Below are 55,212 nucleotides of genomic sequence, written 5' to 3' on the forward strand. Positions count from 1 at the left end.
GCAGGACTGGATCACCGCAGTCGGGGCGAAGACCGCCTACATCGCTCCCGGCAGTCCATGGGAGAACGGCTACATCGAGAGCTTCAACGCGCGCCTGCGCGACGAACTCCTCGACGGCGAGATCTTCTACACGCTCAAAGAGGCCAGGATCATCGTGGAAAGCTGGCGTCGGCATTACAACACCGTGCGTCCGCATGGATCGCTCGGCTACAAGCCGCCGGCGCCGGAGGTCTTCATCCCGGCATTCGCGCGGGCGGCCCTGCAACCCCAACCAGCAATGCCGCCCGCGCTGGCGCCACGACCATCATTGCACTAACAATCAAATTGGACCCGTCCGTGGGGGCCGATCACACCAAAGCCCGCTGGTGCTGGAAAGGAATTACTTTATGTTTGATTCAAGAGAGAAAATTGCTTTGTTTATTGATGGGGCGAACTTGTATTCGACGGCAAAGGCGATTGGTTTTGATATCGATTACAAGATGCTGTTGAAGGAGTTTCAGAGCAAAGGCTATTTGCTGCGCGCCTATTACTACACTGCGATCATTGAGGATCAGGAATATTCCTCAATTCGTCCGCTGATTGATTGGCTCGATTACAACGGTTACAAGGTTGTGACGAAGCCGGTGAAGGAATTTGTCGATTCCAGTGGCCGCCGCAAGGTCAAGGGCAATATGGATATCGAACTTGCTGTCGATGCCATGCAGCTGGTCGATAGCGTTGATCACATCGTCCTGTTCTCGGGGGATGGTGATTTCCGCTCGCTGGTCGAAGCTTTGCAGCGCAAGGGCCGTAAGGTAAGCGTTGTCTCCACACTTCAGACCCAGCCGCCGATGATTGCCGATGATCTGCGCCGCCAGGCCGACCACTTCATTGAACTGGCGAGTCTTGCGAACCGCGTTGGCCGTGATCCCGCCGAGCGGCCCTCGCGTGCATCGGACCGTGACCGCGACATCGACGAAGACGACGACTACTGAGGCCTGAACCGCATATGGCTGGTGTTGCTCTGGACCCGGCACGCGATTGTCCGCTGTGCCCGCGTCTCGTTGCATTCCGCGAAGAGCACCGGCGTCTGTCGCCGGACTGGTTCAACGCACCCGTGCCGTCCTTTGGTGATAAGGCACCGTCCCTGCTGATCGTTGGTCTTGCGCCGGGCTTGCGTGGTGCCAACAGGACAGGGCGGCCGTTTACCGGGGATTATGCCGGCGATCTTCTCTACGAGACGATGATCGACTTCGGCTTTGCCAGGGGCGTCTATGAGGCGCGTCCAGATGACAGCCTTGAGCTGGTGGATGCCCTGATCACCAATGCGGTGCGCTGCGTCCCGCCGGAAAACAAGCCGACGGGGCCGGAGATCAAGACCTGCCGGCCGTTCCTGATTGCAACGCTTGACGCCATGCCCTCGGTCCGCGCGGTGCTGGCACTGGGGCGCATTGCCCATGACACGTTCCTGACCGCGCTATCGCTGCCGCGTGCAAAATCACCCTTCGTGCATGGGGCAGGGCATGACATTCAGCTGTCAGGACGGCCGGTGAAGCTTTTCGACAGCTATCACTGCTCCCGGTACAACACCAACACCGGACGGCTGACGCGGGAGATGTTCCGCAGCGTCTTTAATTCGATCCGCGCTCACGTGGATGAGACCAGCTCCCTGCGGGCCTGATCAGCGATTAGACAGGCTTGCGGACGGGCCGGGCTGCAACCAGCCCTCCGGCCCCAGATGCTCCTGCGGCTGGAAGCGCTCCTTGTAGGCCATCTTCTGCGACCCTTCGACCCAGTAACCGAGATAGACATAGGGAAGGCCCAGCCTGCGGGCGCGCTCGATATGCTCGAGGATCATGAACGTGCCGATGCTGAGGCTGTCAACGGCGGGATCGTAAAAGGAATAGACCATCGACAAGCCGTCGGCCATGCGGTCGGTCAGGGCAACGCCGATCAGCGGCCCGGTGCCGCGCCGGGTGAGGAACGTGTCCGGCCCGCGGCGGCGGTATTCGATGACCATGGTGTCCACATGGGTGTCCTCCACCATCATTGCATAGTCCAGCACGCTCATTTCAGACATGCCGCCATTTTCATGGCGGGCCAGAAGATAGGTGCGGAAGAGATCATATTGTTCGCTGGAGGGGGAGGGCGGCAGCTCGGCGCCAACCAGCCAGCTGCCCTTCTTCCAGATGCGCTTGAAGGAATTGGTCCACCGGAAGTCCGCCACCCGCACCCGCACGGATACGCAGGCCCGGCAAGCTTCGCAGGCCGGACGGTAGGCGATGTTCTGACTGCGGCGGAAGCCGCCCTGCGTCAGCACGTCATTGAGGGCAGGGGCCTGATGACCGACCAGATGGGTGAACACCTTCCGCTCCTGCCGGCCCGGCAGATACGGGCACGGCGCAGGGGCCGTCAGGTAGAACTGGGGATGGTCGATCGGGTGCCGGGTCACGTCTTGAAGTCAGCCTCGTGTTCCACATCATGATATCTGCTCAGGATGGCGCGGCAAGCGTGAACGTCAACCATTGAATCATCGGATAAACGGCAAGGTATTGAACTTTTCTGGCCCTCAAGGCCCTGCCGCGAGGGTAGGGATCTGGCAGTTTTACCAAGACTTGCTTGAACTCAGTAATCGCGCTGCGTATTGACCACCACCGTGCCAAGGATGATGTCGTGCAGCAGGCGCTTGCGGTCCGACACGAGGCTGACCAGCAGCACCAGCGGCGTCAGCAGGGTGACGGAGAACCAGAACAGCAGCGCATGCATCGCTGCAAGCAGGGCATAGGGCTTGCCGCCGTGCCACAGGCGCATTTCGAGGCCCATGGCGCGCATGCCCAGCGTTGAAGCGCGCTCGCCGCCCAGCGTGATGGCGGTGTAGGTCAGCGCCACGCCCTGCCACAGGAAGGCATAGGCGAACCAGGCAAGGCCCAGCGTGAAAATGCCGAGGAAGAAGATGAGTATTCCCGCCATCACGGTGAAGAAGGCGATGATGGCCGTGTCGATCAGGAAGGCCATGATGCGCTTGCTGCGCAGCCCGCTGAAAAGTGCAGGATTATCGGTGGCGCCAAAGCCGCCGCGCCTGGGTTCCAGAATTTCAGCCTGATAGGACATTGCCGCCTCCGTTTCTGCCATTCATGTGGGAAGAACGGGACGAACAGTCAATTGTTCCGTTCCAGTTTGCGGGCGGGGTTTTTCGCAAGCCCGCCCGCTTCACCGCGCAGCGTGCCGCCTCAGGCCATCACCTCGGCCACATTCATCTGCCGCACCGCGTAGCCGCGTTCGCGCAGGGCTTCGATGATGGCCTGGCCGTGGGCGGCGTCGAAGGTCTCGAAGGTCACATCCAGCGTTGCGCCCTTGGCCGGCACGTTGAGGAACAGGCGGTGGTGCGACACGTCCACCACATTGCCGCCGCGCCCGCCGATGAGAGAGGTGATTTCGCCCAGTACACCCGGCCGGTCCGGCGTGTCGATGCGCACTGATACGAGGCGGCCATCGCGGGAGAGTTCGCGGATCACGATGGAGGAGACAAGGCGCGGGTCGATGTTGCCGCCGCACAGCACCAGCCCCACCTTCTTGCCCCGGAACAGCTCCGGCGCCGTCAGCAGCGCGGCAAGGCCGGCAGCCCCTGCGCCTTCCGCCAATGTCTTCTGCTGGGTCAGGAACAGGTTGATGGCCCGCTCGATGGCGCTTTCCTCGGCCAGAATGATGTCATCGGCCAGTTCGCGCACGATCTTGCGCGTAAGGGCGCCCACGTCCTTCACCGCAATGCCCTCTGCGATCGTCGGCCCGCCGCAGGGCAGGTCTTCGTCATGCACGGCGCTCCACATGCCCGGATAAAGCCGCGATTCGACGCCGACGATGGAGATTCCGGGCTTCAGGCCCTTGGCGGCCACGGCCATGCCGGAGATCATGCCGCCGCCGCCAACCGGAACGACGAGACACTCAAGGTCCGGCACGTCTTCCAGCATCTCCAGAGCGATGGTGCCCTGGCCGCGGATCACATGCGGATCATCGAAGGGATGCACCCAGACGAAGCCCTTTTCTTCTGACAGGCGCTGCGCTTCAGCCGTTGCCCCCACCAGCGTGTCACCGGCCAGAACCACTTCGGCGCCATAGCCGCGCGTGGCGGTGATCTTCACGAAAGGCGTCGTCTCCGGCATGACGATGGTGGAGGGAATGCCGAGCCGGCCGGCGTGATAGGCGACAGCCTGTGCATGGTTGCCTGCCGACATGGCGATGACGCCGCGCTGGCGTTCTTCCTCCGTCAGCGACAGCAGCTTCACCAGCGCCCCGCGCTCCTTGAAGGCGTTGGTGACCTGCATGTTCTCGTATTTGACAAAGACCTCGGCACCGGTCAGCGCCGACAGCTTGGGCGCGGGCAGGAACGGCGTGCGCAGCACGGCTCCCCGGATCAGACGCGCCGCCTCTTCCACATCGGCAAGGGAAAGCGGCAGGGGGCCAGAATCCTGTCTTTCAGAGGTCTGGCGGTCAGAGGGGCTATGCATGGATCCGTCCGGAAAATGGGCGGCCTCTCAGAGGCCGCTTTTGAGAAGCTCTGCCACGCGGGGCGCGAAATAGGTGAGAATCCCGTCCGCTCCGGCGCGCTTGAACGCCAGAAGGCTTTCCAGCATGGCGCGTTCGCCGTCAAGCCAGCCATTGGCGGCAGCGGCCTGGATCATCGCGTATTCTCCCGAAACCTGATAAGCATAGGTCGGCATGCGGAAGGTGTCCTTCACCCGCCAGACAACATCCAGATAGGGCATGCCGGGCTTGACCATCACCATGTCGGCGCCTTCGGCAATATCCAGTTCCACCTCGCGCAGGGCCTCGTCCGTGTTGGCCGGGTCCATCTGATAGGTGCGTTTGTCGCCGATCAGCGTCTTGGACGTGCCCACCGCATCGCGGAAGGGGCCGTAGAAGGCGGAGGCATATTTGGCGGCATAGGCCATGATCTGGGTTTCCCGGTGGCCATTGGCATCCAGCGCCCGGCGGATGGCGCCGATGCGCCCGTCCATCATGTCGGAAGGGGCAATCACATCCGCACCCGCTTCCACCTGCGTCAGGGCCTGGCGGCAGAGCTGGTCGACGGTTTCGTCATTCAGGATGCGCTCGCCATGCATAAGGCCATCGTGGCCGTGGCTGGTGTAGGGGTCCAGCGCCACATCGGTGATGAGGCCGATGTTGAGGCCCGCCTGCTTGATGGCGCGGCAGGCGCGGCAGATCAGGTTCTCCGGATTGAGTGCCTCGTTCCCGTTTTCATCGCGCAGGGCGGGATCAGTGTAGGGAAACAGCGCCAGCGCGGGGATGGACAGGCTCGCCGCATATTCGGCTTCGCGCACGGCTTCATCCACCGACATGCGCTCAACGCCCGGCATGGACGCTACCGGCTGGCGGATGTTGCTGCCATCGACGAGGAAGATCGGCCAGATCAGGTCATTCACGGTCAGGGCGTTTTCCTGCACCAGCCGGCGTGCCCAGTCGGTGCGGCGGTTGCGGCGCAGGCGGCGGCCGCCGAGAATGTCGTCAATGTGCTCGGGGGAAACGCTGTGGAACGGGCTGGACATGGAGCGGGTCCTGGAATTCGGGAGTTTCGATCATGCGTGATGGGCGCGGACTGTAACAACAGCGCCTCCGTGATGCCATAGGGAGGACTGCGGCATCATTGTCTTTGCCTCATGATCGAAGGCCGTCTGCGCCAAGCCATAGGCCAAAGAGACGATCTGCCACCAAATTGACGTTAAGGTCAAAACGGGCTACCCCGGAAGGACAAGGGTTGCAGAGCGGCAAGGGGCAGGCAGGGGGAGAACCGCCGCCCCGGACCGCCATCTGCGGCCATCCGTGCAGGCGGGAGGAGCCCCATGGACTTTGCCTTGAACGAGGAGCAGCGCGCCTTTCAGGAGGTGGCCGCCAGCTTTGCCCGCGACGAGATGGAGCCCCATGCGCGTGAGTGGGACGAGAAGTCCATCTTCCCGGTGGAGGCCCTGTGCAAGGCGGCAGAGCTTGGCTTTGCCGGTATTTATGTGCGCGAGGATCTGGGCGGTTCCGGCCTGACGCGGCTGGATGCAGCGCTGATCTTCGAGGAACTCGCCAAGGGCTGCACCTCGACGGCGGCTTATATCTCCATTCACAACATGACCGGCTGGATGATCGACCGGTTCGGCTCGCAGGAGCTGCGCGAGCGCTACCTGCCGGATCTGTGCAGCATGCGCCGTTTCGGCAGCTACTGCCTGACGGAGCCGGGCGCTGGCTCGGACGCGGCAAGCCTTAGAACACGGGCGGTGCGGGACGGGAACAGCTACGTCCTCAACGGTACCAAGGCCTTCATCTCCGGCGGCGGGGCGTCGGACGTTTATATTGTCATGGCCCGCACGGGTGGAGAGGGGCCGGGCGGCATCTCCTGCTTCGTCGTGGACAAGGGCACGCCGGGGCTGAGCTTCGGGGCGCAGGAAGTGAAGCTCGGCTGGAAGAGCCAGCCGACGGCGCAGGTCATTTTCGAGGACTGCCGCGTTCCGGCGGCGAACCGCATCGGCGAAGAAGGCGAGGGCTTCAAGCTCGCCATGGCCGGGCTTGATGGCGGGCGGCTGAACATTGGTGCCTGCTCGCTGGGGGCGGCGCAGACCTGCCTTGAGCGCAGCATCGCCTATATGAAGGACCGCCAGCAATTCGGCCGTTCCCTATCCACTTTTCAGGCGCTGCAGTTCCGGCTGGCCGATATGGCGACGGAGCTGGAGGCGGCCCGTCTGCTGCTGCACAAGGCGGCCATGGCCGTCGAGGAAAAGGCGGAAGGGGCCACGCGCCTTGCCGCCATGGCCAAGCGCCTTGCAACGGACACGGGCTTTCAGGTGGTCAACGAGGCGCTGCAGCTGCACGGCGGCTACGGCTACTTGCGCGACTATCCCATCGAGCGTTTTCTGCGCGATGTGCGGGTGCACCAGATTCTGGAAGGCACCAACGAAATCATGCGCGTCATCATTTCGCGTGATCTGATTGGCCGGTGAGAAAAGCAGGCGCGGCAGCCGGGGAGGCAGAAGAGCATGAGCGAGAGCGCGGACGAGGTTCTGTTCGAGGTGGCGGGGCAGGCGGGGCTGATCACCCTCAACCGCCCCAAGGCGCTCAATGCGCTCAGCCATGGCATGGTCAAAGCCATCGCCGCCCGGCTGGACGACTGGGAAACGAACCCGGCCATCACCCGCATCGTGCTGCGCGGCAACGGTGAAAAGGCCTTCTGCGCGGGCGGCGATATCCGTCAGGTCTATGACATGGGTGTGAGGCTGGGGCTGAAGGGCGCGCCAGAGCAGACAAGCTTCTTCGCGGACGAATATATCCTCAACAGCCGCATCAAGCATTTCCCCAAGCCCTGGGTGTCGCTGATCGACGGCATCGTTATGGGTGGCGGTGTCGGCCTGTCGGTGCATGGCTCGCACCGGGTGGGCACGGAAAAGACGCTTTTTGCCATGCCGGAAACCGGCATCGGCTTTTTCCCGGATGTGGGGGGCAGCTACTTTCTGCCGCGCATGCCGCGCCGCACCGGCTATTACTGTGCTCTGACCTCTGCCCGGCTGAAGCAGGCCGATGCGCTGCTGACCGGCGTGCTCACCCACGCGCTGGCGTCCGCCTCAATTCCGGCGCTGACGGACGCGCTCTGCGCCGGTGAGCCGGTGGAGGCAGCGCTTGCCCGCCACACGGTGGAGGCAGGTCCCGCGCCGCTGCTTGAAGTGATGGATGAGCTAGAGCGCGTTTTCGGTCTCTCCAGCGTTGACCAGATCTGGCAGGCGCTGGCCTCAAGTGATTCAGACTTCGCACGAAATTGCCTGGGGATGCTGGCCTCCAAGTCGCCCACCAGCCTGGCGCTGACCTTCGAGCAGCTGAACCGGGGCGCGGAGCTGGATTTCAACGGTTGCATGCAGATGGAATTCCGCATTGTCAGCGAGATCCTGAAGCACACGGACTTTTATGAGGGCGTGCGCTCCGTGCTGGTGGACCGGGACAATGCACCGCGCTGGCAGGCCGCAAGCCTTGCGGAAGTGGACAGGACGGGGCTGGCGGCTTATTTCGGAAGGCCAGAGGGCGGCGATCTGCCGCTGCCCTGAGTGAAGCGCGGGCACTGGCTGACAACGCCTGATGCCCCTTCCCGCAAGGACGGCCATGATCACAAGCTTTCAGGATCTCCTCAAGAACCGCCCGCCCTGGAGCACCGTGCTGCTGTGGTATCTGCGCTGCATGGCGCTGCTGCTGATCGCGGGCGGGGTGATCCACTGGGCCCGCATCGTCGGCTTTGCGCCCTGGCGCGGCGCATGGTTCTGGGAGATGCCGATCGAATGGCAGACGGCCACCGTCTTTTTCGCCGTGCTGGATCTGGTGGCGGCGATCGGCCTCTGGCTGGCGGTTTCCTGGGGCACGGTCATGTGGCTGTTCCGGGCCTTCAGCCAGATCGTCATGCACACGGCCTTTTCCGACATGTTCGGACGGCGGCCTTACGAGATCACGTTCTATCTGGCGACCATCGGCATCTATCTGCTGCTGGTCTACCTGGTGGAGCAGGAAGACAGGAAGAAATAGCCGGACCGCAGATGGCCCAAGCCTGACACGGTTCCGGAAGAGACTTTGCGAACCGGGAGGAGTTGCGTCATGGCATCAGTGGGTTTCATCGGTCTTGGCAACATGGGCGGCCCGATGGCGGCCAATCTGGTCAGGGCAGGGCATGCGGTAAAGGGGTTTGACCTGTCGCCGGAGGCCAGGGCCCAGCTGGAGGCCGCAGGCGGCAAGGCGGCCGCATCCGTCGCCGAAGCGGTGCGCGATGCCGATGCCGTCGTTTCCATGCTGCCCGCAGGCAAGCATGTGCGCGCCGTCTACACCGGGGAAGAGGGCGTTATCGCCAGCGCCCGGCCCGGCACGCTCCTCATTGACAGTTCCACCATCGACGTGGACAGCGCCCGTGCCGTGGCACAGGCGGCGGCCTCCGCCGGCATGGTCATGGTGGATGCCCCGGTTTCCGGCGGTGTTGGCGGTGCGGCCGCAGGGACGCTGACCTTCATGGTCGGCGGCGAGGATGCCGCCTTTGAGCGCGCCAAGCCCTTCCTTGAGGCGATGGGCAAGACCATCGTCCATGCCGGTGGCTCGGGCACCGGTCAGGCCGCCAAGATTTGTAATAACATGATACTCGGCATTTCCATGATCGCGGTTAGCGAAGCGTTTATCCTTGCCGAGCGGCTTGGCCTCGACGCCCAGAAGCTTTTCGACATTTCATCCACAGCCTCCGGCCAGTGCTGGTCGCTGACAAGCTACTGCCCGGTGCCCGGTCCCGTGCCGTCCTCTCCCGCCAACCGGGATTACCAGCCGGGCTTCGCGGCGCAGATGATGCTCAAGGATCTCAAGCTTTCCCAAGAGGCGGCGCAGTCCTCCGGTGCGGCCACGCCGCTGGGTGCGCAGGCTGCAGCCCTCTATGCCCTCTTCTGCAATTCGGGCCATGCGGGCACGGACTTCTCGGGGATCGTCCGGTTCCTTCGTGGTGAATGAATTCTTTCGATGGATCGAAACAGACGAAAAGTCTCCGGTAAATTTTAAGAGATGATTCAGCGTATCTCTTAAGCGGATTTTAGAAGCGCCTCTGTATGGTCAGTCTCAAGGTGGAAAAAATAACCACCCAATGACAGGTAGAAATATAGAGGCGCAAACAAATGATCTCAGCCAACAGAGCTATGGATGCCGTTGCTCAGGCAGAAGAGGACACGGAACTCAAGCCGCTGTACCTGGAAGCACTAACGCTCGTCGAAAGACTTCACCGCCGTCTTCTTGACGTCATCAAGGACGAGTTCGACCGCATGGGCCGTTCCGACGTGAACAGCGTGCAGGCCCTGCTGCTGTTCAACATCGGCGACAGCGAGCTGACGGCCGGCGAGCTGCGCAGCCGCGGTTACTATCTCGGGTCCAACGTCTCCTATAACCTCAAGAAGCTGGTGGAGACCGGTTACATTCATCATCAGCGTTCGCGCATGGACCGCCGTTCGGTCCGTGTCAGCCTGACGCCGAAGGGCCAGGAAGTCGCCAAGATCGTGAATGACCTCTATGAGCGTCACATTCTCTCGGTCGAGCAGGTTGGCGAGATCCACGCCGGTGACTTCGCCATGCTCAACAAGTCGCTGCGCCGCCTGGAGCGTTTCTGGACCGACCAGATCCTCTACCGTCTCTGATCCGCAGGGACTGCAGGCCGCACGAAATGAAAAGGCCCGTGCCGGACACCCGGCACGGGCCTTTCTGTTATGCGGGAGCCAGACCTTCGCCGCATCATTGCCACTCATGCAGAAAACGCAGTGTAGCTTTGCAGCATCAGTTTTCGCGTTTCTGGCGAAGATGTGTTTACTGGACATGTTTCGGCCATAAACCCCTGACTAATGAAACTCATGACTGCTGTGCCATGAGCGCAGGCAGGGGCTGACGATTGCGCAAGGGCTTCCACCGTTTGGGCATGCGGCGGCCGACCGGACCCAGGCTGCAATTTGTTAAGCCGCCGTGTGGTTAACTGGAATTCACCGGCTGGCAGACCTTGCAGTATCTGCTGATCATAACTGGCCATGTGAACCTCCACGCGATGCGAAAGGGAGCGACTGGTGTTGTTGCGCAACGGGAATCAGATCACGAAAGTTTCCGCCACTCTGGCCCGCGCGGCTGCTCTGGCAGGGGCACTGACAGGCGTTCTCGCCGGAACGGCGCTGGCGCAGTCGCCGCTGGAGGCACTGCAGCAGTATAACAAGCGCGCAGAATGGGAAGACCGTTTTGATGCCACGCTGCAGGACCTGCAGTCGATCAAGACCGCGACGCCGACCCTTGCTCCCCAGACGGCCGAATATGTGGCTTCGGCCATCGACCAGTATGCCATGATCGTGCAGCGCGGCGGCTGGGAACACGTCGCCACGCCGGGCAAGACGCTGCGCATCGGTGCTGAGGACAATATCGTTGCCTCGCTCCGCCGCCGCCTGATCGCATCCGGCGATCTGGAGCAACAGGCCGGTGTCTCCACCACCTTCGATTCCTACGTCGATTCCGCTCTGCGCCGGTTCCAGGTGCGCCACGGCCTCATCCCGGATGGCACGCTGGGGCAGACCACGCTGGCGGCGCTGAACATTCCGGCCGATGTGCGTCTGCGCCAGCTGGAAACCAACCTTGTACGCCTGCGGTCCATGTCTGGCGACCTCGGTGCGCGTTATGTGATGGTGAACATTCCGGCGGCCGAGATCGAGGCCGTTCAGAACGGCCGCGTCCGCTCGCGCCACACCGCAGTCGTCGGCAAGATCGACCGTCAGACACCGATCCTGAATTCCAAGATCTATGAGGTCAATTTCAACCCCTACTGGACCGTGCCGGTTTCGATCATCCGCAAGGACCTGATCCCGAAAATGAAGCAGGATCCGGAATATCTGGCCAAGAACAAGATCCGTATCTTCGACTGGAAGAACAACGAACTGGCCTGGCAGCAGATCGACTGGAACTCCGACGAGGCAACGAAGTACCAGTTCCGGCAGGATCCGGGCGAGATCAACTCGCTGGGCGCCATCCGCATCAACTTCCACAACACCCATCAGGTGTATCTGCACGACACGCCGTCGAAGACCCTGTTCGGCACCGACAACCGGTTCCACTCTTCGGGCTGTGTGCGTGTGCAGAACGTGCGTGACCTTGTGTCCTGGATGCTGGAATCAACCACGCCGGACTGGAACCGCGCCCGCGTTGATCAGACCATCCGCGATGGCCTGCGGGAAGACGTGAAGCTGAAGACGCAGGTGCCGTTGTACCTGACCTACATCACGGCCTGGGCCAACGAAGACGGCACGGTGCATTTCCGTGAAGACATCTACAACCGCGATGGCCTTTATGGCGACGTGGCAGAGCTGCAGCTGCCTGGGCAGTGAGCCAGATCATCAGATGAGACTGGAAAAGGGGGCTCGGGCTCCCTTTTTTCTTGCGCAATCAACCATCATGCCCATCTGATCCTCCAAGGCGTGTCTTTCATGTACCGCCTTTTCTTCTGTCTCTGGAGAAACCTGCATGTCCGGCCATGCCAAGGGTGAAGTCTATCTGGAATTCGTGCCCATCGGCCGTCAGGTGAAGGTGGTGGCGATTGATGCGGCGACTGGCGTTGAAGTGTCGGTGATCGGCCCGGTCAATGCGGCGCAGTCGGACCTCCAGGCGCTGGCGCTTCGCAAGCTGGCAAAGCGCTTGTCGGAAGACAGTGGCACGCCGGAGGTGCCGCGCGGGGGCTGGACAGCATGAAACTCCGCACCAGTTCCACTCTGGACCAGATCCATGCCGGATTTGCGGCTCGCTGTGTCGGTCTGCCACTTGGTTCACCGGAATGCCTATGCTAAGTGCAGGGCTCCCGAAGGGGCCAATGCCGGAGCAATGTCATTTGCCCGCGCTTGGGCGGATAAAAAGGGCGAAGGGGCCCTTTGTGAATCGCTGAAAAGGACCTAGCCATGTCGATGTCGGATACCTTGGCCGGCGAGCCGATCTACACCGGTTTCTTCACTCAATCTCTGGCTGATGCCGATCCGGATATCTTCGGCGCCATCCAGAAGGAAGCCGGCCGTCAGCAGCACGAGATCGAGCTTATCGCCTCCGAAAACATTGTCTCCAGGGCCGTTCTCGAGGCTCAGGGCTCGGTCCTGACCAACAAATATGCCGAGGGTTATCCGGGCAAGCGCTATTACGGCGGCTGTCAGTATGTCGACATTGTCGAGACGCTGGCGATCGAACGCGCCAAGGAGCTGTTCGGTGCCAAGTTCGCCAACGTGCAGCCGAACTCCGGCAGCCAGATGAACCAGGCCGTCTTCCTGGCACTGCTGCAGCCGGGCGATACGTTCATGGGCCTTGACCTGAATTCCGGCGGCCACCTGACCCACGGCTCCCCGGTCAACATGTCCGGCAAGTGGTTCAACGTCGTGTCCTACGGCGTGCGCAAGGACGACCATCTGCTCGACATGGAAGAGATCGAGCGTCTGGCCCATGAGCACAAGCCGAAGCTGATCGTTGCCGGCGGCACGGCCTATTCGCGCGTCTGGGACTGGAAGAAGTTCCGTGAGATCGCCGATGCGGTCGGCGCCTATCTGATGGTCGACATGGCTCACATCGCCGGTCTTGTGGCTGGCGGCGCGCATCCTTCGCCGGTGCCCCATGCCCATGTCTGCACCTCGACCACGCACAAGTCCCTGCGCGGCCCGCGCGGCGGCCTGATCCTGACCAACGACGAAGAGATCGCCAAGAAGATCAACTCGGCCGTGTTCCCCGGTCTTCAGGGCGGCCCGCTGATGCACGTGATTGCCGCCAAGGCTGTTGCCTTCGGTGAAGCGCTGCGTCCGGAGTTCAAGGCCTATGCTGCAGCGGTTGCGGCCAATGCCAAGATGCTGGCCCAGACCCTGCAGGAGCAGGGGCTGGACATTGTTTCCGGCGGCACCGACAATCATCTGATGCTGGTGGACCTGCGCCCGAAGAATGCAACCGGCAAGAAGGCGGAGGCCGCCCTTGGCCGCGCCAACATCACCTGCAACAAGAACGGCATTCCGTTTGACCCGGAAAAGCCATTCGTCACCTCCGGCGTGCGCCTTGGCACTCCGGCCGGCACGACGCGCGGTTTTGGGCTTGCCGAGTTCCGCGAGATCGGCATGCTGATCACCGAGGTTCTCGACGGTCTGAAGGCGGCGAACAGTGAGGAAGGCAACGCGGCTGTGGAGGCTGCGGTGAAGGCCAAGGTGATCGAACTCACCAGCCGCTTCCCGATCTATCCGGCCTGATTGCCTGATTGACGCATACAAGAACCGGTCCGCGCCCTCCGGCGCGGATCGTTTGCATTCTGAGCTAAATTCGAAGAGCTTACGGCCACCAGATTCTTCGCGCCCATGCGGTGCTTGAGGCTTGGCAGGGCCCTGTCTCTCAGGGCCTTGGTATAAGGAACGGATGACATGCGGTGCCCCTTTTGCGGCGGTGAAGAGACCCAGGTTAAGGATTCGCGCCCGACGGAAGACAACACGGCCATCCGCCGCCGCCGTGTCTGCTCCACCTGCGGGGGGCGGTTCACCACCTTTGAGCGGGTGCAGCTGCGCGAGCTGATGGTGGTCAAGCGCTCCGGCCGCCGCGTGCCGTTTGACCGCGAAAAGCTGATGCGTTCCGTCGAGATCGCTGTGCGCAAGCGCCCGGTTGACCCGGAGCGGATCGAGCGTATGGTGAGCGGCATTGTGCGCCAGCTGGAAAGCACCAGCGAAGGCGAGATCACCAGCGAGATGATTGGCACCCACGTGATGGAAGGCCTTAAGAACATCGATGATGTGGCCTATGTGCGCTTTGCATCCGTCTACCGGAACTTCCGCGAGGCGCGCGACTTCCGCGACCTTCTCGGTGAACTGGGCGGCTTGCCCGGCAATGACGAACCCAAGGAGGATGCGTGAGCGAAGCTGAGGCTGAAGCTGTTGCGCCCGCCGCCGGCAGTAAGGCTGCCGTGACCGGGATTGACCGCCGCCTGATGCGCGCCGCTGCTGCCCTTGCGGCGAGGGGGCAGGGGCAGGTCTGGCCCAATCCTTCGGTGGGCGCGCTCATCGTTCAGTTTGAGGACGGCGGACCGGTCATCGTTGGCCGGGGTGTCACCTCCCGCCCCGGCGGGCCTCACGCAGAAGTGAGCGCGCTACGGCAGGCGGGGGAGCTGGCCCGCGGCGCCACCTGCTACGTCACGCTGGAGCCCTGTTCCCACTACGGCCGCACACCGCCTTGTGCCCTTGCGCTGCGCGAGGCAGGTGTTGCCCGTGTGGTGATCGGCTGTCTCGACCCCAGCCCGCGCGTGGCCGGGCGCGGGGTTGCCATGCTTGAGGAAGCGGGCATTTCCGTCTCCACCGGCGTTGAGGACGACCTCTGCCGCCTGCTTCATGCCGGGCACCGGCTGCGCGTTACCAGTCAGCGGCCGGATGTGGTGCTGAAGCTGGCGCTTTCCGCCGATGGCGGCATTGGCCGGGTTGGCGAGGGGCAGGTGGCGATCACCGGCCCGCTGTCGCGCAATGTGGTGCATGGCCTTCGGGGCAGCTGCGACGCCATTCTCGTCGGCATCGGCACGGCCCTGGCCGATGACCCGGAACTGACCTGCCGCCTGCCGGGCATGAAGGACCGGTCCCCCGTGCGCGTGGTGCTGGACAAGGAAGCAAGGCTGCCACCGAAGAGCCGTCTCGTTCAGTCTGCCGCCGACGTGCCGGTGTGGCTGGTGACGGGCAATCAGGCCGATCCCGAACGGGTGCAGGCGCTGGCCGATGCGGGCGTGCTGGTGATCCGCGTGCCCGCCAATGAAGAGGGCATCGAGCCGAAGATCGCACTGACGGCGCTGGCCAACCGGGGCGTGACGCGCCTGATGGTGGAAGGCGGCGCGCGCGTTGCCCGGTCCTTCCTGCAGGCCGGTGTGGTGGACGAGACATGGATCTTCCAAGGCGTGGCCGAACTCGGGGCAGGGCGCATCCTGCCGTTCGACGGCGGGGCAGGCGGCTTTACCGCCGAATACCCGGATTTCCGTCTGGTTGATACGGCCGTCTATGGGCCGGACAGGCTGCTGCGGTTCCGCCGCAAGGAGAGTTGAGATGTTCACCGGAATTGTCACCGATCTTGGCACCATTCTCTCCGTCACGGATATTCCTGCCGGCAAGCGCACCCGCATTGCCACGGTCTATGACGTGGACACGATCGACATCGGCGCCTCCATTGCCTGCGGCGGCCCGTGCCACACGGTGACGTCCAAGGGGCGCGATGAGACCGGCAACTGGTTCGAGGTGGAGAGCGGTGCGGAAACCCTGCGGCTGACCACTGTTGCGGACTGGAAGGCGGGGCAGAAGCTCAATCTGGAGCGCTCCCTCAGTCTTGGCGCGGAGCTGGGCGGCCATCTGGTGCTCGGCCATGTGGACGGGCTTGCCCGCATCGTCGAGCGGCGCGACCATCCGGATACGGTCTATTTCCGCTTTGACGCGCCGCGTGCCTTTGCCCCCTTCATCGCCCGCAAGGGATCGGTGGCACTGGACGGCACGTCGCTGACGGTAAACGAGGTCGAGGGAACGGAGTTTTCCGTCTTCCTCATTCCGCACACGCTGGCGGTAACCACCTGGGCCGAAAGGCAGGTGGGTGACAACGTAAACCTTGAAGTCGACATGATGGCGCGCTATGCCGCGCGCCTTGCCGAATTCCGCGAGCAGGCCTGAGGGGCTCGCCCCCGCAAAAGGCTGGACAAAATCGGACAGGCATGGTTCCTGACCGCACCTCTCAGACAGAAAGCGACACGACCGATGAGCTCCGCGCCTCACCTCCTGATCATTGAAGCCCGATTCTACGAAGACATCGCCGATGCGCTCTATGAAGGGGCCGCCAAGGCGCTGGACGAGGCGGGCGCGACCCATGACCGGATCGCTGTTCCGGGCGTGCTGGAAATCCCGGCGGCCCTGTCCATGGTGCTGACCTCCATGGAAAACGACGGGACCTTCTATGACGGCTTCGTGGTGCTCGGCTGTGTCATTCGCGGTGAGACGACCCATTATGACATTGTCGCCAATGAGTCGGCCCGCGTGCTGATGGATCTCATCGTCGATGCCGACCTTGCCCTCGGCAACGGCATCCTGACGGTGGAAAATGATGAACAGGCCTGGGTCCGCGCCCGGGTGACCGACAAGGACAAGGGCGGTGCTGCCTCGCGCGCAGCGCTGGACATGATCCGTCTTCGGGAAAGGCTTGGGGTTTGATCTGACATGACCGGCGAAGCCGATCAGAACAAGGGGCCGGAAATCCGTCCGGCCAACAAGCGTGGTGCCGCCCGTCTCGGGGCGGTGCAGGCGCTTTACCAGATGGATGTGGGCGGCTCCTCGGTGACCGATGTGGTCAACGAGTTCACCGCCTTCCGCCTTGGCAAGGAAGTCGACGGCTACCAGTACCGCGATGCGGACGAGCAGTGGTTCAAGGACATTGTGCGCGGCGTTGTGGCCGAGCAGCTGCGCCTTGACCCGTTCATCCACACCGCGCTGGTGGAAGATTGGCCGCTGAAGCGCATCGACAGCCTGCTGCGTGCCATCCTGCGCGCGGGCAGCTATGAGCTGCTGCGCCGCCGCGATGTGCCGCCGAAGGTGATCATCTCCGAATATATCGATGTGGCGAAGGCTTTCTACGCCGAGGATGAGCCGCGTCTCGTCAACGGCGTGCTGGACCGTCTGGCCCATCAGCTGCGCAGCGCCGAGCTGGAGCCGCTGGAGCCTGCGGCTGAGGCGGGAGAAGGTCAGGACGCGCAGGACGGCCAGTAACATGGCCGCTGAGGGGGCATATACGGGGCTGGGCGAGTTCGACCTGATCGAGCGCTTCTTTGCCCCGCTGGCAACCGCCCCCGGCAGCCTTGCGCTCACCGACGACGCCGCCGTGCTGAAGCCCTCCAACGGGCATGAGCTGGTCCTGACCAAGGACATGCTGGCGGCGGATGTCCATTTCTTTGCCAATGATCCGGCCGGTCTGGTGGCGCGCAAGGCCTTGCGCGTCAACCTCTCCGACCTTGCCGCCAAGGGGGCGAGGCCGCTCGGCTATCTGCTGGGGCTCGGCCTTGGCGGGGAGGTGGCCGCTGGCGGGGCCGCGCAGTGGCTCACCGGCTTTGCTGCCGGGCTCGCGGCCGATCAGGCGGAGTTTGCATTCCCGCTGCTGGGCGGCGATACGATCCGCAGCGGCGAGCGCATGGTCCTGTCCATCACCGCGCTTGGCGAAGTGCCGGAGGGCCGCGCCATTCGCCGTAATGGCGCGAAGGCGGGCGATCTCGTCTATGTCTCCGGCACCATTGGCGATTCCGCCCTTGGCCTTGCCTTGCGGCTTGACCCGGAGCTGGCACGCAAGCTCGGGCTGTCTGAAATTCATGCAGAGTTTCTGCTGAACCGCTATCTGCTGCCGCAGCCGCGGGTGGCGCTGGCTTCTGCCGTTCTGTCCCATGCTTCCGCCTGCCTCGATATCTCTGACGGGCTCTGCGCCGATGCGGGCCATGTGGCGCGTCATTCGGGTGTGGATCTGCTCCTCGAAGCGGACGATGTGCCGCTGTCGGATGCGGCCCGTGCTGCACTTGCTGCTGATCTGCAGCTTCTCGCCCGCGTGCTGACCGGCGGGGATGACTATGAGCTGTTTGTCTGCGTGCCGCAGGCGCAAGGGCCGGCCTTTGAGGCTGATGCGGCAGCTTCCGGTGTGCCGGTAACCTGCATTGGCCGGGTGGAAGCGCCTGCTGCTGACAAGCCTGCTGTCTGTCTGACGCACGGCGGTCGTCCTTTCACGCTTGCAGGGCAGGGCGGCTTCCGTCATTTTTGAGGCCGACCCGGCTTCCCGCAGGGAAGCCACATCTGATCCCCGCAGATAGCCCTGCCAGCCAGTTCTGCCCGGACCCTGCCTCAAAGCTTGGCCAAAAGCCTGTCTGGAGCCTGTTCATGTCACCTCAGCCCTCCCTTTCACCTGCGCAGGACGCCGCTGCCGATGGCGACCGCATCGCGCGCCGCAACGCTGCGATTCTTGCCGCAGCACAGGCTCTCGGCGGGGCGACGGCCTCCATCGTCATCGCCACCGGCTCACTGACTGCGGCCTCGCTTCTGCCGGAAGCCCCAGGCCTTGCGACACTGCCCATCTCCTGCATGATCCTTGGAACGGCCATCGGCACCCTGCCGGCCGGAGCGGTGATGAAGCGGGTGGGACGGCGGACCGGTTTTCTGGGCGGCTCGGTTCTGGGCTTTCTCGCTTCGCTGCTGGCGGCCTGGGCGATCCTCAGCGGCAGCTTCTGGCTGTTCACAATGGCCTGCGCTCTGGCGGGTACGGTGACGGCCTTCGTCCAGCAGTTCCGCTTTGCGGCCGCCGACACGGCGAGTGATGCCTTCCGCCCCAAGGCGATCTCCTGGGTGATGGCAGGCGGCGTCTTCTCCGGCATCATCGGGCCGCAGACGGTGATCTTCACCAAGGACCTCTTCGCGCCGGTGCTCTTTGCGGGAACCTATGCCGCCCTTGGCGGCCTGTTCATGCTGATGGGCGTCATCCTCACCTTCCTCAAGGTGCCGCCTGTCCGGGCAAAGACCGTGGCGGATGTGCAGGCGCGGCCGCTGGGCGTCATCCTGCGCCAGCCGTCCTTCATCGCCGCCGCCGTCTGCGGCATCTGCTCCTATGCGCTGATGAGCCTCGTGATGACGGCAACACCGTTGGCCATGATAGGGTGCGGCCTCAGCGAAACCGATGCTGCGCTGGCGATCCAGTGGCATGTGCTGGCCATGTTCAGCCCCAGCTTCTTCACCGGCACGCTGATTGCCCGTTTCGGAGAGCGTACCATCGTTCTCACCGGCCTTGCACTGCTGTGCGGCTGTTCCGTGATTGCGCTCATGGGGCTTGAAGTGGCGCATTTCTGGAGCGCGCTGATCCTCTTGGGCATCGGCTGGAACTTCGGCTTTGTCGGCGCCACCAGCATGCTGACGCGCTGCTACCGCCCCGCCGAGCGGGCGACGGTGCAGTCCTTCAACGATTTCCTCGTTTTCGGCTTCGTTGCGCTAGCGTCCTTCTCTTCCGGCGCGCTGCTGCACAGCTTCGGCTGGGCGACGGTCAATCTGCTGGTCTTCCCGCTTGTCCTCGTCTGCATGATCCTCATGTTCGTGCTGGCAAGAGGCACACGTGAACCGGCCCTGTCTTGATTTGTCCAAAGTAAAAGCAACCCTTTCGCAACCTGTTTTGCATTGCGGTATTTGCTGGGTAAGTACCTGCTGCGTTGCGGTGCATGTTTTCGTGCCTCTTGCGAAAATAAACGAGGTCAAGGACTTGACCGGCCCCATGTTCATTCTGCTAACGTGACGCTGTTGCGCCTTGCTGCGGAATGGGAATGGACTTGCCGGAGCCCTGGCGCGCGTCGCAGCCCGTTGGAAGTCAAGATAAAATGCTGTCATAGAACGATCGGATTGCCGGGCTGCCCATTCATTGGGAGGACTCATGACCGAGCTTGTCGTCGTCATTGCCTGCGGCCTTCTGGGGCTGGCTTACGGGGGCTGGGCGATCCAGTCTGTAATGGCATCCGATGCGGGCAGCGCCCGGATGCAGGAGATCGCGGGGGCGATCCAGGAAGGTGCGCAGGCCTATCTGACGCGCCAGTATACAACCATCGCCATCGCTGGCGCGGTCATCTTCATTCTCGGCGCCTGGCTGCTGGGCTTTGCCGTCGCCATCGGCTTTGCGGCAGGGGCCATTCTCTCCGGTCTTGCCGGTTTTATCGGTATGATGGTGTCGGTCCGCGCCAATGTGCGCACCGCGCAGGCCTCCAGCCAGAGCCTGGCGGCCGGTCTGGAGATTGCCTTCAAGTCCGGCGCGGTGACCGGGCTTCTCGTGGCAGGCCTCGCACTGCTGGGTGTCTCGGTCTATTTCGTCATCCTGACCCGTGTCCTCGGCTATGACCCGACCAGCAGAAGCGTCATCGACGCGCTGGTGGCGCTCGGCTTCGGTGCCTCGCTCATCTCCATCTTCGCCCGTCTGGGCGGCGGCATCTTCACCAAGGGGGCAGATGTGGGCGGTGATCTTGTCGGCAAGGTGGAGGCGGGCATCCCGGAAGATGATCCGCGCAACCCGGCCACCATTGCCGATAACGTCGGTGACAATGTCGGCGACTGCGCCGGCATGGCGGCAGATCTGTTCGAGACCTATGCGGTGACGCTGGTCGCCACCATGGTTCTCGCCGCGATCCTCTTTGCCGGAACGGCGGCGACGGCTCCGGCCATGCTCTATCCGATGACCATCGGCGGCGCCTGCATCCTGACCTCGATTGCAGGCACCTTCTTCGTCAAACTGGGAGCCAACAACTCGATCATGGGCGCGCTCTACAAGGGATTCATCGCCACGGCGGTGCTGTCGCTCATCATTCTGTTCCCCGTCACGTCCTTTGTCTTCGGCGGTATGGATGTTGTGCTGACGACAACTGGCGGGCTCTCCTTCACGCCTATGTCGCTCTATCTGTGCGGAGTTGCGGGGCTTGCCGTCACCGGCCTGATCATCTGGGTGACGGAATATTACACCGGCACCGGCTACCGCCCGGTCCGCTCCATCGCCCAGGCATCCGTCACGGGCCATGGCACAAACGTCATTCAGGGCCTTGCCATTTCCATGGAGGCAACCGCCGTTCCGGCGCTGATCATCATTGCAGGCATCATCGTCACCTATTCGCTGGCAGGCCTCTTCGGCATCGCCATTGCGGTGACCACGATGCTGGCGCTGGCCGGCATGGTCGTGGCGCTGGATGCCTTCGGCCCGGTGACGGACAATGCCGGCGGCATCGCCGAGATGGCCGATCTTCCCGCGGAAGTGCGCGTGACGACGGATGCACTGGATGCGGTGGGCAACACCACCAAGGCGGTTACCAAGGGCTATGCCATCGGCTCGGCCGGGCTCGGCGCGCTGGTGCTCTTTGCAGCCTATACGGAGGATCTGCGCTACTTCATCAGCAACTCCGACCAGTATCCCTATTTTGCCGGGCTGACGGCGGATACGCTCGATTTCTCCCTGTCGAACCCCTATGTTGTCGTCGGCCTCTTCTTAGGCGGGATGCTGCCCTATCTCTTCGGCGGCATTGCCATGACCGCGGTGGGCCGGGCCGCCTCTGCCGTGGTGGAGGAGGTGCGCCGCCAGTTCCGCGAAAAACCGGGCATCATGGCCGGAACCGAGCGGCCTGATTATGGCCGGGCGGTGGACATGCTCACCCGCGCCGCGATCCGAGAAATGGTCATTCCTTCGCTACTGCCGGTGCTCTCGCCGATTGTCTGCTTCTTTGCCATCAATGCCATTGCGGGCAAGGCCAATGCCTTCGCAGCCGTGGGGGCGATGCTGCTGGGCATCATCATTACCGGGCTTTTCGTCGCCCTGTCGATGACCTCCGGCGGCGGGGCCTGGGACAACGCGAAAAAATACATCGAGGACGGCCATCACGGCGGCAAGGGCTCCGATGCCCACAAGGCTGCGGTGACGGGCGATACCGTGGGTGACCCCTACAAGGACACCGCAGGTCCGGCGGTCAATCCGATGATCAAGATTGCCAACATCGTCGCCCTGCTGCTGCTCGCGGTCTTGGCGCACTAGGATCAGGCTTCCGCCACCCAAACAAAAATCCCCCGGAAGGCTCTTCCGGGGGATTCAACTTTTGACCTTGCCGTTTGGGCTCAGAGGCCCAAGGACGGGTTGGCGGCGCCGCGCAGGATCTGCGTCAGGAAGCCGTAGTCGGAGCCGCCGGTGCGGGTCTTGCGGCCGATGAAGTCAAAGACCTTGCCGTCCTGCATGCCGTAGTTGGCGATGTCCTTCACAAAGCCATCCTTGTCGAAATAGATGGCGACCACCCGCTGCTCGACGATCTTCGGCTTCATGAAGGCGGTCGTCTCGGCAGTCTGGGAAATGTAGTAATAGGCGAGACCGTCAATCTCGGACGTGGTGGACGGCGACCCGAGGACCAGCTCGACATTCTCCTTGCTCGACCCCACCTGCACCTGCTGCAGCATGTCGGGGGAGATGGAATGGCCGTGATTGTAGGTCTGGGTGAAGCATCCGCCCACGGTCAGCCCGAGGAGAATGGGAAGCATCAGCACATGCGCCTTGGTCTTCATTCGTCGTTCCTGTCCCGTCTGAACCGGCCTTGCAGTCCGGTGCGTATTTGAATTCGTTCCTTGGCAAAGCAAGTAACCTGCGTTAGGGCACAAGGCAACACCGTCCGCTCGGGACCAGTCGAGGCATTCCATGGTATTTGGCCTTTTCCGCCGCCGTACCCGGCCATCCGAATACGCTCTTTATGGCGCTATCGTGGCTCAGGCGCGTCAGCCTGCCTTCTACGCAGCACTTTCTGTGCCTGATACCGTGGATGGCCGGTTCGACATGATGATCCTGCACGCTGTTCTGCTTTTCCGCCGTCTGCAGGGGGAAGGCAAGGAGGCAGCTGCCACGTCGCAGGCGGTTTTCGACCTGTTCTTCCGCGATATGGACGCTTCCTTGCGCGAAATGGGCATCAGCGACAACCGCGTGCCGAAGAAGGTACGCAAGATGGCCGAGGCCTTTTATGGCCGTGCCGCCGCCTATGGTGAGGCGCTGGACAGCGGCAATGCCCAGGATCTGGCGGCAGCCATCGGCCGCAATATCTTCACCGAAGCCGCCAATCCGCCGGCTTGCGACAAGCTGGCGCTTTACATGATGGATGCGGTCAAGACACTGGCGGACCTGCCGCTGGATGACATCATGACCGCCAAACTCGCCTGGCCCGACGTGCCGTCGCTTGAGGGAACCCCGAATCATGACTGATGTGCCGACACCCTTTTCGCACCGCTTCCAGGTGGCGCGTCTGGGCAATACGCCAAAGATCGTCGAACTGACCGCTGATGCGGAGGCGCTTGCCCGCATTGCCGAAGCCTATGGCCTCGACAGCCTCACCCGTTTCACCGCCACGCTGGAAGTGCGGCCGTGGAAGAAGGCCGGTGTCTTTGTGACGGGCGATCTGGAGGCCGAGGGCGCGCAGCGCTGCGTCGTCACGCTGGTGCCGCTGCCGATGCATGTGAAGGATCACTTCGAGCGCGCCTATGAGGCGGAACTCGACCCGCGCCGCCGCAACCCGGACCTTGGCGAGGATGGCGAGATCGAAATCGATCTGGAAGCCCCGGAGCCGCCCGATGCCATCGAGGATGGCGTCATCGATCTTGGCGCTCTGATGTGCGAGCAGTTTGTACTGGCGCTCGATCCTTTCCCGCGTGCGCCCGGCGCAGAGCTGGAGTTCGAGGCTCCTGCCGAAATGGAAGAAGAGGAAGAAAAGCCTTCGCCCTTCAAGGTGCTGGAGCAGCTCAAGAACAAGGACAAGCCATAAGGGGGAGTGGGCGAGGGGCAAAAACGGTTGTTTCCCGCCCCAAAACCGTTATGTTCGCCGCGCTGTACCTGCAAGATGGCGGACTGACCCTTTAGCCACCCCGGCTTGCTGTGGCGGATCTGCCAGCATCAGAGTGGCAGTCTCGAGATGCTTTCACGGCCTCTGGCCCTGATGAGCGCTCCCAAGCGAATGGACGACAAGAACCTTCAGATGGCAAAACCCATTCATATTGCCCTTGATGCCATGGGCGGCGACGCCGGTGCCGAAATGGTGCTGCCGGGGGCGGAGATTGCGCTGCTGCGCCACCCCGGGATCCGGTTTCTGATTTTCGGGCAGGAGAAGATTGTCCTGCCGCTTCTGGAAAAATACCCGCGCCTGCGCGATGCCTCCACCTTCTTCCACTGCGAAGTGGCGGTGTCCATGGACGCCAAGCCCAGCCAGGCGCTGCGCCAGGGGCGCTGGCGCTCCAGCATGTGGCGCGCCATCGAGGCCGTGAAGAACGGAGAGGCTGACGTGGCCGTGTCGGCGGGCAACACCGGCGCGCTGATGGCCATGTCCACCTTCTGCCTGCGCACCATGGCCAATATCGACCGCCCCGCCATCGCCGCCATCTGGCCGACGGCACGCGGGGAAAGCGTGGTGCTGGATGTGGGCGCCACCATCGGCGCCGATGCGCAGCAGCTGATTGATTTCGCCATTCTGGGCGGGGCAATGGCCCGGGCGCTCTTCGGGGTTGAAAAGCCGACCGTCGGCCTGCTCAACATCGGCGTGGAAGAGGTGAAGGGCCTTGAAGAGGTCCGCACCGCCGGCCGCATCATGCGCGAGGCGCCGTTCCGCTCCTTCTCCTATGCCGGTTTCGTTGAAGGCGATGATCTGGGCAAGGGCACCGTCGATGTGGTGGTGACCGAAGGATTCGCCGGCAACATTGCGCTGAAGACCGCAGAAGGCACCGCCAAGCAGATTGCAGGCTATCTGCGCGCTGCCATGAACCGGTCGCTGTTCTCCAGGCTCGGTTACCTGCTGGCCCGTGGCGCCTTCAACCAGCTGCGCGAAAAGCTTGACCCGCGCAAGGTCAATGGCGGCGTGTTCCTCGGCCTCAACGGCGTCGTGATCAAGAGCCATGGCGGCACTGACGCCGAAGGCCTTGCCAGTGCCATCGCCCTTGCCAATGACATGGTACGCAACGAGCTTCTGCAAAAGATCTCCCAGGACCTGGTCCACTATCACCGTGGCCGCTTTCCCGTGTCCGCTGAAACTTCCGAAGGTGACGAGTGACCACCATCCGTTCGACCGTTCTCGGCTGCGGCAGCTATCTGCCCGAGAAAATCCTCACCAATGAAGACCTCGCTCGTATGGTGGACACCACCGACGAGTGGATCGTGCAGCGCACCGGCATCCGCCAGCGCCACATCGCCGCCGAGGGCGAGTTCACGTCCCATCTGGCGATCAAGGCCGCCGGGCGGGCTCTAGCCCATGCGGGCGTCACGGCGCAGGATATCGACACCATCATTCTGGCAACCGCAACGCCGGACAACACCTTCCCGTCCACGGCGGTGCAGGTGCAGGCGGCCCTCGGTATGCGCCACGGTGTGGCCTTCGATGTGCATGCGGTGTGCTCGGGCTTCGTCTTTGCCCTGACGACGGCAGATACGTTCATCCGCTGCGGTCAGGCAAAGCGCGTGCTGGTGATCGGTGCCGAGACCTTCTCCCGGATTCTGGACTGGAACGACCGCACCACCTGCGTGCTCTTCGGTGATGGAGCCGGGGCGGTGATTCTGGAAGGGCGTGAAGCCTCCGGCACCGTGGCCGATCACGGGATCTTGACCTCGCATCTGCGCTCGGACGGCCAGCACAAGTCCAAGCTCTATGTGGATGGCGGCCCCTCCACGACCCAGACGGTCGGCCACCTGCGCATGGAAGGCAAGGAAGTCTTCAAGCACGCAGTGGGCATGATTACGGACGTGATCGAGGATGCCTTCAAGGCCACGGGCCTGACCGGTGAAGATCTCACCTGGTTCATCCCGCATCAGGCCAACCGGCGCATTATCGACGCCAGCGCAAAGAAGCTTGATATTGCGCCGGAAAAGGTTGTCGTCACTGTCGATCTTCACGGCAACACCTCTGCCGCGTCTATTCCCTTGGCACTTGATGCTGCTGTCAAGGATGGCCGCGTGAAGTCCGGTGACCTCATCATGCTCGAGGCCATGGGGGGCGGTTTCACCTGGGGTTCGGTTCTGTTGCGCTGGTAAGCAGTTTTGACGGAGCTGTGTCATCACCTTGCGTGAAGCTGACAGCGCTCATATCTGCGGTTGACCCTCGTATGCGGACGCAATACCGTACGTCCGGAAAAGAAGTTCCACTGCAAAATCAGCCGGATCACGCTCCAGGCGAGGAGGAGGCATGGGTAACAGGACCATCACGCGCGCTGACCTTTGTGAGGCCGTCTACCAGAAGGTAGGTCTGTCCCGCACGGAATCCTCCGAACTGGTGGAGCGGGTGCTTTCTGAGATTTCGGATTGCCTGGTGACGGGCGAATCCGTCAAGCTCTCTTCCTTCGGGTCATTCCTTGTCCGCTCCAAGGGGGAGCGGATCGGGCGCAATCCAAAGACCGGCGAGGAAGTGCCGATTTCGCCGCGCCGGGTGATGGTTTTCAAGCCCAGCAACATTCTCAAGCAGAAGATCAACGAGTCGCTGGCAGGCAACGGCAGCGACTGAGCTTCCGAACCGGTGACGCAGCATGAGCATGTCTGAAAAAAGCCCGGACGCCTTCCGGACCATCAGCGAAGTGGCGGAAGATCTCGATCTTCCCCAGCATGTGCTGCGCTTCTGGGAGACCCGCTTCACCCAGATCAAACCGCTGAAGCGCGGCGGCGGGCGGCGCTATTACCGCCCCGATGACGTGGAGCTGCTGCGCGGCATCCGCCATCTTCTTTACGGTGAAGGCTACACGATAAAGGGCGTCCAGCGCATCCTCAAGGAGCAGGGCCCCCGTTTCGTGATGCAGATCTGGCGCGAGGACGCCATCCCGCTGGCGGCAGCTCCGCGCATGGATGACATGGATGACGAGAACGGCGCAGCCGTGCCCGCCCCGCCCCAGCGCAAGCCCCAGGTGGTGATGCAGGAGCCGGAGCCCTCGCGTGATACGGGCGGCCTGCCGAGCGAGGTTCTGCCGCGCGGGCTTCTGGCGGACAATGATCCGCGCGCTCACGCCGCACAGGGCAAAGGCTTCCGCTTCATGGGGCGCTTCCTCTCCGACCGAACCGAAGAGGCAGGCCTTTCCAAGGACGACGTGCGCCGGCTTCAGGCGACATTGTTCGAACTGCTGGAATGCAAGCGCCTGCTGGATCAGGCGCGGTAAGGCGCCGGATGTGCTGAACGCCGCCGGACTGATCAGTCCGGTGCAGGGCATGCGCCGCTTTTGCTCAAGCTTTAACCCCGCACTCCGTCCTGCCATGACTTGATCATGGCACCAATTCCCTTGCCTATCCGCACGGTTTTCACGTCGAGCAGGGCGGCGAAACGCTTGTCCGGGGCGGGATGAGAGGGCACGGCATGGATGGCATGATCAAGTCATGCCATGACGAAAATGGGAGGCCTGGCGCTTTGAAGCGCTTACCCGTCATCTCGCCATGTCAGAAAAAAATGTCGCCGGTGCCACTTGCCATGCTCCGTGGAGCTTTCGGCTTTAAGTGGTCGGGCAGGCCGGATTCGAACCGACGACCCCTTGACCCCCAGTCAAGTGCGCTACCAGGCTGCGCTACTGCCCGACGACAGGGCCCTCTCTATCCGCTTCCTTTGCCCGGCGCAAGACTTGCCTTGCATTCAAATCCACAGTCCGCTGTTTTTGCTCAAGCTTGTGGATGGCGATGAGCCCCCAGGCGAGGCCAAGCAGCAGGAAATAGTGGCGCCAGTGGTCGATATCGATGATCACGCTCATCAAGGCATGGCCCACGAGCACCGCAAAAACGCAGTTGGCAAAGCCCGTCCAAGGTCTGTGGCGGAAGAGAAGAGGCACCATCGCTGCAATGGTCCAGAGCACCAGCAGAGGATAGACCACGCCGCCGAGCCACCCATAGGAGGTGAAGGCCTTCAGGTAGACGTTGTGCTCATCCTCGGGGAAATAGTGGCGGAACTCCAGCGGTCCGAGACCGAAGGGGCGTTCCATCACCATCTCGAAGCCCATGCCGTAGCGGGCAAAGCGGCCGAGGCGGGCGCCGTCATAGTCCTGGACGAGTCTTGCCCGCTCGCTGAACATGGCGGCGACGCTGTCTATGGACAGGGCGGCCGCAAGAAGCAGCAGCACTGCGGCAAGGCCGCCCGCGCCCACCAGCACCAGCCGCAGCCGTTCCCGGGGGCGGCGCTCATGGATGAGGCTGAGCAGGTAGACGATGATGCCGGACAGGGCCAGGAGGCCCCAGGCGCCGCGCGAGAAGCTGAGGAAGATGCCCAGCACCAGCACGGGCAGAATCAGCAAGGCAGCCGGGCTTGAGAACAGGCCCCGCGTCAGCAGCCGGTGGACCAGCAGTACCGTGGGCAGCACCAGGAACGGGCCGAAGACATTGGGGTCCTGAAAGGTGCCACGCGCCCGGCCGTAAAGCGTGAAGATCTCGCTGCCGGGGAACAGCCGGAAATAGGCGGCAATGCCTACGGAGGCGCAGAGCAGCGCGCTTGTAACATAGGCCCGCTCGATGAGGAACAGCCGGCCGGGGTCGGCGCTGACAACGGCGGCGTAGAATATCGCCGTTGCAGCGAGAAAGCCGGAGACGGCCATATACATGGCTGCGGTGGGCACATCGCGGGCAAAGGGCACCGCCATGGTGCCGCCGGCCATGAAGAGGATGAGAAGCACGGTCAGCGGGCCGAATTCAGGCCGCAGGCGCAGCCCGAACAGAAGCCACAGCACCAGAAGCCCGGCCATGAACAGCTCGTAAGGCGCAGGTTCCTCGATCACAAAGCCGCCGAGGAACACGGCCACCCACAGGGCCGCCGCGCTGATGCGCGGCACAGGGATCAGCAGCCTGCGGCCGCTGCCCTGATGCCCCGCCATGGCGGCCCCGGTGCTCAATAGGCGTTCTCCGTGTTCAGCAGGCGGATGGGCGTCAGGGCGAGGATCTTTATGTCGAAGAAGATGGACCAGTTCTCGATGTAATAGAGGTCGAACTCGACACGCTTCTGGATCTTCTCCGGCGTATCCACCTCGCCGCGCCAGCCGTTGATCTGGGCCCAGCCGGTGACACCCGGTTTCACCTTGTGGCGGGCGAAGTAGCCGTAGACCACCTCATCCCACGTCTGGTCATTGGTGTGGGCATTGACCGCATGCGGACGCGGGCCGACGAGGGAGAGGGTACCTGCCAGCACGTTGAAGAGCTGCGGCAGTTCATCGATGGAAGAGCGGCGGATGAAGCGGCCCACCCTGGTGACGCGCGGGTCGCCTTTGGTCACCACCTTCTTTGCGGCCGGGTCTGCCATGTCATGGAACATCGAACGGAACTTCAGCACGTCGATGATCTCGTTGTTGAAACCATAGCGCTTCTGGCGGAACAGCACCGGGCCGCGGCTGTCGAGCTTGATGGCAATGGCGGTCGCCAGCATCACCGGGGACAGGGCAATGATGGCAAGGCTTGCCACCACCACATCGAATACCCGCTTGGCCACCATGTCCCAGTCGGTGATGGGCTTTTCGACCACATCGACGAAAGGTACCGCCCCAATGAAAGAGGAGGCGCGGTTGCGGAAGCGCATCTTCTCCGTATGAGCGGAGAGGCGGATGTCGATGGGCAGCACCCAGAGCTTGCGCAGAAGCTCAAGAACGCGCTTTTCGGCGCGCAGCGGAATACAGACGATCAGCATGTCGATGCGGGCGCGGCGGCCAAATTCCACCAGTGCATCGATGTTGCCCAGCTTCGGATACCCGGCCACCACTTCCGGCGAGCGGTCATTGGCGCGGTCATCAAAGATGCCGCAGATGCGGATGTCATTGCCGCTCTGGCTTTCCAGTTCATGGATAAGATCAGCGGCGGCCTGGCCTCCGCCGACGATGACCGCTCGCCGTTCGAGCCGGCCTGAGCGGATCCAGGCGCTGACGAGCCGCGACAGGATGAGGCGGCTGACAACCAGTCCAAACAGACCCGAAGCATACCAGAGACCGGCGGCCTGCGGCGCGATATGGCGCGGCAGGTCAGTCGTCACGAAGGCGATAGCGAACATTGCCAGGACCAGCGTCCAGCCACCGGCAATACGTCCGGTCTGGGCGAGGCCCGAGCGCAGGACGCGGACCTGATAGGCATCAAAGCCCTGAAAGAAGGCAAGGGTGAAGAAGACCGCGGCCGCGACGGCGCCGAACGTCAGCGCGGTGAAGGGCGTGCCGGAGAAACTGAGGCTGGCAAAGCCCGTGGCGGCGGCGATGATGACATCGAGCAACCGGACCGAGCCTTCGAGCACCGGCTGGGAGATGCCGTCACTGCGCAGGCTGCGGGCGATTTCTTCGGCCGCAGGCGAAAGCATGGTGCCGGAGGTGCTGCCGGCCCGGCTGGCGTCTGCGGCGGTATCCGAGCGCCGCAGCTCTTCTGCGAGCCGCTTGCGCAGGCTCTCGGCATCATCTGCAACTCTTGCCGGTCCTTCCAGAGGAGCGGCGGCGGCCTGGGACAAGGGAGGAGTCGTGGAATCGGTCGTCATTATGATCCCTGCTTGCTCGATCCCGCCAAAAGCGATGCGCTTTGCGCGAGGGAGGAAGTGGCTTCCGTGCTGGTGACAGCAGGAATGCCAAGCAACTGATGATAAAAAGAAATGACAAGCTCCCCCATACGCTGTGCGGTGAAGGTGCTCATAATGCTTTGCCGCACTTCTGCGGTCTGGGCGCGGGCCCGCTCCGGACTGGCCATGACCGCGCGCATGGCACTGGCAAGGCGGCTGCTGCTGCCGGAATCGACGAGGCGGTCTGCATGAACGCCAAAGATCTCGGGAATGCCGCCGACCCGTGTCGCGACGATGGGCATGCCCGCGCCGATAGCCTCCAGAACCACATAGGGCATGGCCTCTGCACGGGAGGGCACGACGACGCAGCGGCCCATGGCAAAGGCGCGGCGCGCTGGCATGGCACCTGTGAAGGTGATGCAATCTGCCAGGCCCAGCTGAGCGGCTCTGGCCTCGAATTCGGCTCGTTGCGGGCCTTCCCCGGCAATGATGGCGCTGATCCTGCGTCCGGTCTGCAGTGTCAGGTCGTAGATGGCATCTATGAACAGGTCTGTGCCCTTGAGCTGGCGGAGCATACCGACATAGACAAAGTCTGCGGCATTGGCCTGCTGGGCAACCGGCTCGAAGTCTTCGCGGAGCAGACCGTTGTAAACAACCCTTGAGGGAACGCGCAGGGCGCCGATCTTGCTTTCATAGGCGGCCTTTTCGTAGTCGGCGACGAACAGCAACCCGTCGGTGAAGCGGTTCTGCAGGCGCTCAATGGCGTGATAGATCCGCCCTTCGAATCTGTTCGGATCGTAGTGGAGACTGCCGCCGTGGGGCGAATAGACCCGCACCGGCCGGTGCTTGCGCCCGCGCAGCAGGGAGCCGATCAGCCGCACATAGGCCCCGCCCTTTGCGCCATGCCCGTGCAGTACATCCGGGGCAAGCGCGCGCACGCTGCCATAAAGACGGGCTGCTGCAGCGATATCCTGAAGGGTGAGGTGACGGCGCATGGCGAAACGGGTGACACCGAGTGCAAGATGCGGGCGAAGCCTGTCGAGAATGGCAAGGTCAAAGGCAGAGCCGGTGGAGGAATCGCAAACGAGCCCAACCTCGTGGCCGGCTGCGGCCTGGGCTTTTGCCAGATCATGAATATGCCGGATCGTCCCCCCGATCGGAGACCGGAGGCAATGCACGATCCGCAGCGTCTGCGAATTCATCTGAGACTCCCTGACCTCACACGGGCTCTCTTTACGGAACTCTCGTGTGGACAGGAAGCAAACTAAACCAAAGGGATGATTTCCAGGTTAATCGGCATCCGCCTCAGAATAATCTTTCGCGGACATGGATTGTGTCACCCGGACGTACGGGATCGGTGATGGGAACGCGGCCATTGAGGATCTCGCCATTGATCTGGCGCGTCAGATCCGCGCTGGCCTGTTCTGCCCGGGCCGAGAAGCCGCCGGCGGTTGCGATGGCGTTCTGAACGGTCATTCCGGGAACATAGGCGTATTGGCCGGCGGCCTGCACTTCGCCCATGACGAAGATGGGGCGGTACTGGTCAACCTCAACCGAAACATTCGGATCGCGCAGGAAACCCTTGCGCAGTGAAGCTTCAATGGCCTTGGCAAGCTCCTGCTGCGTCTTGCCGCGGGCGGGAACGGACCCGATCAGAGGCATTGAAATATAACCCGCCTGATCGACCACATAGGTGTTGGACAGGTCATTCTGGCCAAAGACGATGATGCGCAGGCGGTCGCTGGAGTCGAGCCTATAGGGCTGTGTCAGGATTTCGTGAAAGGCAGATGGCGGGCGCTTGTAGCCGCTGCACCCGGCAAGGGTGAGGGCAATGGCAAAAGCTGCGAACAGGCGCGCGTACATGACTTACTCCAGGCTGACACAGAGGCACATTCGCAAAACGTGGTTAATGGCACGTGAACGAATAAGCCTGCCGTCAGGGTGATTAACTTTCATTTATAAAGGTTAATTTCCATTTAGACTGGAAAGAGAGCTGTTTAATGGTTCACTTACCATGTTTTGTCATTGTCACTCTAACAAGTGTGGAGTGAGGTGCATGGGCGGGTCGAAGGACATCTATCAGCCGCAGGATATGGCGCTGGATCTCGGCGGCCTGCTGCGTGCTATTGCCCGGTCCTTGCGCTGGCTGCTGCCGCTGACGCTGATTGTGGCGGCGCTTGTCTTTGCCGGTTTGCAGTTCGTTCCGGAAAAATTCAAGGGCGAGGCACGGGTTCTGATCGAGACGGCCGATGCCCTGTTTCCCGGTGCCGCCCGCGGGGCGGAAGACGAGCGCGCGTTGCTGGACAGCCAGGGCGTTGCCAGCCAGGTGCAGCTTCTGACATCCGTGGATCTGGCCCGCCGTGTTGCGCAGCGGATGAACCTGGCATCCGTGCCGGAGTTCAAGGCCGAGACGCAGGCAGGAACCTTGCAGCAGCTGCTGATCAGCATCGGCCTGTCTCCCAGCCCGTCGCGCATTTCGGCCGAAGAGCGCCTGCTCCGCCATTTTGCCCGCAATCTCGACGTCTACCGGGTGGAAGGCTCGCGGGTGATCGCGGTCGAATATTCCGCCAAGAGTGCGGTTCTGGCAGCTGAAATCGCCAATGCCGTGGTGGACGAGTATCTGCAGATGCAGTCCGCCGCCAAGCGGGAGAGCCGCGCCGCTGCAGCGTCTGCGTTGGAGCCGCAGATCCGCCGCATGACACAAGAGGTGCAGACCGCACGCAAGGCCGTGGAAGATTTCCGGGCCAAGGCTGACCTCCTGACCGGCGCCGGCGACCGGACGCTCAACGAACTTCAGCTCTCCGAGATCAGCTCCCAGCAGTCTTCTGCACAGGCTGCAGAAGCCGAGGCGGCCGCCAAGGCCGCGCAGCTGCGCAGGCTGCTGGACACTGGCGGCTCGCTGGAAGGGGCGAGCGAGGTGCTCAATTCAGGCTTGATTCAGCGTTTGCGGGAGCGTCAGGTAGAAATTCAGTCGCGGGTTGCCGAACTGTCCACGACGCTTCTGCCCGGTCACCCGCAGATCCGCGCTCTGACGTCGCAGCTCGCTGACTATGACGCGCAGATCCGTTCCGAGGCGCGCAAGATCCTGACCGGACTGGAAAATGACGCGGCGGTGGCAAAGCAGCAGGCGGCTGCCTTGAAGAGCCGGGTTGAGGAGCTGAAGGCTGCGGCTGCGCGCTCCAGCGCCGATCAGGTGCGCCTGCGTGAGCTGGAGCGCGAAGCTGATGCGCGGGCGGTGCAGCTGGACGCGCTCATGGCGAGCTATCGCAACGCGGACACGGGCCGCAATGCGGAGACGCTGCCGGCCGATGCCCGCGTGATTTCGCGGGCAGGCGTGCCCATCGAGCCCTATTCGCCGAAGATCGGCCTTTTCACATTCATCTCGGCTCTTGCCACCTTCCTGCTGGGCTGTGCGATTGTCATCCTGCGTGAATTCCTCTCCGGTGACGCGCTGAAGCCTGTGAACGAAGCAGAGGCCTACACGGCTCCTGTCATCCTGCGTGGCCCGGAGGCGGAACCGGAAGATCTGCAGCCGGAAGACCTTCGTCAAGGCCAGTTGCCGGAAACGGACCCTGCCGAAGAGGTTCAGGAGAGGATGACCGCAGAAGAGCAAGACGAAGACCGTTTTGCTGAAACCGGGTCCGATGAGCGGCTGTTGCGCTTTCCGCCCGATGACGAAGGCCAGGGCGGTGAGGCCGAAGCGGCTGAAGCCGAGGTGTCCCGTCAGGCTGAGGCTGCTGGCAGCCTGCGTGCCGCCGCCAGTGCAGCATCCCTTGCCGCAACGCCCGTGATGGGCGGGGCTGACGCTGCCACTGAGGATGAAGCCGGCGAAACAGCGCCGCGCCGTGTTGCCGTTGTTGCGCTGACGGATGCGGAACTGTCTCACGATTTTGCCTTCCGGCTGGTCAGGGATCTGGCGGGCCATGAAGATGAGCGCGCGCTGCTGGTCGAGGTTTTCCCCGAGAGCGAAGATCCCGGCGCGGCGCCCGGCTTTGCCGATCTGGTCTTCGGCAAGGCTTCTTTCTCGTCCGTGATTTACCGGGATGCCGGATCACGCGCGCATATCATCGAGGCGGGCCGTCCGGCTCTGAGCGATGATGTGGTCGACGAACGCTTCCCGCTGGTGCTGGACGCCATCGACGCCACCTATGACCGGATCGTTGTTGATCTCGGCAAATTCACTGAAACGGCGGCAGCTGCCCATATGCTTCGCTTTGCCGATGAGGTGGTGGTGACGGTCCCGGCGGACATTCAGCCGCGCATTCTGGCCGAACGGCTGGATCTGATCGCCTCGCAGACGGATGCCGACGTGCGGGTGAAGCGTATCCGCCGGCGCAAGGGGACCGGGGAAGCTGCTGCCTGATACGCCCCTTTGGGATGTAATGCGGCCGCAGGCCTTCATCCCGTCAGGCGGCGGAGCGCAGCTGCAAACCGCCGGACAGCCCGGACGCCGGTCCACAGAGCAGGGGTTTGACGCAGCCGTCGCACCAGCGTGCGCCGGATATCCAGAACCAGCCTGATCAAGCGCCCGCGCATGTCCGCCGCCAGAACAAGATCGCAGAGCGGCTCTGGCTGGGTCCAGGGGTGCTTGTAGCGCTCGTCTCCAAGCCCGAGGTCCAGTGTCCGGATGGCCGGGTCTTCGCAGCACGCCGCAATGAGGCTTGAGAGAAGAACGATGCCGGGACTGAACTGGGCGTGGCTGCCGGTGCCGATGCTGTTGGCATAGGCGTAGCATGTGTTTCCGGAAAGGCCCGAAAGATAGGCCGCAAGAACCTCGCCTTCTGCCTCCAGCACCTTGATCTGTAGCGCCGGGAAGGATTTGCCCGCCCCTTCCAGCAGCAGCTTGCGCAGAAAGGCCCGTTGGCCCGGGGCGGAAAAGCCGCTGGGGATGCCGGTCTGCCGGGCGCGTTCCTGCCGCTGGCTGATCAGGGTGTCGAGCCCTGCCTCGATCTCTGCGGCCGTCTCCAGCGTGCGGACGGCAAAGCCGGGAAGGGCTTCCAGCGCCTTCTGCTTGCGCGCGTCCTTCTTGCGGCTGTCCTTGGACTGCAGGCGCGTCCTCAGCGTTGCGTAAGGCTCCGCCACCGCGCCACGGAAGACGGCATCCTTGGCAGGTGTGCCCTGGTGGGCGAGCGGGTGCGGGCGGCCCTCCCAGGTGAGGGGAATGTTGCGCAGGTCAACCAGACTGGCACCGGCCTCCCTTGCCGCCTGCAGCAGCAAGCGGGACAGCTCAACCGGATCAGCGGCGGCATAGGCATCGGCCCGCCACAGGCCTGTGTTCTGGTTGCCCTGCTGCCAGCCCATCCACTCCAGCACCGTGGCTCCGCCGCGCCTGTTGAGAGCCAGCGGAAGGATCATCGCAGGCCCTGAGGCATCTTCGCGGATGATGATCAGGGGCCTGACGCCCAGAGCGCTGCCCACATGCACATGCCAGGCCTCAAGCCAGTCGAAACGCTGATAGTGGCTGTAGATCCCTGCCGCCTGAAGCTGCAGCCAGCGGCTGCGGGCTTCTCCGAGGTTCTGGACAACAGTCAGGGCCGGAGAATTTGCGGGCACAGGCAAAGGTGCGGCCGGAGAGGTGGGAAACTCCGTCCGGTCAATGGATCTTGCTGCTGTTCCGGCTGACCGGTGCATGCCCATTGGCCTTCTGTCTGCGTCATGTTGCCTGAGCCGTAGCATTGCACCAAAGGCTGAAAAAAGTGTACCAAGGGCCAGAAGGCCGAAGCGGCCGGGAGAACGGCAACGGGAATGAGCCAGCGGCGGCAGTTATTCGATACGGGGTTCTGGCTGCTTCGCCGCAGCAGGCTTGGCCATGTGCTGGCGCCATTCACTCAGGGTTGTGGCCTGATCTTCACCCTTCACCGAGTGCGTGCGGCCAGTCAGGACCCGTTCCAGCCGAACCGACATCTTGAAATCACGCCGGAATTTCTCGCTCAGGTGATCGAGCGTGTCCGCTCCCGCGGCTACAAGTTCGTTTCCATGGAAGAGGCCGTCGACCGGCTGAGGCTCTGCTTCGGGCAGGAACGCTACGCTGTGCTGAGCTTTGACGACGGTTACCGGGACAATCTGACGGTCGCCTATCCGCTGCTCAGGCAGATGGGGGTTCCGTTCACCCTGTTCCTGACGTCGGGCTTTCTTGACCGGACCTCGGAGCTCTGGTGGATCGCGCTGGAGCGGATGATTGCCGCTCAGGACGTGCTGCATTTTGCCGCGAGAGGGGAGGCCTCGCTCATTCCCTGCGCCACGCTGGAGGAGAAGCAGGCCTGTTATGCTGCGATTGTCCAGCTTCTGACGGAAGAATTGGACGAAACCGGCCAGCGGGCCATGGTGCGCGAGCTTTGTGCGCTGAACGGCTTTGATCTCAGGGCACTGGCCGATGAGGAGATGCTGAGCTGGAATGAAGCGCGCAGTCTGGCACGAGATCCTCTGGTGAGCATCGGCGCCCATACGCATGATCACCACGCATTGGCCCGCCTTCCGGAAGCGGAGGCCGAGAGCGATATCCGCCGGGGCATCGAGCGGATCGAGGATGAACTGGGCCGCCGGCCTGCCTTCATGGCCTATCCCTATGGCGGCGCGGAGACCGCAGGCCTGCGCGAGGCGGCACTGGCCGCAGGGGCTGGCCTCAGGGCAGGGGTGACGACTGTTCCGGGCGTGCTCAAGTCCATTCACGCGCGTCAGCCCATGCTGCTGCCGCGCGTCTCGCTCAATGGGCATTTTCAGGGGCCGGAGGTGATCGACGAGTATCTGACCGGCGCCCCCTTTGCCCTCTACCGGGCGTTCCGGCAGGTCAGCCGCGCTTTTTCCCGCCGCGCTCCATCCACCAGATGATCGCGCCTGCCGGAATGACCCAGACCAGACCGGCAATGACAAAATAGATCATCCGCACCGTGTTGGACGACTGCTGCAGCGTCATGTCGCCGATGACCATGGCGGTGAGCGCATAAACGACAACAAAGATCACCAGCAGCACCATGCCGATGAATTTCCGCAATGAAGGCATGAACCGGTCTCTCCTCTGGCCTGCCCCTGTGTGATCCTTGCAGCGATTGCGCGCAGCGTCGCAATGTCGCAATAAGGAAAACCCCGCAGGCCGCAGCTTGCTCTCCTTAGGGCGGACCTATATCCCAAGCGGTCAAAGGTCAAATCCGGAAGGCGACATGTCCACCTCACAGATGGTTTCACCCCTTGCCCAGACCCCGCAGATGGCCGCACGCCACCGCACCCAGATCCGCATCTGGCTCTATGGCATCTGCCTTCTGATCCTCGCCATGGTCGTTGTCGGCGGTGCCACACGGCTGACCGAGTCGGGCCTGTCGATCACCGAATGGAAGCCCATTCATGGCATGATCCCGCCGCTCAGCGAAGCGGAATGGCTGGAGGAATTCGACAAGTACCGGCAGATTCCCCAGTATCAGCTCATCAACAAGGGGATGAGCCTTGAGGAGTTCCAGTTCATCTTCTGGTGGGAATGGGCGCACAGGCAGCTGGGCCGCTTCATCGGCGTGGCCTTTGCGCTGCCGCTGGTGTTCTTCTGGGCCACGGGGCGCATCGAGGGCTGGCTGAAGCCCTGGCTGGTGCTGGGTCTTGCGCTCGGCGGGCTGCAGGGCGCCGTAGGCTGGTGGATGGTTGCCTCCGGCCTCGTTGAGCGCACGGATGTGAGCCAGTACCGGCTCGCTACTCATCTCACGCTCGCCTGTATCATCTTCGCCTATATCTTCTGGCTGGCCCGAAGGCTCGCGCCGCATGCGGAAGCCACGCCTGACGATGGACGGAAGCTCGCCCGCTTCGGGCGCTTTGTCATCTGCCTTGTCTTCCTGCAGATCTTCCTCGGCGGCCTCGTTGCCGGACTGAATGCGGGCCTCACCTTCAACACCTGGCCGCTGATGGACGGGCAGATCATTCCGGCGGGCCTGCTTGCCATGGACCCGGCATGGCGGAACTTCTTTGAAAACGTCATGACCGTGCAGTTCCAGCACCGTCTGGGCGCCTATGTGCTGGTGCTGGCCGTGGCGGCGCTTGTGGTCATGACGCTGCGCACCAATGCCCACAAGGGGCTGCGGCGAACCGCATTTGTCCTTGCGGGCGCCGTGCTTCTGCAAGCCGCAATCGGCATCGCAACGCTGCTGCTGCACGTGAAGCTTGACGTGGCGCTGACCCATCAGGCCATGGCAGTGATCGTGCTGGGCCTTTCGGTGGAATATCTCGTCCGCCTGAAGGGCGAGGCACCGGTCCGCAGTTGAATCAGTTTGTTTGAATCAGGGTGCGAAGCAGCTGAATCAGCTCCGCACCTTTTCCACCCAGGTGATTCTTTTCAAAAACAAAAACCCCGCCGGAGCGATCCGGCGGGGTTTTCACTTTGTGCTGTAACCAGCCTAAAGATCAGCCCGGCAGCTTGGCGAGGGCCTGTTCGAGGTCGGCGATGATGTCGTTTGCGTCCTCAAGGCCGATGGACAGGCGCACCACATCCGGGCCGGCGCCGGCGCGGGTCTTCTGCTCGTCGGAAAGCTGGCGGTGGGTGGTGGAGGCCGGGTGGATGATCAGGCTGCGGGTGTCGCCGATGTTGGCAAGGTGCGAGAACAGCTCCACGCCCGACACAAGGGCAACGCCCGCGTCATAGCCGCCCTTGACGCCGAAGGTGAACACGGCGCCTGCGCCCTTCGGGCAGTATTTCTGCTGCAGCGCATGGCCCGCATCGCCCGGCAGGGCGGCATAGGACACCCAGGCCACCTTCGGATGGTTCGACAGGAATTCGGCGACCTTCAGCGCATTGTCGCAGTGGCGCTGCATGCGCAGCGGCAGGGTCTCGATGCCGGTCAGGATCATGAAGGCGTTGAAGGGCGAGATGGCGGGGCCTAGGTCACGCAGACCGAGCACGCGGCAGGCAATGGCGAAGGCGAAATTGCCGAAGGTCTCGTGCAGCACCATGCCCTGATATTCCGGGCGCGGCGTGGAGAGCATCGGATAGCGGCCGCTCGCCGACCAGTTGAACGTGCCCGCATCGACGATGACGCCGCCCATGGAGTTGCCGTGGCCGCCCATGAACTTGGTCAGCGAATGCAGCACCACATCCGCGCCATGCTCGATCGGGCGGCAGAGATAGGGGGTCGCCAGCGTGTTGTCGACGATGAGCGGCACGCCCTTCTTCTTGGCAATGGCCGAGATGCCTGCAATGTCGGTGACGATGCCGCCTGGATTTGCAAGGCTCTCGATGAAGATGGCCTTGGTGGTCTCATCAACGGCGGCCTCGAAGGCGGCCAGATCCGACGGGTCGGCCCAGATGACGTTCCAGCCGAAGCTCTTGAACGAGTGGTTGAGCTGGTTGATCGAGCCGCCATAGAGTTTGGTGGAGGCAACGATGCTGTCGCCCGGCGTCATCAGCGTGTGGAAGGCGAGAAGCTGGGCCGCATGGCCGGAAGCCACGGCCAGCGCTGCGGTGCCGCCCTCAAGCGCTGCGACGCGCTCTTCCAGAACGGCGGTCGTCGGGTTGGTGATGCGGGTGTAGATGTTGCCGAAGGCCTGAAGGCCGAAGAGCGAGGCGGCGTGGTCCACATCGTTGAAGACGAAAGAGGCCGTCTGATAGATCGGTGTCACGCGCGCGCCGGTGGCCGGATCGGGCTGCGCGCCCGCGTGAATGGCCAGCGTCGAGAAACCGGGTGTTCCTGCAGTCATTCCATCCTCCCAGGATATTATGCGGTTCGCCTTCACGGGAAGGCACGATCCGGCGCTGAGTGTGCCCGCGCCGGAGCAGAAGGTCAAAGACGGGATTTGCGGGGCAAGTGCCCGCCGGAGAAAGGATTTGCGCGGGGGCCGGAAAAGCCCCTGCGTCAGCTTCCATGCGCGTGCCTTGCGCAATCTATCCGTGATTATGCCCGCAGCCGGAGTGGCCGTAGACATCGGCAGGATCATAGACCTTGTGGTCTTCCATCAGGCGCAGGGAGACCGAGCCATCCTCATGGCGGGTGAGGGCACGATGGAAGCAGGAGCGGTAGCCGGTGTGGCAGGTGGCGCCGTTGCCTTCCACATCCACGATCAGCCAGATGGCGTCCTGATCGCAATCGGTGCGGATTTCCCGCACCTTCTGCACCTGGCCCGAGGTGCCGCCCTTCTTCCAGTACTCCTGCCGCGAGCGGCTCCAGTACCAGGCTTCGCCCGTGTCAATTGTCCGGCGCAGGCTTTCGGCATTCATGTAGCCGACCATAAGCAGATCGCCGCGCGTGGCATCTGTTACCACGGCGGCGATCAGGCCGTTTTCGTCAAATTTGGGCTGGAACGACAGACCGTTCTCAACGTCGCTCTTCGATCCGCGCGGATCAAATCCGGTCTTGCTCACGTCTACTCTCCGCCGGGGTGGGCGGAGATTAACGGTCTCCGCCGCGAATGAAGGTCATGAAGCGGGCCTGTTCGGCCGGATCGTCCTGGAACACACCGGTGAACTGGGTCGTGATCGTGGACACGCCCGCCTTCTGCACGCCGCGCATGGTCATGCACTGATGCTCGGCTTCGAGCATCACCGCGATGCCGCGCGGCGCCAGATGCTCGTCAATGGAGGAGACGATCTGCGAGGTCAAGTTTTCCTGCGTCTGAAGCCGGTTGGCATAGATATCGACGACACGGGCGAGCTTTGAAAGGCCGACCACACCGCCGGACGGGTAGTAGGCGATATAGGCCTTGCCGATGAACGGCAGCATGTGATGCTCGCAATGGGAATGGAACGGGATGCCCCGGACCATGATCATGTCCTCATAGCCGCCCACATCCTCAAAGGTGCGCTCCAGATGCGCCTTCGGGTCTTCGGCATAGCCGCTGTAGAGTTCGGCAAAGGATTTCACGACGCGCTTGGGCGTATCGAGCAGGCCCTCGCGCTCCGGATCCTCGCCGATATAGGCAAGGAGGGTACGGACAGCGGCCTCGGCTTGCTCGCGGCTCGGACGCGCAATCTCGTGCGGTGCGCGGCGTGGGGCCTTTTCGTCAGCAGGCTTCAAGATGGCGTCCATTGGTTTGGTCCTTGAGACAGTGGATGAACAGCCAATCTTACGTTGCCTTGACTGCTCCGGATCACGGCAGGGGAAACTTGCCGCAAACCTCTCACACCTGCTCCTGCAGCTTCAGCCGGGGCTGAACAGAAGCAAGTCTTGCTCTATATAGGAAGAAGACCCGCGCCGCAAAGCGCCCAGTGGTCCGATTCCGTCTTTGCTGTCACCTGTCTTCCGTGGCCGGGTGCCGGCAGCAAGGCCCGGACCGCTGTCATGAGGATATGGCACGCATGCTTGACGACATCTACAACACCCGCATCCTTGAGCTGGCGGGCAATATTCCGCACCTTGGGCGGCTGGCTTCGCCCGATGCCAGCGCCAAGGCACATTCCCGGCTCTGCGGCTCGACCGTGATCATCGATCTGGTGGTGCGCGATGGCAAGGTGAGCGAGTTCGGCCATGACGTGAAGGCCTGTGCCCTCGGTCAGGCCGCGTCCTCGCTGATGGCCCGGCACATCATCGGCTGCACGCCGCAGGAGCTGCGGGAGCTGCGCCGCACGGTCACGGCCATGCTGAAGGAAAACGGCCCGCCGCCGGAAGGCAAGTTCGCGGAGTTCCGCTTTCTGGAGCCGGTGCGCGATTACAAGGCCCGCCATGCCTCCACCCTGCTGACTTTTGATGCCGTTGTGGACGCGCTCGACCAGATCGAGGCAAAGGCGCCTGCGGCCTGAGCAGGCAGGGCCTGGAGGTTGTTTGATGTGCGGTGAGTGCGGCAAGAATAGCGCCAGAGGGGAGATGAGGGGTGAACCAGAATGCCCACTGCCGCCACGCCGCCTGTCTCCGGCGGCCCATGCGGCTCTAGGGGTGATCTGGGTCTACCGCCACTCGCTGTCTCTGGTCATGGGGCGCGGCTGCCGCTATGCACCGACCTGTTCCGACTACACCAGTCAGGCCATCCGCCGTTTCGGCTTCTGGGGCGGCGGCTGGCTCGGCCTCTCCCGCATCCTGCGCTGCAATCCGCTGGGAGCCTCCGGCTATGACCCCGTGCCGGAAACGCTGAACCCTGCCGCCCGCTGGTATCTTCCCTGGCGCTATGGCCGCTGGTCCGGCAAACATATTCCGCAAAACCAGCGCTGGCGGTAATCAACCGGAAGCTGGCGGACTGTAACGGTTGCCGCCCCGGTTCAAATCCCTTATTCAGGCCCAGCCGCAAAACACAAAAGCTTACCTGCCTCGTCTGCAGGAGTGAGCAGGAGATGACTGATGATCAATCTGACTTTCCCCGACAATTCCGTGCGCTCCTATGAGGCCGGCACTACTGGTGCGGCCGTTGCCGAGGGCATTTCCAAGTCGCTGGCCAAGAAGGCCGTGGCGATGATCCTTGATGGCGAGCTGCGTGATCTTTCCGATGCCATCACTGCCGATGCGCGCATCGAGATAGTGACCCGCGAGGACCCGCGCGCCCTGGAACTGATCCGCCACGATGCGGCCCATGTGATGGCCGAGGCGGTGCAGGAACTCTGGCCGGGGACGCAGGTCACCATCGGCCCGGTGATCGAGAACGGCTTCTACTACGACTTCAAGCGCGTCCATCCGGACACCCGCGAGGACTGGCCCTTCACGCCCGAAGACCTGCCGGTCATCGAGAAGAAGATGCGCGAGATCATCGCGCGCGGGGCGGCCTTCACCAAGGAAATCTGGTCCCGCGAGGAAGCCAGGCGCTACTTTGCCGCCAAGGGCGAGACCTACAAGGTCGAGCTGGTGGATGCGATCCCCGAAGGCCAGGACCTGAAGATCTACAAGCAGGGCCAGTGGCTGGACCTCTGCCGTGGCCCGCACATGGCCTCCACCCGCCAGATCGGCGACGCCTTCAAGCTGATGAAGGTAGCCGGTGCCTACTGGCGCGGTGACAGTAACAACGAGATGCTGACCCGCATCTACGCCACTGCATGGGCGAACGAGGCCGATCTGAAGGCCTATCTGCACATGCTGGAAGAGGCGGAGAAGCGTGACCACCGCAAGCTCGGCCGCGAGATGGACCTGTTCCACTTCCAGGAAGAAGGCCCGGGCGTCGTGTTCTGGCATGCCAAGGGATGGAGCCTGTTCCAGAGCCTTGTCTCCTACATGCGCCGCCGCCTGGCCGGCGACTACGATGAGGTGAATGCGCCGCAGGTGCTCGACACCTCGCTTTGGGAGACCTCCGGCCACTGGGGCTGGTACAAGGAGAACATGTTCTCCGTGCAGTGTGCCGATCCGGAAGCAGAGGACGAGCGCATCTTCGCGCTGAAGCCGATGAACTGCCCCGGTCACGTGCAGATCTTCAAGCACGGGCTGAAGAGCTATCGCGACCTGCCGCTGCGCATGGCGGAATTCGGCGTGGTGCACCGCTACGAGCCTTCGGGCGCCATGCACGGGCTGATGCGCGTGCGCGGCTTCACGCAGGACGATGCCCACATCTTCTGCACCGAAGAGCAGATGGCGGCCGAATGCCTCAAGATTAACGACCTGATCCTGTCGGTCTATGAGGATTTCGGCTTCAATGAGATCGTCGTCAAGCTCTCCACCCGCCCGGAAAAGCGCGTCGGTTCGGACGAGCTGTGGGATCACGCCGAAGAGGTGATGACCCGCGTTCTCAAGCAGATCGAGGAGCAGTCCGGCGGACGCATCAAGACCGGAATCCTGCCGGGCGAGGGCGCCTTCTACGGTCCGAAGTTCGAATACACGCTGAAGGATGCTATCGGCCGTGAGTGGCAGTGCGGCACCACGCAGGTGGACTTCAACCTGCCGGAACGCTTCGGTGCCTTCTACGTGGACAAGGACGGCGAGAAGAAGACGCCGGTGATGATCCACCGCGCCATCTGCGGCTCGATGGAGCGCTTCCTCGGCATACTCATCGAGAACTTCGCCGGTCACTTCCCGCTGTGGCTCGCGCCCAAGCAGGTGGTTGTCGCCACCATCACCTCGGATGCGGATGATTATGCCCGCGAGGTGTATGCGGCGCTGGGCAAGGCAGGCATCCGGGCTGATCTCGACCTGCGCAACGAGAAGATCAACTACAAGGTCCGCGAGCATTCGCTGGCCAAGGTGCCGGTCATTCTCGTTTGCGGCAAGCGTGAGTCGGAAGAGCGCACGGTCAACGTCCGCCGCCTCGGTTCGCAGAACCAGACGCCGATGAGCCTTGACGAGGCACTTGCTGCCTTTGTCGAGGAAGCCGTGGCGCCTGACCTGAAGCGCGCCCGCAGCTGAGCGCTGCAGCGTACGGGCTGACATGAAAAAAGACCGCCGTGGCGCAAGCTGCGGCGGTCTTTTCATATGTGTCGAAGTGCGCCTGTCAGTTCTGCGGCAGCTGGCTGACGTTGGAAGTTTCCGTGCGCGCCAGCACCTCGACTTCCTCGTTCTCACCGGAGACGACCATGAAATTGCGGCTGTAGTTCACGCCATTGTTCCGGGCGACCACCTCATACTCGCCTGCCGCGAGGATGAAGGACGGAAAGGCGCCGTTGCCTTCCACCACCGTGTCACCGCCGGGCGTGAGGATGGTCCAGGCCGTATTGGCAATCGCCTCGCCGCCCGGATCGTTGACGAGCTTGAGCGTCACACTGGCCGCATTCTGGAAAAGTGTCGCTGACGTCAGCTTGCCCGCTTCCACGGAGATATCTGCCCGCACGATGGCGTTCACATCGCCATAGCGGCTGACCACATGATAGGTGCCCGCATTGAGGCGCACGATGGTCTCCGGCTTCACGCCGGACACGATGACCTCGCGCTCGCCGATGGCGTTGAAATTCATGCCCAGAATGTCGAACCGCAGGTCATCTGGCGGCAGCGGATCATCCGGGCCAAGGGCTGCGTTCAGCTTTACGCCCCCCGCATTGAGCACCACGGTCTTGGAATAGACGCCGCGGCCGACGACAAGCCGGTTGGTGGCGCCCGCAAAGCCATAGGAGGTGTGGATGAGATAGGCGCCGGGATCGAGCCGGAACTCCGCATCCCCGCCCATGGCCGTTGCCACCAGTTCCAGTTCGCCACTGGCATTCGGGGTTTCGCCATAGACACGCCAGATGAGGCCATCGGAGATCTGCGCTGTTCCTTCCGTCAGCCGGGCAACCAGATAGACCGCGCCTTTTTCGAGGCCGGACTGGGTGCCATCGGTCAGCGTGTTTGACGGGGCATAGGGCACGAGAGCATCGTTGAAGCGGCTGGCCGGGTCCTCCGGCGACAGAAGCGGCGGCGCCGCTGTGGCTCCCTGCAACTCGGACGGATCCGGCGAAGTGCCTTCCGCGGGGCCGGAACCATGCGGCTTGCCCAGAGGCGTGGGAGGGGAGAGCGGAGCCGAGAAAGCCGTGCCGGCATCCAGAGAGGGGGGGGGCTGGTCCGCAGGCGCAACTGTGGCTTCCTGGGCCGCCGCCGCCGTCTGCATCACGAAAAGAGCCATAAGGGCTGCTGTCAGAGCACGCCTTGAAGCACGTGCCAGTCCTGCGCTGCGGTTATTTCCCGTCATCATTTTTCCTGCGCCGGCCTTCTGCCACTCGCCGCGGATCTTCTGTCAGACCCGCCAAGGCCACTGGATGTTCAACGGCAGCACCAGCCATGGGCTGCCGCATCCGTTTCCATTTCGTTAATGGCCCGGAAAATCGGGCGAATTCAAGTCGCATGCAAGCCCGGTTGACAAGTGAGGTTAAAAGCTTACCACTTTCGCCAGGATTTTACCCCACCGTTTCAGAGGCTCCGATGAGCGAATTTGCCAAGCCGCATCCACATGTTACCGACTTTTTACTGACCCGCCGGTCGCATCTGGCCATTACCCTGTCCGAGCCGGGCCCGGATGCGGAAACCTTGGAAAAGATCCTCACCATTGGTGCGCGCGTGCCCGATCACGGCAAGCTCGCGCCCTGGCGCTTTGTCGTCTACGCGGGGGAGGCGCGCAGCAGAATCGGTGAGCATCTGGCCGCGCTGGCCGAAAGCCGCAACGGGCCGCTCTCCGAAGCTCAGAGAACGCAGGAACTGAACCGCTTCATCCGCTCGGCAGTCGTGATCGGCGTTTTGAGCCGCGCTGCCGTTCATCCGAAGATCCCTGTGTGGGAACAGGAGCTCTCGGCCGGTGCGGCTTGCATGAACATTCTCACGGCAGCCACGGCAGCCGGTTTCGGTGCGCAGTGGATCAGCGAATGGTACAGTTACGATGACGAGGCGGCGCGCTATCTGGGCGCAGCCGAGGGTGAGCGGTTTGCCGGCTTCATCCACATCGGCACACCCACGCAGGCGCCGTTCGAGCGTCCGCGCCCGGAGCTTGCCAGCATCGTCACCCACTGGGCCGGGGAGTAAGCCGTTGTTCTATGACACTGTTTCCAATGCTCACGGGCTGGTCTTCAACCCCTTCAAGGCCCTTGTCGCACCGCGGCCCATCGGCTGGATTTCGTCGCTGAGTGCAGAGGGCATGGCGAATCTCGCCCCCTACAGCTTCTTCAACGCCGTGGCTGATACACCGCCGATCGTCATGTTCTCCTCCTCCGGCTGGAAGGACAGCGTGCGCAACATCGAGGCGACGGGCGAATTCGTCTGCAACATCGTCAGCTATGACCTGCGCGATGAGATGAATGCATCCTCTGCACCCGTTGGTCCCGATGTGTCCGAATTCGATCTGGCGGGCCTCGAGATGGCGCCTTCCAATCTGGTCAAGGTGCCGCGCGTGAAGAGGGCCAAGGCGGCGCTTGAGTGCCGGATGCTGCAGATCCAGCAACTGAAGGACCTCGATGGCAATGCGGTCCAGAACTACATGGTTCTGGGGCAGGTGACCGGCGTTCATATCGATGACAGCGTCATCGAGAATGGCCGCGTCGTGCCCTCGCGGCTGGAGCTGCTTTCCCGCCTTGGTTACAAGGATTATGACGTCACCCGCGACGTTTTTGAGCTCACCCGCCCCAAAGGGTGAGTCGCTTTTGCCGGATCGCGGCGGCTTCAGGCTTTGCGATCCGGGTCCTTCCGGTGATTTATCGGTATATCTGTCAGGGCTTTCACCTGTTTTCCCGTTGAAAGTGGCACACGTTAACAGGCGCCGGACGCCTGTTAACTTTTTGTTAACCATTCAGGTCGGATGTTAACCGTGTGGTAATCTTTACATCGAGGAGACGGGTTCATGCGTGCAGCAGACTCCACCTCGATCGCGTCGCGGATCGAGCAGGCCTTCCAGACCGCAAGCACAACGACGGGGACGTCCTTTGACTACCTGCTGAAGACGGCTGCGCGGGAATCGTCCTTCCAGCCGGCAGCGCAGTCGAAGACCTCCAGTGCGACCGGTCTGTTCCAGTTTGTCGAGCAGACCTGGCTTGAAACCGTCAAGGACAGCGGCGGCAGGCACGGCCTGCAGTCCTATGCTGACCAGATCGAAAGAACCGCCACCGGAAAGTACCGGGTCAGCGATCCCGATATGCGCCAGGAGATTCTGGATCTGCGCAAGGATCCGGAAATTTCCTCCCGCATGGCCGGCGAATTCACCCGCAAGAATGCCGATTTTCTCTCCAGCCGCCTTGGCCGGAATCCGAAGCAGGGTGAGCTTTACATCGCCCATTTCCTTGGCGCGCAGGGGGCTTTGCGGCTGATCAATTCCGCCCAGGTGAGCCCGGAGAGTTCGGCCGCCCAGATGTTCCCGGCGCAGGCCAAGGCCAACCGGGCCATTTTCTATGACGGCGCGGGATCTCCGCGGACGCTGGCGCAGGTCTACGATGTCCTCGTCAGCAAACACGATGGGGCAGCCGCCGTGATGGTGGCATCTGCCACCGGGCAGGGAACGGATGACTTGCCGAAGAGCCGCATCCTCACCGGCTTTGCCGAAGAGGCGGGCTCGGGCGATCCTGTCGGGGCACGGGTGGACAGCGCCTTCCGGGCTGCGGAAACCAGTGCGCCCTTCGAGGCCCTGTTCCGCGATGATGCAGGTTCGCGCAAGGCCACCATGTCCGGCAGCTATCTGGCCGCCTTTGCCGGGGTAAAGGACGATCACGTCTTCTCGCGCGCCGTCGGCGGCACCCGTGTGGTGGCCCAGCTTGCGGGCGGGGAAGGGGCGATTGCGCAGACGCAGGAAGGGCCTCTGGACCTCACCGGCTTCCTCAACTATGCGCCGCTTGGCGTGAAGCGCGATCTGCTGCCGCCAGCCTGAGCGGGCGGTGTGAGCCACGGCAGGCCTCTGCCTCATTTATGGTGAACCGAACGTTAAGCCTTTGCGTGGCACTGTGATTTGCACCTTGTTGAGGTGCATTGTGTGTTCGGGTCACGCGTCATGATCATTCGTCAGTTTCTGTCCTGGGCCGGTACGGCAGCGCCCGCTGAGCGCGCCGAGGCCACCGCTGCGCTCGCACGCGCCTTCCTGCATTCGCCGATGAGCGAGGCAGAGCGGGGCGATTGTCAGGCCGCATTGACCTATCTGCTGGATGATCCGGCGCCTGAAGTCCGCTTTGCCCTTGCGGATGTGTTCGCCCGCCGGGAGGATGCGCCGCGCCCTGTGGTGCTGGCGCTGGCCCGTGACACGGCGCTGGTTGCCGCCCCCATCCTCGAATTTTCGCCGCTGGTGCCCGATTGCGATCTGATCGATCTGGCCGCCGAAGGCTCTGACACCGTGCAATGCGCCATTGCCCGCCGCCGGAACCTGTCTGCCCCTGTCGCTGCCGCACTGGCAGAAGTCGCAGGGCCGGAGGCCTGCGCCGTGTTGCTCGACAACCCCGATGCGGTGATCGTCTCCTTCAGCCTCTCCCGCCTTGCCGAACGCTTTGCCGATGATGCTGCCGTGCGCAGCCGTCTGCTGGCCCGGCCGGGCCTGCCTCTGACCATCCGCCACACCCTGCTGACGGCCTTGACCGATGGCCTCAAGGCGCAGGCGCTGGTGCTTGCGGGCGAAGCGCTTCCCGAAAGCGCGGAGACCTATCTTGAAGAGGCCCGCGAGCGCGCAACCATCGTGCTGGCAGCCGGTGCCACGGATGCGGAACTGGAGGGGCTCGTTGAACATCTGCGCGCGCGCGGTCAGCTGACCGCACGGCTGATGCTGCGCGCCGCCGGCATGGGCCGGCTGCGGGTTCTGTCCGCCTGCCTTTCCGCCCTCTGCGGCCAGCCGCAGGCGCGGGTGGCGGATCTGCTGGCCACCGGACGTGCCGGAGCCCTGCGCTCCCTGCTTATGGCCACGGGTCTGCCCCAGCGCACGGTCGCGGTGTTTCAGCTGATGGTGGAGGCCTACCGGGCGGCAGACTGCAGCTTCCTGCAGGATCAGCCCCCCGCCACGACCCGCGCAGTGATGGAAGGGGTCAGTGCCGGGCTTGAGGAGATGGCTGTCAGCGGCGGCGTGGAAGATGTCTTCGCCTTGATGCGGGTGCTGGTCCTGGACGCGGCCCGTGAAGAAGCGCGGCTGCTGGTGAACACGGAACTTCTGGCCGCTGCGTGAGGCCAGAAGTTCCGTGGAGCAGGCTCAGTCCTTAACAGGTACCGTGCGTTCGATATAGTCCTGTGTCACCTCCTGCAATTTATGCAGAAGCGCTGCGCCGGTCGGGTTCGCCTCGTCGCGGGCTTCTTCGGCCACGATGGCGCGGATCGCGTCTACATGCTGGCGCAGAAGTGTCAGCGGCAGGTGCTCCGGTGTGCTCACGGCCTCAATGAGATGGCAGAGACTGGCGGCGACGGCTCCAGCCAGCGGATAGCCAAGCGTCGGCGCCTGTCCCTTCACATTGTGGGCGGTGTTGTAAAGTTGAGCGAGGGTCGTCCCGTTCAGCCCCTCCTCCTCAATGGTGCGCCAGTCGGCAAACAGCTGCTCGGTCTCCCGGTGCATCCAGCCATCGAACTGGACGGAAAGCCGCTCCAGCGCCGCTTCCGCTGCCTTAATGGGATCGAACTTGGCCGCCTCGCGCGGGCTCATCACCCGCACCTTCTTGCGCAGGTCCGTTGGCGGCTTGACGAACTCCACGTCGCTGCCCTGAAGATCCTCGTCGCTGATCATGATCGGTGTCCTTACCCTGCCGCCAATACCGGAAGATTCCGCTGATGCCCGCGTAAGGTCAATAGCGGAACATTTCACTTAAGATTCGCTCGTCCCAGCCGTGGCCTGCGTCGGACATGATCAGACAGGCGGAGCTTTTGTCCTCGCGCACGCTCACCTTGGCCACATTGCGGATTTCCGTGTGATCGGCGGCTGCGCTGACCGGGCGCTTGGCGCTCTCCATCACTTCTATTTCCACCACCGCATGATTGGGCACCAGTGCGCCGCGCCAGCGGCGGGGGCGGAAGGCGCTGATCGGCGTCAGCGCCAGCAGCGGGGCCGAAATCGGCAGGATGGGGCCATGGGCGGACAGATTGTAAGCTGTGCTGCCGGCCGGTGTGGCGATCAGGCAGCCGTCACAGATCAGCTCTTCCAGCCTCTCGCGCCCGTCAACGGAAATGCGCAGTTTGGCCGCCTGATAGGTCTGGCGCAGCAGGGAGACTTCGTTGATGGCGCGGGCGCTGTGCTGCACGCCGGCCTGATCGATCGCCTGCATGTAAAGCGGGTGGATCGTCGTCACATCTGCGGCCGTCAAGCGCTCCAGCAGGCCGTCTTCCCTATATTCGTTCATCAGGAAGCCGACGGACCCCCGGTTCATGCCATAGATCGGAGTGCCGGAATTCATGAAACGGTGCAGCGTCTGCAGCATCAGGCCATCGCCGCCGAGAGCGACGATCACATCCGCTTCGCCCGGTGTGGCATTGCCATAAAGCGCCGTCAGCGAAACGAGGGCCTGATGGGCTTCCGCCGTGTCGCTGGCAACCAGCGCGATGCGGCCGGGGCGGATTTCTCTCTGGGTCATTGGCTCTGGAACTCGGGTGCTGCATCTGCCGCGGCTCCGCGCCGCCCGCCATTCATCCGCCAGATTGCCCGCCGCTGCAAGGCGCGATTGCCGGAATGCGGCAGTCCCCCGGGCGTTGATGCAGGGTCAAAAATCAAGCCGGGCATTGTCGACCACTTCCTTGATGACAAAGAAGGTCCGCGTCTGCCGCACGCCGGGCAGGGCGATCAGCTGCTCCGCATGCAGGCGGTTGAAATCGGCCATGTCGCGGACGCGGATCTTCAGGAAGAAATCGAAGTCCCCCGCCACCAGGTGGCAATCGAGCACGACAGGCAGCTTGCGGATGGCCTCCTCGAAGGCGGCAAAACTCTCCGGCGTCGAGCGGTCCAGTTCCACCCCCACCATGACCAGCGCACCCCGGCTGACCTTCTGCGGATCGATCACCGCCCGCACATCCCGCACATATCCCTCGTCAAACAGCCGCCGGATGCGCCGGTGGCAGGTGGCGGGACTGACATTGACCGCTGCGGCAATATCCGCGTTCGACATGCGCCCGTCCTGCTGCAACAGGTGCAGGATCTTGCGGTCAATCCGGTCGAGAGATTCACGGGTGAAAGATTCTTTCATCAGAAAGATAAAATCCGGAATACTGATTACAGAAAATCTCTATATCTGCAATCAAAAGATCATTAAAGGCCAAAGATTGCAAGCACCTTTCATATCCTTCCTGCTAGCGTTCCACCACCTTTCAAGAGTGGAGCAGGCAATGCTGAAACTGGATAAATTCGAACGTTACCCCCTGACTTTCGGCCCGACCCCGATCGAAAAGCTGGGCCGCCTGTCGGCGGAGCTGGGCGGCGCCGTGGAGATCTACGCCAAGCGTGACGACTGCAACTCCGGCCTTGCCTTCGGCGGTAACAAGCTGCGCAAGCCGGAATATATCGTGCCGGACGTGCTGGCCTCGGGGGCAGATACGCTCGTTTCCATCGGCGGCGTGCAGTCGAATCACACCCGCATGGTCGCCGCGACCGCTGCCAAGCTCGGCCTCAAGTGCGTGGTGGTGCAGGAAAGCTGGGTGCCGCATGAAGATGCTGTCTATGACCGCGTCGGCAACATCCTTCTCACCCGCCTGATGGGCGCAGACAGCCGCATCGTCGATGATGGCTTCGATATCGGTATCCGCAAGAGCTGGGAAGACGCGCTGCAGTCGGTGAAGGACGCCGGCGGCAAGCCCTACGGCATTCCGGCCGGCGCCTCCGTCCATCCTTATGGCGGCCTTGGTTATGTGCGCTTTGCCGAGGAAGTGCGGGCGCAGGAAGCCGAAATGGGCATCCGCTTCGACTATATCATCGTCTGCGTCGTCACCGGCTCCACCCAGGCCGGCATGATCGTCGGCTTCGCTGCCGATGGCCGCGCCGGCCGGGTGATCGGCATCGATGCCTCAGGCACGCCAGAGCAGACCCGCTCTCAGGTGCGCGGAATCGTGGACCGCACCGCTGATCTGGTGGAACTGGGCCGTCCGGTGCGCGAGGACGAAATCGTCATCGTCGAGGACTATGCCTATCCGGCCTATGGCGTGCCGAGCGCGGAAACCAACGAAGCCATCCGCATGGCCGCCCGCACCGAGGCCATGATCACCGACCCAGTTTATGAGGGCAAGTCCATGCAGGGCATGATCGACCTCATCCGCAAGGGCAAGATCCCGGCTGGTTCCAAGGTGCTCTACGCTCACCTCGGGGGCGCCCCGGCCATCAACGGTTACAGCTACACCTACCGCAACGGCTGACTTCCGCACCGGCCAGTCTGCGTGCAAAGCGGCAGCTCCCGCTCCCCGGGAGCTGCCGTTTTCTTTTCCGGAAGCGTCTTTATGGAAGAATGGCCAGCAGCATGCCGGCGCTGGCTGCACCGGAGATGGCCGTCAGATTTTGTGGGAAGGTGGTGCCGGCAACAGGGTTCGAACCCGTGACCCCCTGATTACAAATCAGGTGCTCTACCTGCTGAGCTATACCGGCATCTTTCGCGGCTTTTAGCATGGGTTTGGCGGATGTGCATCCGCCTTGATGCAATTTTTCCACTGATGAGGAATGGCCGGAAAGAAGAGGAATACCCGGCGGGGCGGAAGGTGGCCCCGCCGGAGATGATGTCAGGCTGCCGCGCGGCCCCAGGCGGGGAAGGGGTCCTTGAGATTGCGCCAGCTGGCTGGGGTAAAGGACGATGCGGGCACGAGGCAGGCGGAGAGGTCGCGGCGCAGCGCTTCCTCCTCCATCGGGTCCGTGCCGATGAAGACCAGTTCCTGCCGCCGGTCGCCCCACACCGCGTCCATGTAGGGTGCCATGGCCTTGTGCCAGTCCGGATGGTCCGGCCAGTGGGTCTTGGGCACGGCAGACCACCACAGACCGCGCTTTTCGGTGCGCACCTGCGCGCCGGCCATGCTCAGCTCGCCGACGAAATCCGGCCGGGTTGCCAGCCAGAAGAAGCCCTTGGCCCGCACGACACCCGGCCAGCTGCGGTCGATGAAGGCCTGCAGCTTTTCCGGATCAAAAGGCTGGCGGGCGCGGTAGACGAAGGAGCGGATGCCATATTCCTCCGTCTCCGGCACGTGACCGGAAAAGCCGTTCAGCTCCTTGTACCAGAGCGGGTGGGTTTGGGCGCGTTCGAAGTCGAAGCGTCCGGTGCCCAGCACATCCGAAAGCAGCACCTGGCCATGGTCCACCTCGATCACGCGCGCCTCGCTGTTGAGCGAGCGGATGATCTTGCGGGCGGCCTCCAGCGCCTCAGGCGTTGCGCTCGACACCTTGTTGAGCACGATGACATCGGCAAATTCCATCTGGTCCACCAGAAGGTCGATCAGCGTGCGGGTGTCGTCCTCGCCAAGGGACTCGCCCAGATCATCCAGCAGGCTGAGCGAGCCGAAATGGCTGAGCAGGCTCGCCGCATCCACCACCGTCACCATGGTGTCGAGCCGGGCGATGTCGGACAGGCTCTCGCCGTTCTCGTCGCGGAACTCGAAGGTGGAGGCGACGGGCAGCGGCTCGGCGATGCCGGTCGATTCAATCAGGAGATAGTCGAAGCGGCCAGCCTCTGCCAGGCGCCGCACTTCCACCAGAAGGTCGTCGCGCAGGGTGCAGCAGATGCAGCCGTTGGTCATCTCGACGAGGGTTTCCTCGGTGCGCGACAGGTTCGCTCCGCCATCGCGCACGAGGGCAGCGTCGATGTTCACCTCACTCATGTCATTGACAATGACAGCAACGCGAAGGCCTTCGCGGTTGGACAGGATGTGGTTGAGAAGCGTGGTCTTTCCGGCGCCCAGAAAACCGGACAGCACGGTGACGGGAAGGCGTTTGGTCATGGTTCGCTCGTGTGGGTCTGGAGTGGCGTTTATATAATGTAATAACATTACACACGATCTAGCATGACCGGCCCGCCTTGCCAATAGGCAGGCAGGTTCTCCACCGGCGAAACCGTCTTGCGCGGCGGCAGGCCGCAGGGCCGGGGCTTGACCTGTGGCCCGCCTGTAAATATGAATTATATACTCAGGTATTTGATGCCGCCCGCAAAAGGCTGTCCGGGCGGCTGCGCAGGGAGAGATGCATGTTTGTGGCAATGAACCGCTTCAAGGTGAAGGCTGGTCAGGAAGAGGCTTTCGAGGCCGTGTGGAAGGGCCGGGATTCGCGCCTCGACGAGATGAAGGGCTTCAGGACCTTTCATCTGCTCAAAGGGCCGGCCGATGAGGACGAAGGCATCACGCTCTATGCGTCCCACACAGTCTGGGAAAGCCGTGAGGATTTTCTGGCCTGGACCAAGTCCGAGCAGTTCCGCGAGGCGCATCGTAATGCCGGCTCCAACAAGGACCTTTACGCCGGTCCGCCGCGTTTCGAGGGCTTCGAAGCCGTGACCGGCGCCT

The 55,212-nt window shown here is 63.0% G+C and carries 56 protein-coding genes and 2 tRNA genes (1 of these 58 only partly in view); 37 read left to right on the forward strand and 21 right to left on the reverse strand.

Going from position 1 to position 55,212, the window contains the following annotated elements; translation table 11 throughout:
- The 3 genes from ASC48_RS17430 to ASC48_RS17440 form a co-directional block, all read left to right on the forward strand.
- Positions 1-316: integrase core domain-containing protein (locus tag ASC48_RS17430; RefSeq protein WP_244270102.1), on the forward strand; the 316-nt coding region annotated here is incomplete at its 5' end.
- A 70-nt stretch (positions 317-386) separates the two neighbouring features.
- Positions 387-974 (forward strand): LabA-like NYN domain-containing protein, encoded by a 588-nt coding sequence (locus tag ASC48_RS17435; RefSeq protein WP_050471294.1) that lies wholly within the window; start codon positions 387-389, stop codon positions 972-974.
- 14 nt (positions 975-988) lie between these two features.
- Positions 989-1,660, forward strand: coding sequence for a uracil-DNA glycosylase (locus ASC48_RS17440; RefSeq protein WP_055456972.1), 672 nt, complete (start codon positions 989-991; stop codon positions 1,658-1,660).
- Here ASC48_RS17440 and ASC48_RS17445 read toward each other — a convergent pair whose 3' ends face one another.
- The 4 genes from ASC48_RS17445 to hemB all read right to left on the reverse strand — a co-directional run bounded on the left by ASC48_RS17445 (position 1,661) and on the right by hemB (position 5,543).
- Positions 1,661-2,431, reverse strand: a complete 771-nt coding sequence (locus ASC48_RS17445) for an arginyltransferase (RefSeq protein ID WP_055456973.1) — start codon at positions 2,429-2,431, stop codon at positions 1,661-1,663.
- Positions 2,432-2,604: 173 nt separating this feature from the next.
- Positions 2,605-3,090: an RDD family protein gene (locus ASC48_RS17450; protein WP_055457017.1), complete on the reverse strand. Its 486-nt coding sequence runs from the start codon at positions 3,088-3,090 to the stop codon at positions 2,605-2,607.
- A gap of 119 nt (positions 3,091-3,209) precedes the next feature.
- Positions 3,210-4,484: a threonine ammonia-lyase gene (locus ASC48_RS17455; RefSeq protein ID WP_055456974.1), complete on the reverse strand. Its 1,275-nt coding sequence runs from the start codon at positions 4,482-4,484 to the stop codon at positions 3,210-3,212.
- A 27-nt stretch (positions 4,485-4,511) separates the two neighbouring features.
- Positions 4,512-5,543: a porphobilinogen synthase gene (gene hemB, locus ASC48_RS17460; protein ID WP_055456975.1), complete on the reverse strand. Its 1,032-nt coding sequence runs from the start codon at positions 5,541-5,543 to the stop codon at positions 4,512-4,514.
- 294 nt (positions 5,544-5,837) lie between these two features.
- Here hemB and ASC48_RS17465 point away from each other — a divergent pair, with 294 nt between their 5' ends.
- The 16 genes from ASC48_RS17465 to ASC48_RS17540 all read left to right on the forward strand — a co-directional run bounded on the left by ASC48_RS17465 (position 5,838) and on the right by ASC48_RS17540 (position 22,089).
- Positions 5,838-6,977, forward strand: a complete 1,140-nt coding sequence (locus tag ASC48_RS17465) for an isobutyryl-CoA dehydrogenase (protein ID WP_055456976.1) — start codon at positions 5,838-5,840, stop codon at positions 6,975-6,977.
- A 36-nt stretch (positions 6,978-7,013) separates the two neighbouring features.
- Entirely contained in the window at positions 7,014-8,069 is a 1,056-nt protein-coding gene (locus tag ASC48_RS17470) for an enoyl-CoA hydratase/isomerase family protein (RefSeq protein ID WP_055456977.1), read from the forward strand.
- A 55-nt stretch (positions 8,070-8,124) separates the two neighbouring features.
- The gene (locus tag ASC48_RS17475; RefSeq protein WP_055456978.1) at positions 8,125-8,538 is read left to right on the forward strand and encodes a DUF6163 family protein; all 414 of its coding nucleotides are present in this window, start codon (positions 8,125-8,127) and stop codon (positions 8,536-8,538) included.
- A gap of 45 nt (positions 8,539-8,583) precedes the next feature.
- Positions 8,584-9,495 (forward strand): 3-hydroxyisobutyrate dehydrogenase, encoded by a 912-nt coding sequence (gene mmsB / locus ASC48_RS17480; RefSeq protein ID WP_279626060.1) that lies wholly within the window; start codon positions 8,584-8,586, stop codon positions 9,493-9,495.
- Between the two features lie 161 nt (positions 9,496-9,656).
- A complete protein-coding gene (gene ldtR / locus ASC48_RS17485; RefSeq protein ID WP_055456980.1) occupies positions 9,657-10,169 on the forward strand; it encodes a transcriptional regulator LdtR in 513 nt (170 codons plus the stop codon).
- A 423-nt stretch (positions 10,170-10,592) separates the two neighbouring features.
- Entirely contained in the window at positions 10,593-11,885 is a 1,293-nt protein-coding gene (locus ASC48_RS17490) for a L,D-transpeptidase family protein (RefSeq protein WP_082440179.1), read from the forward strand.
- Between the two features lie 136 nt (positions 11,886-12,021).
- Positions 12,022-12,246, forward strand: a complete 225-nt coding sequence (locus ASC48_RS17495; protein WP_050471307.1) for a DUF6898 family protein — start codon at positions 12,022-12,024, stop codon at positions 12,244-12,246.
- 209 nt (positions 12,247-12,455) lie between these two features.
- Positions 12,456-13,763 (forward strand): serine hydroxymethyltransferase, encoded by a 1,308-nt coding sequence (glyA, locus tag ASC48_RS17500; RefSeq protein WP_055457019.1) that lies wholly within the window; start codon positions 12,456-12,458, stop codon positions 13,761-13,763.
- A gap of 168 nt (positions 13,764-13,931) precedes the next feature.
- The gene (gene nrdR, locus ASC48_RS17505) at positions 13,932-14,414 is read left to right on the forward strand and encodes a transcriptional regulator NrdR (RefSeq protein WP_055456981.1); all 483 of its coding nucleotides are present in this window, start codon (positions 13,932-13,934) and stop codon (positions 14,412-14,414) included.
- Positions 14,411-15,580 (forward strand): bifunctional diaminohydroxyphosphoribosylaminopyrimidine deaminase/5-amino-6-(5-phosphoribosylamino)uracil reductase RibD, encoded by a 1,170-nt coding sequence (ribD, locus tag ASC48_RS17510; RefSeq protein ID WP_055456982.1) that lies wholly within the window; start codon positions 14,411-14,413, stop codon positions 15,578-15,580. Before nrdR ends, ribD begins: the two co-directional genes overlap by 4 nt.
- A 1-nt stretch (position 15,581) precedes the next feature.
- Positions 15,582-16,193: a riboflavin synthase gene (locus tag ASC48_RS17515; RefSeq protein ID WP_055456983.1), complete on the forward strand. Its 612-nt coding sequence runs from the start codon at positions 15,582-15,584 to the stop codon at positions 16,191-16,193.
- 84 nt (positions 16,194-16,277) lie between these two features.
- On the forward strand, positions 16,278-16,727 hold the full coding sequence (gene ribH, locus ASC48_RS17520; RefSeq protein WP_055456984.1) for a 6,7-dimethyl-8-ribityllumazine synthase: 450 nt from the start codon (positions 16,278-16,280) through the stop codon (positions 16,725-16,727).
- Between the two features lie 6 nt (positions 16,728-16,733).
- Positions 16,734-17,279, forward strand: coding sequence for a transcription antitermination factor NusB (nusB, locus tag ASC48_RS17525; protein ID WP_050471311.1), 546 nt, complete (start codon positions 16,734-16,736; stop codon positions 17,277-17,279).
- A 1-nt stretch (position 17,280) separates the two neighbouring features.
- On the forward strand, positions 17,281-18,312 hold the full coding sequence (gene thiL / locus ASC48_RS17530; RefSeq protein WP_055456985.1) for a thiamine-phosphate kinase: 1,032 nt from the start codon (positions 17,281-17,283) through the stop codon (positions 18,310-18,312).
- Positions 18,313-18,428: 116 nt separating this feature from the next.
- Positions 18,429-19,667: an MFS transporter gene (locus ASC48_RS17535; RefSeq protein ID WP_055456986.1), complete on the forward strand. Its 1,239-nt coding sequence runs from the start codon at positions 18,429-18,431 to the stop codon at positions 19,665-19,667.
- Positions 19,668-19,959: 292 nt separating this feature from the next.
- Entirely contained in the window at positions 19,960-22,089 is a 2,130-nt protein-coding gene (locus ASC48_RS17540; protein WP_055456987.1) for a sodium-translocating pyrophosphatase, read from the forward strand.
- An 80-nt stretch (positions 22,090-22,169) separates the two neighbouring features.
- Here ASC48_RS17540 and ASC48_RS17545 read toward each other — a convergent pair whose 3' ends face one another.
- On the reverse strand, positions 22,170-22,607 hold the full coding sequence (locus ASC48_RS17545; RefSeq protein ID WP_050471315.1) for an outer membrane protein assembly factor BamE: 438 nt from the start codon (positions 22,605-22,607) through the stop codon (positions 22,170-22,172).
- A 130-nt stretch (positions 22,608-22,737) separates the two neighbouring features.
- Here ASC48_RS17545 and ASC48_RS17550 point away from each other — a divergent pair, with 130 nt between their 5' ends.
- The 6 genes from ASC48_RS17550 to ASC48_RS17575 all read left to right on the forward strand — a co-directional run bounded on the left by ASC48_RS17550 (position 22,738) and on the right by ASC48_RS17575 (position 27,206).
- The gene (locus tag ASC48_RS17550) at positions 22,738-23,292 is read left to right on the forward strand and encodes a ubiquinol-cytochrome C chaperone family protein (RefSeq protein ID WP_055456988.1); all 555 of its coding nucleotides are present in this window, start codon (positions 22,738-22,740) and stop codon (positions 23,290-23,292) included.
- On the forward strand, positions 23,285-23,848 hold the full coding sequence (locus tag ASC48_RS17555; RefSeq protein WP_055456989.1) for a YceD family protein: 564 nt from the start codon (positions 23,285-23,287) through the stop codon (positions 23,846-23,848). Before ASC48_RS17550 ends, ASC48_RS17555 begins: the two co-directional genes overlap by 8 nt.
- 210 nt (positions 23,849-24,058) lie before the next feature.
- Positions 24,059-25,123, forward strand: coding sequence for a phosphate acyltransferase PlsX (gene plsX, locus ASC48_RS17560; RefSeq protein WP_055457020.1), 1,065 nt, complete (start codon positions 24,059-24,061; stop codon positions 25,121-25,123).
- Positions 25,120-26,097 carry a beta-ketoacyl-ACP synthase III gene (locus ASC48_RS17565; RefSeq protein ID WP_055456990.1) on the forward strand — a complete coding sequence of 326 codons (978 nt, stop codon included), beginning with the start codon at positions 25,120-25,122 and terminating at the stop codon, positions 26,095-26,097. The genes plsX and ASC48_RS17565 overlap by 4 nt, the downstream gene beginning before the upstream one ends.
- A gap of 151 nt (positions 26,098-26,248) precedes the next feature.
- A complete protein-coding gene (locus ASC48_RS17570; protein ID WP_019962525.1) occupies positions 26,249-26,563 on the forward strand; it encodes an integration host factor subunit alpha in 315 nt (104 codons plus the stop codon).
- Between the two features lie 22 nt (positions 26,564-26,585).
- Complete coding sequence (locus ASC48_RS17575; protein WP_055456991.1) at positions 26,586-27,206, forward strand: MerR family transcriptional regulator; 621 nt, start codon at positions 26,586-26,588, stop codon at positions 27,204-27,206.
- 332 nt (positions 27,207-27,538) lie between these two features.
- On the opposite strand, the gene ASC48_RS17580 is transcribed toward ASC48_RS17575, so the two are convergent.
- The 5 genes from ASC48_RS17580 to ASC48_RS17605 form a co-directional block, all read right to left on the reverse strand.
- A tRNA-Pro gene (locus ASC48_RS17580) sits at positions 27,539-27,615 on the reverse strand.
- Positions 27,606-28,913, reverse strand: coding sequence for an O-antigen ligase family protein (locus ASC48_RS19420; RefSeq protein WP_072242701.1), 1,308 nt, complete (start codon positions 28,911-28,913; stop codon positions 27,606-27,608). Before ASC48_RS19420 ends, ASC48_RS17580 begins: the two co-directional genes overlap by 10 nt.
- Positions 28,910-30,523 carry an undecaprenyl-phosphate glucose phosphotransferase gene (locus tag ASC48_RS17595; protein ID WP_208975803.1) on the reverse strand — a complete coding sequence of 538 codons (1,614 nt, stop codon included), beginning with the start codon at positions 30,521-30,523 and terminating at the stop codon, positions 28,910-28,912. The genes ASC48_RS19420 and ASC48_RS17595 overlap by 4 nt, the downstream gene beginning before the upstream one ends.
- Complete coding sequence (locus tag ASC48_RS17600) at positions 30,523-31,743, reverse strand: glycosyltransferase family 4 protein (protein ID WP_055456994.1); 1,221 nt, start codon at positions 31,741-31,743, stop codon at positions 30,523-30,525. The genes ASC48_RS17595 and ASC48_RS17600 overlap by 1 nt, the downstream gene beginning before the upstream one ends.
- A 103-nt stretch (positions 31,744-31,846) precedes the next feature.
- Positions 31,847-32,404 (reverse strand): polysaccharide biosynthesis/export family protein, encoded by a 558-nt coding sequence (locus tag ASC48_RS17605; protein WP_019962521.1) that lies wholly within the window; start codon positions 32,402-32,404, stop codon positions 31,847-31,849.
- A 193-nt stretch (positions 32,405-32,597) separates the two neighbouring features.
- Here ASC48_RS17605 and ASC48_RS17610 point away from each other — a divergent pair, with 193 nt between their 5' ends.
- Positions 32,598-34,904, forward strand: a complete 2,307-nt coding sequence (locus ASC48_RS17610; RefSeq protein WP_055456995.1) for an exopolysaccharide transport family protein — start codon at positions 32,598-32,600, stop codon at positions 34,902-34,904.
- A 35-nt stretch (positions 34,905-34,939) separates the two neighbouring features.
- Here ASC48_RS17610 and ASC48_RS17615 read toward each other — a convergent pair whose 3' ends face one another.
- Positions 34,940-36,172, reverse strand: a complete 1,233-nt coding sequence (locus tag ASC48_RS17615; RefSeq protein ID WP_167345154.1) for a GNAT family N-acetyltransferase — start codon at positions 36,170-36,172, stop codon at positions 34,940-34,942.
- A gap of 114 nt (positions 36,173-36,286) precedes the next feature.
- Between ASC48_RS17615 and ASC48_RS17620 the strand changes: the two genes are divergently transcribed.
- Positions 36,287-37,369: a polysaccharide deacetylase family protein gene (locus ASC48_RS17620; protein WP_055456997.1), complete on the forward strand. Its 1,083-nt coding sequence runs from the start codon at positions 36,287-36,289 to the stop codon at positions 37,367-37,369.
- On the opposite strand, the gene ASC48_RS17625 is transcribed toward ASC48_RS17620, so the two are convergent.
- A complete protein-coding gene (locus tag ASC48_RS17625) occupies positions 37,329-37,541 on the reverse strand; it encodes a DUF2842 domain-containing protein (RefSeq protein WP_026355277.1) in 213 nt (70 codons plus the stop codon). The two genes, ASC48_RS17620 and ASC48_RS17625, sit on opposite strands and share 41 nt — an antisense overlap.
- A gap of 157 nt (positions 37,542-37,698) precedes the next feature.
- Here ASC48_RS17625 and ASC48_RS17630 point away from each other — a divergent pair, with 157 nt between their 5' ends.
- A complete protein-coding gene (locus ASC48_RS17630) occupies positions 37,699-38,781 on the forward strand; it encodes a COX15/CtaA family protein (RefSeq protein WP_055456998.1) in 1,083 nt (360 codons plus the stop codon).
- 139 nt (positions 38,782-38,920) lie between these two features.
- Here ASC48_RS17630 and ASC48_RS17635 read toward each other — a convergent pair whose 3' ends face one another.
- The 3 genes from ASC48_RS17635 to folE all read right to left on the reverse strand — a co-directional run bounded on the left by ASC48_RS17635 (position 38,921) and on the right by folE (position 41,535).
- Complete coding sequence (locus ASC48_RS17635) at positions 38,921-40,210, reverse strand: O-acetylhomoserine aminocarboxypropyltransferase (RefSeq protein ID WP_055456999.1); 1,290 nt, start codon at positions 40,208-40,210, stop codon at positions 38,921-38,923.
- A 184-nt stretch (positions 40,211-40,394) separates the two neighbouring features.
- Complete coding sequence (gene hisI / locus ASC48_RS17640) at positions 40,395-40,871, reverse strand: phosphoribosyl-AMP cyclohydrolase (RefSeq protein WP_050471329.1); 477 nt, start codon at positions 40,869-40,871, stop codon at positions 40,395-40,397.
- A gap of 28 nt (positions 40,872-40,899) precedes the next feature.
- A complete protein-coding gene (folE, locus tag ASC48_RS17645; RefSeq protein WP_055457000.1) occupies positions 40,900-41,535 on the reverse strand; it encodes a GTP cyclohydrolase I FolE in 636 nt (211 codons plus the stop codon).
- Positions 41,536-41,804: 269 nt separating this feature from the next.
- Between folE and ASC48_RS17650 the strand changes: the two genes are divergently transcribed.
- From ASC48_RS17650 to thrS, 3 genes are all read left to right on the forward strand, one after another.
- Positions 41,805-42,245, forward strand: coding sequence for an iron-sulfur cluster assembly scaffold protein (locus ASC48_RS17650; protein WP_055457022.1), 441 nt, complete (start codon positions 41,805-41,807; stop codon positions 42,243-42,245).
- A gap of 64 nt (positions 42,246-42,309) precedes the next feature.
- Positions 42,310-42,657, forward strand: a complete 348-nt coding sequence (gene yidD, locus ASC48_RS17655) for a membrane protein insertion efficiency factor YidD (RefSeq protein ID WP_055457001.1) — start codon at positions 42,310-42,312, stop codon at positions 42,655-42,657.
- Positions 42,658-42,777: 120 nt separating this feature from the next.
- The gene (thrS, locus tag ASC48_RS17660; RefSeq protein ID WP_055457002.1) at positions 42,778-44,760 is read left to right on the forward strand and encodes a threonine--tRNA ligase; all 1,983 of its coding nucleotides are present in this window, start codon (positions 42,778-42,780) and stop codon (positions 44,758-44,760) included.
- A gap of 85 nt (positions 44,761-44,845) precedes the next feature.
- Here thrS and ASC48_RS17665 read toward each other — a convergent pair whose 3' ends face one another.
- Positions 44,846-46,015: a hypothetical protein gene (locus tag ASC48_RS17665; protein WP_208975804.1), complete on the reverse strand. Its 1,170-nt coding sequence runs from the start codon at positions 46,013-46,015 to the stop codon at positions 44,846-44,848.
- Between the two features lie 230 nt (positions 46,016-46,245).
- Here ASC48_RS17665 and ASC48_RS17670 point away from each other — a divergent pair, with 230 nt between their 5' ends.
- The 4 genes from ASC48_RS17670 to ASC48_RS17685 all read left to right on the forward strand — a co-directional run bounded on the left by ASC48_RS17670 (position 46,246) and on the right by ASC48_RS17685 (position 49,939).
- Positions 46,246-46,839 carry a nitroreductase family protein gene (locus tag ASC48_RS17670; RefSeq protein WP_055457004.1) on the forward strand — a complete coding sequence of 198 codons (594 nt, stop codon included), beginning with the start codon at positions 46,246-46,248 and terminating at the stop codon, positions 46,837-46,839.
- A 4-nt stretch (positions 46,840-46,843) separates the two neighbouring features.
- Entirely contained in the window at positions 46,844-47,446 is a 603-nt protein-coding gene (locus ASC48_RS17675; RefSeq protein WP_055457005.1) for a flavin reductase family protein, read from the forward strand.
- 204 nt (positions 47,447-47,650) lie between these two features.
- Positions 47,651-48,667, forward strand: a complete 1,017-nt coding sequence (locus tag ASC48_RS17680; RefSeq protein WP_055457006.1) for a transglycosylase SLT domain-containing protein — start codon at positions 47,651-47,653, stop codon at positions 48,665-48,667.
- A 120-nt stretch (positions 48,668-48,787) separates the two neighbouring features.
- Entirely contained in the window at positions 48,788-49,939 is a 1,152-nt protein-coding gene (locus ASC48_RS17685; protein WP_055457007.1) for a DUF2336 domain-containing protein, read from the forward strand.
- Between the two features lie 24 nt (positions 49,940-49,963).
- On the opposite strand, the gene ASC48_RS17690 is transcribed toward ASC48_RS17685, so the two are convergent.
- From ASC48_RS17690 to ASC48_RS17700, 3 genes are all read right to left on the reverse strand, one after another.
- Positions 49,964-50,488: a histidine kinase gene (locus ASC48_RS17690; RefSeq protein WP_055457008.1), complete on the reverse strand. Its 525-nt coding sequence runs from the start codon at positions 50,486-50,488 to the stop codon at positions 49,964-49,966.
- Positions 50,489-50,546: 58 nt separating this feature from the next.
- Positions 50,547-51,329, reverse strand: a complete 783-nt coding sequence (locus ASC48_RS17695; RefSeq protein WP_055457009.1) for an NAD kinase — start codon at positions 51,327-51,329, stop codon at positions 50,547-50,549.
- A gap of 126 nt (positions 51,330-51,455) precedes the next feature.
- On the reverse strand, positions 51,456-51,935 hold the full coding sequence (locus ASC48_RS17700; RefSeq protein ID WP_055457010.1) for an Lrp/AsnC family transcriptional regulator: 480 nt from the start codon (positions 51,933-51,935) through the stop codon (positions 51,456-51,458).
- A 139-nt stretch (positions 51,936-52,074) separates the two neighbouring features.
- On the opposite strand from ASC48_RS17700, the gene ASC48_RS17705 reads away from it, so the two are divergent.
- Entirely contained in the window at positions 52,075-53,094 is a 1,020-nt protein-coding gene (locus ASC48_RS17705; RefSeq protein ID WP_055457011.1) for a 1-aminocyclopropane-1-carboxylate deaminase, read from the forward strand.
- Between the two features lie 150 nt (positions 53,095-53,244).
- On the opposite strand, the gene ASC48_RS17710 is transcribed toward ASC48_RS17705, so the two are convergent.
- Both ASC48_RS17710 and ASC48_RS17715 read right to left on the reverse strand, forming a co-directional pair.
- Positions 53,245-53,320, reverse strand: a tRNA-Thr gene (locus ASC48_RS17710).
- Between the two features lie 131 nt (positions 53,321-53,451).
- A complete protein-coding gene (locus ASC48_RS17715; protein ID WP_055457012.1) occupies positions 53,452-54,657 on the reverse strand; it encodes a GTP-binding protein in 1,206 nt (401 codons plus the stop codon).
- 242 nt (positions 54,658-54,899) lie between these two features.
- On the opposite strand from ASC48_RS17715, the gene hmuQ reads away from it, so the two are divergent.
- On the forward strand, positions 54,900-55,212 hold the 5' portion of the coding sequence (gene hmuQ, locus ASC48_RS17720; protein ID WP_055457013.1) for a heme-degrading protein HmuQ. It continues 2 nt past the right edge of the window; only the first 313 of its 315 coding nucleotides appear in the window; its start codon is at positions 54,900-54,902; its stop codon straddles the right edge of the window (only 1 of its three bases is visible, at position 55,212).

This window comes from Pannonibacter indicus, from assembly GCF_001418225.1.
Lineage (GTDB): Bacteria > Pseudomonadota > Alphaproteobacteria > Rhizobiales > Stappiaceae > Pannonibacter > Pannonibacter indicus.

Excerpts from the sequence above, each read along its gene's own strand:
- ASC48_RS17575 (WP_055456991.1), top strand. The coding sequence starts at position 26,586 with ATGAGCATGTCTGAAAAAAGCCCGGACGCCTTCCGGACCATCAGCGAA.
- folE (WP_055457000.1), bottom strand. The coding sequence starts at position 41,535 with ATGGACGCCATCTTGAAGCCTGCTGACGAAAAGGCCCCACGCCGCGCA.
- ribH (WP_055456984.1), top strand. The coding sequence starts at position 16,278 with ATGAGCTCCGCGCCTCACCTCCTGATCATTGAAGCCCGATTCTACGAA.
- ASC48_RS17630 (WP_055456998.1), top strand. The coding sequence starts at position 37,699 with ATGTCCACCTCACAGATGGTTTCACCCCTTGCCCAGACCCCGCAGATG.
- ASC48_RS17690 (WP_055457008.1), bottom strand. The coding sequence starts at position 50,488 with ATGATCAGCGACGAGGATCTTCAGGGCAGCGACGTGGAGTTCGTCAAG.
- ASC48_RS17685 (WP_055457007.1), top strand. The coding sequence starts at position 48,788 with ATGATCATTCGTCAGTTTCTGTCCTGGGCCGGTACGGCAGCGCCCGCT.
- ASC48_RS17465 (WP_055456976.1), top strand. The coding sequence starts at position 5,838 with ATGGACTTTGCCTTGAACGAGGAGCAGCGCGCCTTTCAGGAGGTGGCC.
- ASC48_RS17550 (WP_055456988.1), top strand. The coding sequence starts at position 22,738 with ATGGTATTTGGCCTTTTCCGCCGCCGTACCCGGCCATCCGAATACGCT.
- ASC48_RS17555 (WP_055456989.1), top strand. The coding sequence starts at position 23,285 with ATGACTGATGTGCCGACACCCTTTTCGCACCGCTTCCAGGTGGCGCGT.
- ASC48_RS17705 (WP_055457011.1), top strand. The coding sequence starts at position 52,075 with ATGCTGAAACTGGATAAATTCGAACGTTACCCCCTGACTTTCGGCCCG.
- thrS (WP_055457002.1), top strand. The coding sequence starts at position 42,778 with ATGATCAATCTGACTTTCCCCGACAATTCCGTGCGCTCCTATGAGGCC.
- ASC48_RS17435 (WP_050471294.1), top strand. The coding sequence starts at position 387 with ATGTTTGATTCAAGAGAGAAAATTGCTTTGTTTATTGATGGGGCGAAC.
- ASC48_RS17610 (WP_055456995.1), top strand. The coding sequence starts at position 32,598 with ATGGGCGGGTCGAAGGACATCTATCAGCCGCAGGATATGGCGCTGGAT.
- ASC48_RS17475 (WP_055456978.1), top strand. The coding sequence starts at position 8,125 with ATGATCACAAGCTTTCAGGATCTCCTCAAGAACCGCCCGCCCTGGAGC.
- ldtR (WP_055456980.1), top strand. The coding sequence starts at position 9,657 with ATGATCTCAGCCAACAGAGCTATGGATGCCGTTGCTCAGGCAGAAGAG.
- ASC48_RS17470 (WP_055456977.1), top strand. The coding sequence starts at position 7,014 with ATGAGCGAGAGCGCGGACGAGGTTCTGTTCGAGGTGGCGGGGCAGGCG.
- plsX (WP_055457020.1), top strand. The coding sequence starts at position 24,059 with ATGGCAAAACCCATTCATATTGCCCTTGATGCCATGGGCGGCGACGCC.
- ASC48_RS17595 (WP_208975803.1), bottom strand. The coding sequence starts at position 30,523 with ATGACGACCGATTCCACGACTCCTCCCTTGTCCCAGGCCGCCGCCGCT.
- thiL (WP_055456985.1), top strand. The coding sequence starts at position 17,281 with ATGGCCGCTGAGGGGGCATATACGGGGCTGGGCGAGTTCGACCTGATC.
- hemB (WP_055456975.1), bottom strand. The coding sequence starts at position 5,543 with ATGTCCAGCCCGTTCCACAGCGTTTCCCCCGAGCACATTGACGACATT.
- ASC48_RS17515 (WP_055456983.1), top strand. The coding sequence starts at position 15,582 with ATGTTCACCGGAATTGTCACCGATCTTGGCACCATTCTCTCCGTCACG.
- ASC48_RS17695 (WP_055457009.1), bottom strand. The coding sequence starts at position 51,329 with ATGACCCAGAGAGAAATCCGCCCCGGCCGCATCGCGCTGGTTGCCAGC.
- nrdR (WP_055456981.1), top strand. The coding sequence starts at position 13,932 with ATGCGGTGCCCCTTTTGCGGCGGTGAAGAGACCCAGGTTAAGGATTCG.
- yidD (WP_055457001.1), top strand. The coding sequence starts at position 42,310 with ATGAGGGGTGAACCAGAATGCCCACTGCCGCCACGCCGCCTGTCTCCG.
- ASC48_RS17665 (WP_208975804.1), bottom strand. The coding sequence starts at position 46,015 with ATGACGGGAAATAACCGCAGCGCAGGACTGGCACGTGCTTCAAGGCGT.
- ASC48_RS17570 (WP_019962525.1), top strand. The coding sequence starts at position 26,249 with ATGGGTAACAGGACCATCACGCGCGCTGACCTTTGTGAGGCCGTCTAC.
- ASC48_RS17715 (WP_055457012.1), bottom strand. The coding sequence starts at position 54,657 with ATGACCAAACGCCTTCCCGTCACCGTGCTGTCCGGTTTTCTGGGCGCC.
- ASC48_RS17455 (WP_055456974.1), bottom strand. The coding sequence starts at position 4,484 with ATGCATAGCCCCTCTGACCGCCAGACCTCTGAAAGACAGGATTCTGGC.
- ASC48_RS17670 (WP_055457004.1), top strand. The coding sequence starts at position 46,246 with ATGAGCGAATTTGCCAAGCCGCATCCACATGTTACCGACTTTTTACTG.
- ASC48_RS17680 (WP_055457006.1), top strand. The coding sequence starts at position 47,651 with ATGCGTGCAGCAGACTCCACCTCGATCGCGTCGCGGATCGAGCAGGCC.
- ASC48_RS17545 (WP_050471315.1), bottom strand. The coding sequence starts at position 22,607 with ATGAAGACCAAGGCGCATGTGCTGATGCTTCCCATTCTCCTCGGGCTG.
- ASC48_RS17620 (WP_055456997.1), top strand. The coding sequence starts at position 36,287 with ATGAGCCAGCGGCGGCAGTTATTCGATACGGGGTTCTGGCTGCTTCGC.
- ASC48_RS17540 (WP_055456987.1), top strand. The coding sequence starts at position 19,960 with ATGACCGAGCTTGTCGTCGTCATTGCCTGCGGCCTTCTGGGGCTGGCT.
- ASC48_RS17605 (WP_019962521.1), bottom strand. The coding sequence starts at position 32,404 with ATGTACGCGCGCCTGTTCGCAGCTTTTGCCATTGCCCTCACCCTTGCC.
- ASC48_RS17440 (WP_055456972.1), top strand. The coding sequence starts at position 989 with ATGGCTGGTGTTGCTCTGGACCCGGCACGCGATTGTCCGCTGTGCCCG.
- ASC48_RS17700 (WP_055457010.1), bottom strand. The coding sequence starts at position 51,935 with ATGAAAGAATCTTTCACCCGTGAATCTCTCGACCGGATTGACCGCAAG.
- ASC48_RS17635 (WP_055456999.1), bottom strand. The coding sequence starts at position 40,210 with ATGACTGCAGGAACACCCGGTTTCTCGACGCTGGCCATTCACGCGGGC.
- ASC48_RS17625 (WP_026355277.1), bottom strand. The coding sequence starts at position 37,541 with ATGCCTTCATTGCGGAAATTCATCGGCATGGTGCTGCTGGTGATCTTT.
- ASC48_RS17600 (WP_055456994.1), bottom strand. The coding sequence starts at position 31,743 with ATGAATTCGCAGACGCTGCGGATCGTGCATTGCCTCCGGTCTCCGATC.
- ASC48_RS17450 (WP_055457017.1), bottom strand. The coding sequence starts at position 3,090 with ATGTCCTATCAGGCTGAAATTCTGGAACCCAGGCGCGGCGGCTTTGGC.
- ASC48_RS17535 (WP_055456986.1), top strand. The coding sequence starts at position 18,429 with ATGTCACCTCAGCCCTCCCTTTCACCTGCGCAGGACGCCGCTGCCGAT.
- ASC48_RS17615 (WP_167345154.1), bottom strand. The coding sequence starts at position 36,172 with ATGCACCGGTCAGCCGGAACAGCAGCAAGATCCATTGACCGGACGGAG.
- nusB (WP_050471311.1), top strand. The coding sequence starts at position 16,734 with ATGACCGGCGAAGCCGATCAGAACAAGGGGCCGGAAATCCGTCCGGCC.
- glyA (WP_055457019.1), top strand. The coding sequence starts at position 12,456 with ATGTCGGATACCTTGGCCGGCGAGCCGATCTACACCGGTTTCTTCACT.
- ASC48_RS17650 (WP_055457022.1), top strand. The coding sequence starts at position 41,805 with ATGCTTGACGACATCTACAACACCCGCATCCTTGAGCTGGCGGGCAAT.
- ASC48_RS17495 (WP_050471307.1), top strand. The coding sequence starts at position 12,022 with ATGTCCGGCCATGCCAAGGGTGAAGTCTATCTGGAATTCGTGCCCATC.